Genomic DNA, 55953 nt, shown 5'->3' with positions numbered 1-55953 from the left:
ATTGATCCACAACGTGAAGTCGCAATAGCCAGCGTGTTGGTTGACGCAGCGATGCCGTTCAAGCCGAACCAGGGACTTCACAACCTGGATGCATTGTTGGGACATCCGGGCGAAACATTACCCTGGCTGGCGATTGCCGCCGCGACGCAGAACCTTCAACGCGGCACCGGGCCTCAGTTCATCTTCAACGGTGGCAGCTACGCCGAGGTGGGGCTTTGGAGCACGGTATTAACGCCAGTGCCAGCGCTTTCGAAGTAGGAATCTCGAATGCCATAGTCTGTTCCAGAGCAAGTGCCGCGACCTGACCGACGTCCGGTCCTACCTGCGCACCGAACTCAGTGCATCCCAGTTGCTCATGCCGTCCGGTCGAGGTACCTCCTTGGAGGAATAGGTTCACATTGTATTTCGGTTCAGGCTTGGGCCGATCTTCATCTACGGGAAGGCTGGCTATGGCCCATCTGACGCAACGCACTTTCGAACCGCTGAACATCGCCGTACTGACCATCAGCGACACGCGCACCGCGGATACCGACACCTCGGGGCAGACCCTCAGCGACTTGCTGCAAACCGCCGGGCATGTGCTGATCGACCGCGATCTGGTCAAGGACGATATCTATCAGATCCGCGCCAGACTCTCGCACTGGATCGCCGACCCCAAGGTCCAGGTGGTGCTGATGACCGGTGGCACCGGTTTCACCGCGCGTGACAACACACCACAAGCAGTGCTGCCGTTGCTGGACAAACAGGTGGACGGTTTCGGCGAGTTGTTCCGCCAGGTGTCGCTGGCGGAAATCGGCATGTCCAGCCTGCAGTCACGAGCCCTCGCCGGGATGAGCAATGGCGTGCTGGTCTGTTGTGTGCCGGGCTCGCCGGGGGCTTGCCGCACCGCCTGGAACAGTATCCTCCTCGAACAGTTGGACAGCCGCACCGGCCCGTGCAATTTCGCGCCACACCTCAAGCCACAGGCGCAGCGAGCGATCGAGGCCTGCGAGGTGCGCTCATGAACGGCCGGGTCTGCGACAGCGGCCACCTGACACCAGTGGACCAGGCCATCGAACATCTGCTCGACCAGGCGCCGCCGCCGCCGGAGATTCAGACAATCGCCCTGGATCAGGCCCTTGGTCGGGTGCTGGCGCGGGATCTGACGGCGCCGCTGAGCCTGCCCGGTTGGGACAACAGCGCCATGGACGGTTATGCCTGCTGTGCCGCCGACCTGCCGCCGGGAGGCGGTTGGTTGACCCTGGGCGGGCGGATTGCCGCCGGGCAAGCGGCGGCGGAGCCTTTGCTGCCCCGGCAGGCGGCGCGGATCTTTACCGGCGCGCCGTTGCCGCCGGGAGCCGACACCGTGGTACCACAAGAGCATTGTCGGGCCAACGAAGGGCTGGTCTGGTTACCGGCGGCGATTGCCGGCGAGCATGTACGCAAGGAGGGCGAGGAGGTCCGCCGCGGCCAGTTGCTGCTCGGCGCCGGCAAGCGCTTGCGCGCCCAGGAGTTGGGTTTGCTGGCGGCTGTCGGGATCGCCCGGGTTGAGGTCTATCGACCGTTGCGGGTGTGCCTGTTGAGCAGTGGCGACGAGTTGCGCGAGCCGGGCCAGCACCTGGCGCCGGGGCAGATCTACAACAGTAATCGCTATTGCCTGTCGGCGTTGCTGCGGGGCTGGGGGATGGAGGTGTATGACTACGGGGTCATGGCCGATGAGTTGGCCGCCAGTCGCGATGCCTTGAGCCTGGCCGCCTCGGAATGCGATCTGCTGCTGACCTCGGGCGGCGTCTCGGTGGGCGAGGAGGATCATCTCAAACAGGCCATCGAGGCGCTCGGCAGCCTGGATTTCTGGCGCCTGGCGATCCAGCCGGGCAAGCCGTTGGCCTTTGGCACAGTGGCCGGCAAGCCGTGGCTCGGCCTGCCGGGCAATCCCTCGGCGGCGCTGATCACCGCCCTGGTGGTGCTGCGCCCGTTCCTGCTCAGGGCCCAGGGCCTGAGCGACGTGCTGCCACGACCACTGGCCCTGCCGGCGGGTTTCGACTGGTTGCAGCGCAACAAGCGCCGGCAGTATCTGCGGGCCCGGCTGGTGCCCAGGGCTGACGGCCAGGCATGGGTGGAACTGCATCCGCAGCAAAGCTCGGCCATGTTGACGGCGGCTTGTTGGGCCGATGGTTTGGCGCTGGTCGAGTGCGAACAGCAGGTGCGCAAGCACGACCCGGTCAGCTTCCTGTCCTTCGCCGAGCTGATGCAGTAACGGCAATTGATTGCCGTCAAGGCCGTGGCTGCCGGTCTCGCTAGACTGGCAGCGCATTGTCGATCGCCCCGGGCCTGCTGGCTACACGCAGTGCACGGGGGGCGAGACAAGTTCTTTCATGAGGATTACCCATGCAACTGGTCTGCCCGGCAGGGAATCTGCCTGCGCTGAAAGCGGCTGTGCGCCAAGGCGCCGATGCCGTCTACGTCGGCTTTCGCGATGACACCAATGCCCGGCACTTCGCCGGCTTGAACATGGACGACAAGCAGTTCGACGCGGCGGTCGCGCATATTCGCCAGCACCAACGCAAACTCTATGTCGCAGTCAACACCTACCCGCAGCCCGCGGGTTGGGAGCGCTGGCAGCGGGCGGTGGATCGCGCCGCCGACTTGGGCGTCGACGCGCTGATCGCCGCTGATCCGGGGGTCTTGAGTTATGCCAGCCAGCGTCATCCGCAACTGCCCCTGCACTTGTCGGTGCAGGGCTCGGCGACCCATGCCGGCGCGCTGGCGTTCTACGCGCAGCGCTACGGCATCCGCCGCGCGGTGTTGCCCAGGGTGCTGTCGTTGGCCCAGGTGCGCCAGGTCGCGGCGAGCAGTTCGGTGCCCATCGAGGTCTTCGGTTTCGGCAGTTTGTGCATCATGGCCGAAGGGCGCTGCCACCTGTCTTCCTATATCACCGGCGAGTCGCCGAACCTGTGCGGCGTCTGTTCGCCGGCCAAGGCGGTGCGCTGGAGTGAAGACGCCGAGGGTTTGAGCGCACGCCTTAGCGAAGTCCTGATCGACCGCTATAGCGCCGATGAACCGGCCGGTTATCCGACCTTGTGCAAGGGCCGGTTCCTGGTCGAGGGCAAGCGCTTCCATGCCCTGGAGGAGCCCACCAGCCTCGACACCCTGGACCTGCTGCCGGAGCTTGCGGCGATCGGGGTAGCCGCGGTGAAGATCGAAGGTCGCCAACGCAGCCCGGCGTATGTCGAACAGGTCACCCGGGTCTGGCGCGCCGCGCTGGATGCCTATCGCGCCCAGCCCCACAGCTTTGCGGTCAAGGACCAGTGGCGCCAGGCGCTGGCCGGTTTGTCCGAAGGCAGCCAGACCACTCTGGGTGCTTATCATCGAGCCTGGCAATGAGGGACTGGAAATGAAGCTCAGCCTGGGACCCGTGCTGTTTTACTGGGACAAAACGCAATTGGGGCAGTTTTACTCCGAGATGTCGGCCTTGCCCCTGGATGTGATCTACCTGGGGGAAACCGTGTGTTCGAAACGCCGGGCCTTTTCCCTCGATCAATGGTTGGGCCTGGGACGCGAGTTGCAAAGCTGCTCCCAGGCGCAACTGGTGCTGTCGAGCCTGACCCTGATCGAGGCCGCGTCGGAACTCTCCAGCCTGCGGCGCCTGTGCGACAACGGCGAGTTGCTGGTGGAAGCCAACGATATGGGCGCGGTGCAGTTTCTCGCCGAACGCCAGCTGCCCTTCGTCGCTGGCCCGGCGCTGAACCTGTACAACGGGCATGCCCTTGGGCAGTTGCTCGATTGCGGGATGATCCGCTGGGTACCACCGGTGGAGTGTTCGGCGGCGCTGATCCGCGCGGTGCTCGACCAGGTGCGCGAACTGGGCCGGGCGCTGCCGGAAGTCGAAGTCTTTGCCTATGGGCATTTGCCCCTGGCCTATTCGGCGCGCTGTTTCACCGCCCGCGCGCAAAACCGACCCAAGGACGACTGCCAGTTCTGCTGCATCGAATACCCTGATGGCCTGGCGTTGAGCAGTCAGGAAGGCCAGCCGCTGTTCACCCTCAACGGCATTCAGACCATGTCGGCCGAGGTCACCAATCTATTGGCCGATTATGCCGGGCTGGTCGCCTGCGGTGCCGATCTGTTACGCCTGAGCCCTCGGGCGCAGGGCATGGCCGAGGTGATCGCGGCCTATCAGCGGGTCCGCCAGGGCGAGACGCCACCGTTGTTTGTGGACGGCTGCAACGGCTATTGGCATGGCCAGGCCGGGATGTTGCGTGTCGAGGAGGTGGGCCTGTGTTGAATCGGAAAAAGTGGCTGTTGCGCGGTGCCGACCGCTTGCTGCCGTTGGTCCGCCGGGTGCCGTTCGGGCTGCAACGGCTGGCCTTGCAGCAGGGGCTCAACCGCTGTTTCGCCGAGCCGTTGAGTGAGGGTCGGTTCGACCTGTTGCGCGGCCGCTGGTTGTGCCTGCGGGTGCCCGACCTGGGGCTGACCTGGTACCTGACCCGAGGCCGCGAGGGCTTGCAGATTGCCGCGCGGGCCCGGGCCGATGTGACTATCAGCGGCAACTGGCGGGAGTTCCTGCTCCTGGCCAGTCGCCAGGAAGATCCGGACACGCTGTTCTTTCGTCGGCGCCTGGTCATCGAGGGCGACACCGAGCTGGGCTTGACCCTGAAGAACCTGATCGACAGCCTCGACCCCGAGGTCCTGCCGGCCTGGCTATGGCGCAACCTGGAACGTGCCGGGAAGGGCCTGGCGGCGGGCTGAGGCAGGTTTGAAGTGGTGGCGGGGGGCTTAACTGAGCGGCAGTGGGGCTGGCTGCCGGTCATGCTCAAGCAGTTGCCCGATCTCGGCAAACAGCTCCTCGGCCTGTGCCGGGCTGCAATCTTCGCCGTAGCGTTTGCGCACGCCGTGCTGGCTGAGGATCAGGTGCATATCGGCTCGCAGGCCATGCTGTTGCAGACAGCTTTCGACGCATTGCAGCGGGCAGCCGTCCAGCGCCAGGATCCGTCGTCCCGAGCGGGCCTTGTTGACCAGCGCGGCGACATGCCCGCCGACTCCGACGATGCAGGACATTTGCGCGAGGCCCTCGCGATCCAGGCGCAGGGCCAGGGTGTTGGCCAGTTGGGCGACGTTGGAGCAGCCTGAACAGGAGTAAACCAGAGGCAAGGATGAAAGGGGCATGAACGTTCTCCGCTGATGGACCCCTCCAGTGTGCAAGGCTGCCAGCGCCGCGCCTTGATTGCGATCAAGTCCGCCCGCGCCGGGGCTTGCGGGGGCCATGCGCTTCAGCTGGCGCCGCGCAGATGCTCCATGGCCCACACCGCCGCTTCGACCCGCGAGCGCAGGCCGAGCTTGTGCAGCAGGTTCTTCACGTGAACCTTGACCGTGCCTTCGGTGATGCCCAGCTTGTGGCCGATGACCTTGTTGCTCAGGCCGCCGGCAATGGTCTTGAGCACCTGGCGTTCGCGCTCGGTCAGCTCGACTTCGACCTGGCGTGGTGGCGAGCGCAGCGCCTGGGCCATAACCCGGGTCAGGCCCGGGCTGATCACCAGGGTGCCGTTCAGGGCATCGCGGATGTACTGGATCAGCAACTCGGGCTCCATGTCCTTGAGCAGATAACCGTCGGCATCCAGGCGCAGCGCATCGCGAATATCGTCTTCGGCGTCGGACACGGTGAACAGCAGGACCTTGCCCCGATAGTTCATGGCGCGCAGGCAGCGCAGGGTCTCGATGCCGTTCATCCGCGGCATGTTGTTGTCGAGCAGCACCAGGTCGGGTTGCAGCGGCTCGATCAGTGCCAGGGCTTCTTCGCCGTGACTGGCTTCGCCGACGATCAGGAAATCCTCTTCCAGTTCGAGAATCTGGCGGATGCCATGACGCATCATCGGATGGTCGTCGACCAGCAGGATCCGGTATTGCGAGGACAGTTTCATGTGAGGCTACCTTCTGTTGGCTGTCCGAGAAACTCCGGTCGGAACTCCATCTGGACAAGCGTGCCCTGGGGCACCCGGGAAAATATCTGGAGCTGTCCATGCAGGCTGCGGGCACGTTCCTTCATGATGTTCAGACCGTGATGCTCGCGTTGGTCGACGCTGCCGCTGAAGCCACGGCCATCGTCCTCGATTGACAGGCGCACGGTTTCGCCGTCCTGGCGCAGTTGCAGCCAGGCGTTCTGCGCATGGGCGTGGCGCAGGCAGTTGGAAAGTGCCTCGCGGGTGATCTGCAGCATGTGGATCTGCTCGCTGGCGGACAGTTCGAAGGCCAGGCTGTCGACGTGCAGGTGAACCTGGAAATCGCCCCGGCTGGAGAACTCCTCGGCCGTGTCCTGGAGCTCCTGGACCAGCCCGGCGTCGTGAATCTGCAAACGAAAGGTGGTCAGCAGTTCGCGCAACTGACGGTAGGCATTGTTCAGGCCCTCGCGCAGTTCGGCGGTGACGCTTTCCAGGGTCGCCACCGGTTCGCCACGGCGCATCAGGGTCTGCATGCGGCTGACTTGCAGCTTCATGTAGGACAGGGCCTGGGCCAGGGAGTCATGCAGTTCGCGGGCGATGATGGTGCGCTCTTCGAGCAGCAGCAGGCGATGGTCCTGTTCCCGTTGGCGTTTGAGCGAGAGCGAGGTGCCGATCAGGTTGGCCAGGGCCTGGATCAGCTTGGTTTCCCAGGCTTGCGGCGCGTGTCCGTCGACGAAGTGCGCCTTGAGCTCGCCCAGTTCACTGCCCTGGTTGCTGATGCTGAAGCTTTGCGGGTTGCCCTGGTGATGCTTCTGGCAGGTGGCGCAGTGACCGCCGGCACACACATCCCGGCTGTTGGCGCCATGCAGGACGAGCAGTTGCTGGGCCGGAGCCTGCAACCGGCCTTGCAGGCACAGCGACAGGCTCAAGCCGGGCAGGCGCTGCTGGAAGCGGCGGATCAGTTCATCCAGCCCTTCGGCATTGGCCAGGCGCGTGGCCAGGCTGCGACTGCTCTGATAGAGCAGTTCCAGGGCGGCATTGGCCTGTTGCAGGTTCAGGGTCTTTTGCCGGACCTGAGTCTCCAGGGTGCGGTGGGACTGCTCGATGGTCTCGGCCATGGCGTTGAAACTGGTGGCCAACTCTCCCAGTTCGTCCTGGGATTGATGGTTGACCCGTACCTGGAAGTCGCCACGGCGAAAACGCTGGGTCGCCTCCACCAGTTCCTTGAGCGGGGTGATCACCCCGTACTGCAGTTCGTAGAGCCCCAGCAACAGGACGATCATGGTGGTGAACAGGGCCGCGCCCTGGATCACCTGTTGCCAGGCTTGCTTGTGCTCGCTTTGGCGCTGCAGCAGGCTGACGAACTGGTTCAACTGTTCAACGAAGGGCGGAGCCCCGGCTTGAAACGAGTCGATATCACCACGCTCCAGCGCCGGGCGCAGATTTTCCTTCCAGTTTTGCTGGATCAGTTGGTAGCTGGCTTGCAGGTCGAGACTCGCGCCATCTTCCAGCACCGCCTTGAGTGGCTGGCTGGTGAGGCGTTGTTGCAGGCTGTCGGTGATGCCGTTGATTTCCGCGCTGCCGGCCCCCGCAGCCAGCTTCCAGCACAGGTGATAGGTCTCCATGCGCACCGAGCCGGCGGTGTTGATGGCGGCCGCGTCGCCCTGGCTGAACCAGGCGATGAGTCCGGCGCTCAACGAGCTGGCCAGGGCCAGCACGGCGATCAGGATCACCGCGAGCCCGGCGCGGGCGGGCAGGGAGCTGCGCAACCAGCGAATCATGGCTGTCGCCCTGGGGCAACGACGGGAACATCGGGCATATCGAACTCCAGGGGATGGCTGGCAATGATGTTGCTGCCGGTCCCTGGCGCTCTACCTCTAAAGAGTTGTCGATCGTTCGCAGCCCCAAAATACTTCGCGTAACGAAGGCAAGAGGCTGATAAACAAAGGGTTCAGAGGTTTTTTCGTTCTACCTCTTTGGAGGTAGGTGTCGCCAGCATAGGCCTGGAACCCCTTGGACTTCGTTGATAAGGATCAAGTTTTTCCGGGGTATGCCTCTCTAGTCTGCGGCCATGGCTAACTGATCTGGAGAGCGACATGACCCAACCGCGTGTACGACAAGGCCTGGTGCTGGGCATGAGCACGCTGGCCTTCACCGTGTGTTTCATGGTCTGGATGATGTTTGCCGTGCTCGGCGTACCGATCAAGGAACTGCTCCAGCTCAATGAAACCCAGTTCGGCCTGCTGGTCGCCACCCCGGTCCTGACCGGCTCGCTGGCACGCTTGCCGCTGGGGCTGCTGACCGACCGCTTTGGCGGGCGCAGCGTATTTTTCCTGCTGATGCTGTCCTGCGTGTTGCCGTTGTACCTGATCACCTACGCCACGACCTATTGGCAGTTCCTGGTCCTCGGGCTGTTCGTCGGTCTGGCCGGTGGTTCGTTTTCCGTCGGTATCGCCTATGTGGCCAAGTGGTTCGACCAGGACAACCAGGGCTTCGCCATGGGCATCTTCGGCGCCGGCAATGCCGGCTCCGCGCTGACCAAGTTCATCGCCCCGGCGCTGATCGCCGCGGGCAGCTGGCACCTGGTGCCGAAGGTCTTCAGCGCGATCCTCTTTATCACCGCGCTGCTGTTCTGGTTTCTCAGTGCCGAGAACAAGGCGCACCGCAGTGCTTCGGGCACCCCGCTGCGCGAACAGCTTGCTTCACTGAAGGATCCGGCGGTATGGCGCTACTGCCAGTACTACTCGATCGTCTTCGGTGGGTATGTCGCGCTGGCCTTGTGGATGACCAAATACTACGTGCAGGAATACGGTTTCAGCCTGCAGAGCGCGGCGCTGCTGGCCGCCTGTTTTTCCCTGCCGGGCGGGGTGCTGCGCGCGGTCGGCGGCTGGCTGTCGGATCGCTGGGGCGCCCAGAGCGTGACCTGGTGGGTGCTTTGGGTCAGCTGGATCTGCCTGTTCCTGCTGTCCTATCCGCAGACCCAACTGCAAGTGCAAACCATCAATGGCCCGCTGGACCTGCACATCGGCCTGAGCCCGACGCTGTTCACCGGACTGCTGTTTGTCATGGGTATCGCCTTCGCCTTCGGCAAGGCCTCGGTTTTCAAGTACATCGCCAATGACTACCCGAAAAACATGGGCGCGGTGTCCGGCATTGTCGGCCTGGCCGGAGGCCTGGGCGGCTTCGTCCTGCCGATCCTGTTCGGTGCGCTGGTGGACCTGACCGGCGTGCGCTCCTCCTGCTTCATGTTGATGTACGGCGTGGTCTGGGTCTCCCTGACCTGGATGTACTTCAGCGAAGTTCGCCGGCGCCCGCTGTTGGGTCGACAGCCCGCGCTCGCCACTGCCCCGTTTACCAGCCTTGTCCAAGGAGACGAATATGTCCGTTCTACAAAAGCCTGACAGCGGCCCGGTCATTCATGACTGGCGCCCGGAGGACCCAGCGTTCTGGGGGGGCAGCGGCAAACAGACGGCGACGCGCAACCTGTGGATTTCCATTCCCGCGCTGCTGCTGGCTTTTGCCGTGTGGATGGTCTGGAGCACGGTGATCGTGCGCTTGAACGCCATCGGCTTCAGTTTTACCACCGATCAACTGTTCTGGCTGGCGGCATTACCGGGGTTGTCCGGGGCCACCTTGCGGGTCTTCTACTCCTTTATGGTGCCGATCTTCGGCGGCCGTCGTTGGACCGCCCTGAGCACCGCGTCGCTGCTGCTGCCCTCGATCTGGATGGGCTTCGCCGTGCAGGACCCGGGCACCTCCTACAATGTGTTCGTGTTGATTGCCTTGCTCTGCGGTTTTGGTGGCGGCAACTTCGCCTCGAGCATGTCCAACATCAGCTTCTTCTACCCCAAGTCGCAGCAGGGCACGGCCCTGGGGCTGAATGCCGGCCTGGGTAACCTGGGTGTCTCGGTGATGCAGTTCTGTGTGCCGCTGGTGATTACCTTCGGTGCCTTCGGCGTCATGGGCGGTTCGCCGCAAGCCCTGCCGGACGGTGGCCAGTTGTGGCTGCAGAACGCCGGGTTCATCTGGGTGCCGTTCATTCTCGCGGTAACGCTGGCGGCCTGGTTCGGCATGAACGACTTGTCCAGCGCCAAAGCTTCGTTCAGCGAGCAAGCGGTGATTTTCAAACGCAAGCACAACTGGCTGATGTGCTGGTTGTACCTGGCGACCTTTGGCTCGTTCATCGGTTTTTCCGCGGCGTTCCCGCTGCTGATCAAGACCTCCTTCCCGGATGTCATCGCCTTGAGATTCGCCTTCCTCGGCCCCTTGGTCGGTGCCCTGGTCCGGCCGTTGGGTGGCTGGCTGGCGGACAAGCTTGGCGGCGCGAAGGTGACCTTGTGGAACTTCGTGGCGATGATCGTGATGGTCTTCGGTGTGTTGCATTTCTTGCCCCACAACGGTGTGGGCGGCAACTTCTACGGTTTCCTCGGCCTGTTCATGCTGCTGTTCATCACCACCGGGATCGGCAACGGTTCGACCTTCCGGATGATCCCGGTGATCTTCCGCACCCTGCATGAAAAATTCTCCGCCGGGCAGGCGCCCGAGGTTCGCGAGCAGGCGCTGAAGAATGCCGGCAAGGAATCGGCCGCGGTGCTGGGCTTCAGTTCGGCGGTCGGCGCCTTCGGTGCGTTCTTCATTCCGAAATCCTTCGGCACTTCGATGGCCCAGACCGGCGGCCCGGAGATGGCCTTCTACATGTTCGTCGGCTTTTACCTGAGCTGCATCGTGGTGACCTGGTGGTGGTACGCGCGCAAAGGCGCCGCGACACCCTGCTGAGTCGAGCCGAATCCAACCATTGCGTGGGCGGGGCACAGAACCCCGCGAAGCCTGAGAGGTGTACACCGTGAGTCATTTACTGGATCAACTGCGGTTCTTCAACCGCAAGCAAAGCGAGTTTGCCGGCGGTCACGGGGAGACCCGCAAGGAGTCCCGTGACTGGGAGAATGTCTACCGTTCACGCTGGCAGTATGACAAGATCGTGCGCTCGACCCACGGGGTCAACTGCACCGGCTCGTGCTCGTGGAAGATCTACGTGAAGAACGGTCTGATTACCTGGGAAACCCAGCAGACCGACTACCCGCGCACCCGCAACGACCTGCCCAACCACGAGCCGCGCGGCTGCCCGCGGGGGGCCAGCTACAGCTGGTACATCTACAGCGCCAACCGCCTCAAGTACCCGAAGATCCGCAAGCCGCTGCTCAAACTCTGGCGCGATGCGCGCCAGACCCTGGAACCGGTCGAAGCCTGGGCCAGCATTGTCGAGGACAAGGTCAAGGCCGACTCCTATAAAAGCAAGCGCGGCATGGGCGGCTTCATTCGCTCCAACTGGGAAGAAGTCAACGAGATCATTGCCGCGGCCAACGTCTACACCATCAAGCAGTACGGTCCTGACCGGGTGGTGGGTTTCTCGCCGATTCCGGCCATGTCGATGGTCAGCTATGCCGCCGGGGCCCGCTACCTGTCGCTGATCGGCGGGGTTTGCCTGAGTTTCTATGACTGGTACTGCGACCTGCCACCGGCCTCGCCGATGGTCTGGGGCGAGCAGACCGACGTGCCGGAGTCGGCCGACTGGTACAACTCCAACTACATCATCGCCTGGGGTTCCAACGTCCCGCAGACCCGTACCCCCGACGCGCACTTCTTCACCGAGGTTCGCTACAAGGGCACCAAGACCGTGGCCATCACCCCCGACTATTCGGAAGTGGCCAAGCTCACCGATCTCTGGCTCAACCCCAAGCAGGGCACCGATGCGGCGCTGGCCCAGGCGTTCAACCATGTGATCTTCAAAGAATTCCACCTGGACAAGCCAAGCGCCTATTTCACCGAATACGCCAAGCGTTTCACCGACCTGCCGGTACTGGTGCTGCTCAAGCCGATGCTTGGGGTCGCTCCGGGTGCCGGGTATCAACCGGACCGCTTCCTGCGTGCCTCGGACCTGACCGACAACCTCGGCCAGGAGAACAACCCGGAATGGAAAACCATCGCGCTGGATGCCAGCGGCGAACTGGTTTCACCCCAGGGCTCCATCGGCTATCGCTGGGGCGAGAAGGGCAAGTGGAACATCCTTGCCCGTGAAGGCGGGGAAGGGCGCGAGATCGATCTGAAACTGAGCCTGATCGGCGATGGTGTTGCCGAAGTGGCGTTCCCGTATTTTGCCGGCGAGTCCCAGGAACACTTCCAGCATGTGGCCGGCGCGGCCGTGCAATATCGCCGCGTGCCGGTGCACAGCCTGACCCTGGCGGACGGCAGCCAGGTCAAGGTCGCCACGGTGTTCGACCTGTCGGCGGCCAACCTGGCGATTGACCGTGGCCTGGGCGGCGCCAACGTGGCCCGCGACTACGACGACGCCAGTGTCCCCGGGACCCCGGCCTGGCAGGAACAGATCACCGGCGTCAGCCGCGAGAAGGCGATCCAGATCGCCCGTGAGTTCGCCGACAACGCCGACAAGACCCGTGGCCGCTCGATGATCATCGTCGGCGCGGCGATGAACCACTGGTACCACATGGACATGAACTACCGCGGGCTGATCAATATGCTCATGCTCTGCGGTTGCGTCGGCCAGACCGGTGGCGGTTGGGCGCATTATGTCGGTCAGGAAAAGCTGCGCCCGCAATGTGGCTGGCTGCCCCTGGCCTTCGGCCTGGACTGGAGCCGTCCGCCACGGCAGATGAACGGCACCAGTTTCTTCTACGCCCACAGTTCGCAGTGGCGCCACGAGAAAATGAGCATGCACGACGTGCTCTCGCCGCTGGCCGACAAGAGCCAGTTCCCCGAGCATGCCCTGGACTACAACATCCGCGCCGAGCGCGCCGGCTGGTTGCCCAGTGCCCCGCAGTTGAACACCAATCCGTTGCATATCTGCCGCGATGCCGCGGCCGCCGGCCTGCCGCCCAAGGACTATGTGGTCAAGGCGCTGCAGGACGGTTCCCTGCGCTTTGCCTGCGAGCAGCCGGACAGCCCGGTGAACTTCCCGCGCAACATGTTCATCTGGCGTTCGAACCTGCTGGGCTCCTCGGGCAAGGGCCACGAGTACATGCTCAAGTACCTGCTCGGCACCAAGAACGGGGTGATGAACGAAGACATCGGCCAGGTCGGCGACTGCAAGCCGGAAGAGGCGGAATGGGTCGACGAAGGCGCCATCGGCAAGCTCGACCTGGTCACGACCCTGGACTTCCGCATGTCCTCGACCTGCGTCTACTCGGACATCGTGTTGCCGACCGCAACCTGGTACGAGAAGGACGACATGAACACCTCGGACATGCACCCGTTCATCCATCCGCTGTCGGCGGCCATCGATCCGGCCTGGGAATCGCGCTCGGACTGGGAGATCTACAAGGGCATTGCCAAGTCGTTCTCGGCCATGGCGGTCGGGCACCTGGGTGTCGAGCAGGATCTGGTCACCGTACCGCTGATGCATGACAGCGTCGGCGAACTGGCCCAGCCATTCGGCGGCACCGACTGGAAAACCGCCGGGGTGGCCCCGCAGCCGGGCAAGAACGCGCCGAACCTGCAAGTGGTCGAGCGTGACTACCCGAATATCTACAAGCAGTTCAGCTCCCTCGGGCCGCTGCTGGAGAAGCACGGCAACGGCGGCAAGGGCATCAACTGGAACACCGAGGAGGAAGTGAAATTCCTCGGCGAGCTGAACTACCGCGAAGGCGCGGCGGGCATCAGCCAGGGCCGGCCGAAGATCGACACGGCTATCGACGCCGCTGAAGTGATTCTCTCCCTGGCCCCGGAAACCAATGGCCATGTGGCGGTGAAGGCCTGGGCCGCGCTGTCCGAGTTCACCGGCATCGACCACAGTCACCTGGCCCTGTCCAAGGCCCACGAGGCGATTCGCTTCCGCGATATCCAGGCGCAGCCGCGCAAGATCATTTCCAGCCCGACCTGGTCCGGGCTCGAGGACGATCACGTCAGTTACAACGCCGGCTACACCAACGTTCATGAAGCGATTCCATGGCGCACCATCACCGGCCGCCAGCAGTTCTACCAGGATCACCCGTGGATGCAGGCCTTCGGCGAGCAACTGATGAGCTACCGGCCGCCGGTCAACACCCGGACTATCGAAGGGGTGAAAGGCAAGCGCGGCAACGGCGAAATCGAAATCGTCCTGAACTGGATCACCCCGCACCAGAAATGGGGCATCCACAGCACCTACAGCGACAACCTGTTGATGCTCACCCTCAGCCGTGGCGGGCCGATTGTCTGGCTTTCGGAAATCGACGCGAAACGCGCCGGCATCGAGGACAACGACTGGATCGAATGCTTCAACGTCAACGGTGCGCTGACCGCCCGGGCGGTGGTCAGTCAGCGGGTCAAGGAAGGCATGGTGATGATGTACCACGCCCAGGAGCGGATCGTGAACGTGCCAGGGTCGGAAACCACCAAGACCCGTGGCGGCCATCACAACTCGGTCACCCGGGTGGTGCTCAAGCCGACCCATATGATCGGCGGCTATGCCCAGCAGGCCTACGGTTTCAACTATTACGGCACGGTCGGTTGCAACCGCGACGAGTTCGTCGTGGTGCGCAAGATGGCCAAAGTCGACTGGCTCGACGGTTCGTCCGGCGATGACCTGCCGCGTCCCCTGCCGACCGAGCTGGATTGAGGAGAACTGAGATGAAGATTCGCTCACAAATCGGCATGGTCCTGAACCTGGACAAATGCATCGGTTGTCACACCTGCTCGATCACCTGCAAGAACGTCTGGACCAGCCGCGAAGGCATGGAGTACGCCTGGTTCAACAACGTCGAATCGAAACCCGGGATCGGCTACCCGAAGGAATGGGAAAACCAGGACAAGTGGAAGGGCGGCTGGATCCGCAATGCCGACGGCTCGATCAACCCACGGATCGGCGGCAAATTCCGTGTGTTGGCGAATATTTTCGCCAACCCGGACCTGCCCAGCCTCGATGACTACTACGAGCCCTTCGATTTCGATTACCAGCATCTGCACACCGCGCCGCTGGGCGAGCATCAGCCCACCGCGCGGCCACGTTCGATCGTCACCGGCAAGCGCATGGAGAAAATCGAATGGGGCCCGAACTGGGAGGAGATCCTCGGTACCGAGTTTGCCAAGCGGCGCAAGGACAAGAACTTCGACCAGATTCAGGCGGACATCTACGGCGAGTACGAAAACACCTTCATGATGTATTTGCCGCGCCTCTGCGAGCACTGCCTCAACCCGGCGTGCGCGGCGTCCTGCCCGAGCGGGGCGATCTACAAGCGCGAGGAAGACGGGATTGTCCTGATCGACCAGGAGAAATGTCGCGGCTGGCGCATGTGCATCAGCGGCTGCCCGTACAAGAAGATCTATTTCAACTGGAAAAGCGGCAAGTCCGAGAAGTGCATTTTCTGCTACCCGCGTATCGAGGCCGGGATGCCGACGGTCTGTGCCGAAACCTGCGTCGGGCGCATTCGCTACCTCGGGGTGCTGCTGTACGACGCCGACCGTATCGCCGAAGTGGCGAGCACCGCCAATGAGCAGGATCTGTACGAGAAACAACTGGAGATCTTCCTCGATCCGAACGACCCGGCGGTGATCCGCCAGGCCCTGGCCGATGGCGTGCCGCAGTCGGTGATCGATTCGGCGCAACGTTCGCCGGTCTACAAAATGGCCGTGGACTGGAAGCTCGCGCTGCCGCTGCACCCGGAATACCGCACCTTGCCGATGGTCTGGTACGTGCCGCCACTGTCGCCGATCCAGAATGCCGCGACCGCTGGCACCGTGGGCATGAACGGGGTGATCCCGGATGTCGACAGCCTGCGCATTCCGCTGCGCTACCTGGCCAACCTGCTGACGGCGGGCGATGAGAAACCGGTCAAGCGCGCCTTGAAACGCTTGCTGGCGATGCGCGCCTACAAACGTTCCGAGCAGGTCGACGGGGTCCAGGACCTGCAAGTGCTGGCGGATGTCGGCTTGAGCGTGGCCCAGGTCGAGGAAATGTATCGCTACCTGGCGATCGCCAACTACGAGGACCGCTTTGTCGTGCCCAGCGCGCACCGTGAAGACGCCATGAGCGACGCCTTTGCCGAACGCTCCGGTTGTGGCTTCAGTTTCGGCAGCGGCTGTAGCGGCAGTTCCGACACCAACATGTTCGGCGCGAAGAAGGCCAATCGCCGCGACATCCTGAAAACCGTGCAGTTGTGGGAGGAATGAGCATGCGCATTCTCAAAGTGATTTCGCTGCTGCTCGACTATCCCACCGAAACCCTGGTGAGTGGCCGTGACGAACTGGAACAGGCGATCATCCAGGCCCGGGAAATCAGCCCGACGCAGCGCGGTGCGTTGTTCGAATTGCTCGAACTGATCTGCGCCAACGACCTGATGGACGGACAGGAGCACTACGGTGCGCTGTTCGGTCGCGGACGCTCGCTGTCGCTGCTGCTGTTCGAACATGTGCACGGCGAGTCCCGTGACCGCGGCCAGGCGATGGTCGACATGATGGCGCAATACGAAGCCGCCGGCTTTGCCATCGGCGTCAAGGAGCTGCCCGACTATATCCCGTTGTACCTGGAGTTCCTCTCCACTCGCGAAGACCTCGAGGCCCGCGAGGGCCTTGCCGATGTCGCGCACCTGCTGGCCTTGCTCGCGGCTCGTCTGGATGAGCGTGAGAGCGCCTATGCCAGTTGCTTCCGGGCCTTGCTGCAGATTGCCGGCGCCGAACCCTTGCAGGCGGTGGCCGAGCTGCGCGCGCAAGTCGCCGCCGAGCCGCGGGACGACTCGTTGGAGGCGCTGGACAAGGTCTGGGAGGAGGAGGCGGTGGACTTCCTCCAGGCCGAGCAACAGGACCGTTGCGGTTCGCTGCCAAGTGCCCCGGGCAAGGCCCGGGAAGAAAGCGCGGTGCCGTTGCACTGGGTGGATTTTCAGCATGAAGGGCTGGCCGCCGCGCCGGCCGTGGAGGTCGGTAATGTCTAACTGGAACCTGTTGTTGTTCGGGGTCTATCCCTATGTGGCCGTGGCGATCTGCCTGATCGGTAGCTGGGCACGCTTCGACCTGTCGCAGTACACCTGGAAGGCCGGCTCCAGCCAGATGCTCAACCAGCGCGGGATGCGCGTGGCAAGCAACTTCTTCCATATCGGGGTGTTGTTCATTCTGGCCGGGCATTTCGTCGGGCTGCTGACGCCCTCGGCGGTCTATCACCATCTGATCAGCACCGAGAACAAGCAACTGCTGGCGATGGTCTCCGGCGGGTTGTTCGGCCTGTTGTGCCTGGTCGGCCTGCTGATGCTGGTCAATCGGCGGCTGAGCGACCCACGGGTTCGCGCCACCTCCAGCGCCTCGGACATCCTGGTACTGCTGGTGCTGCTGGTGCAACTGGTGCTCGGTCTGCTGACGATCGTCGCGTCCACCGAGCATATGGACGGTTCGGTGATGGTGCTGCTTGCCGATTGGGCGCAGAACACCGTGTTGTTGCGTCCGACGGAAGCGGCGGCGTCCATCGCCCCGGTCGGCCTGATCTACAAACTGCATGTGTTTCTCGGTTTGACCCTGTTCGTGCTGTTCCCCTTTACCCGGCTGGTGCACATCGTCAGTGCGCCGATCTGGTACCTGGGACGTCGTTATCAAATCGTTCGGCAGAAAATCTGAGGAGATAATCATGTCAGGTGGATGTGGATGTGGCGGTGGTAAAGGCGGCAGCGGTGGCTGCGGATCTTCAACCCAGGCCTCGGCGCCCGCGCCGGCCGACGTTGTCGCGCCCGGGGCGGTGCAGTTCGAAGCGCTTGCACCGGAACCGGCGGGGACCGATGAGGCCCCGGCGCAGTTGATCGCCAGTAGCGAGCAGGAGTGGCCGATCATCAGCGTCAACGCGGTATCGATCAGCCCGCAGGCGTTGGCCCAGGAGCTGCAATATCACCCGGCTGAAAGCCGTGAGGAGGCGCTGTACCAGGCCGCCCGGGCGCTGGTGATCCGCGAGTTGCTGCAACAGCGTATCGCCGAGCTGGGCCTGGCGCTGCAGGTCGGTGCCGGCGAGAACGAAGAGGAGGCCGCGACACGCTTGTTGCTCGAGCGCGAGGTGCAGGTTCCGCAGTGTGACGAAGCTACGTGCCTGCGTTACTACGACAACAACCGGGACCGCTTCCACAGCGCCCCGTTGCTGGCGGTGCGGCATATCCTGCTCGAGTGTGCCCCGGACGATGCCGAGGCCCGGGTGCTGGCCCGCGATCAAGCCGAAACCCTGCTGCAGCGCCTGGAGGATGTGCCCGGCAGTTTCGCCGAGCTGGCCGTGAGCTATTCGGCGTGTCCGTCGAAGGCCCAGGGCGGTTCCCTGGGGCAGATCAGCAAGGGTCAGACCGTGCCGGAGTTCGAGCGCCAGTTGTTCACCCTGGCCCCGGGACTGGCCGGCAAACCCCTGGAAAGCCGCTACGGCTGGCATGTGGTCAGTGTCGACCAGCGGATCGAAGGCCAGCCGTTGCCCTATGAAGCGGTGTCGACGGCGATTCGCACGCAATTGCAGCAGGGTGTCTGGCAAAAAGCCCTGGTGCAGTACCTGCAAACCCTGATCGGTGCGGCGGATATTCGCGGCATTCGCCTGCAGGGTGCCGACTCACCGCTGGTGCAGTGACGACTTGGCCAACCGGGAGAACGCGATGAGCACTGGGATGCAGGATGGATTCGGGCGCCAGATCGACTATCTGCGGATGTCGGTGACGGACCGTTGTGATTTTCGCTGTGTGTATTGCATGGCCAAGAACATGACCTTCCTGCCGCGTCAGCAGGTGCTGACCCTGGAGGAGTTGCAGCGCCTGGCGGCGCTGTTCGTCGGCCTCGGCGTGCGCAAGATCCGTCTGACCGGTGGCGAGCCGCTGATTCGCCCGGGTATTCTCGGCCTGTGCCGCACGATCGCCGCCTTGCCCGGCTTGCGCGAACTGGTGATGACCAGCAACGGCTCGCAACTGGGCCGGCTGGCGCGGCCGCTGGCGGAAGCCGGGGTCAAGCGGATGAACATCAGCCTTGATAGCCTGGACGGCGAGAAGTTTCGCTCGATCACCCGCAACGGCGATCTCGATCAGGTGCTGGATGGCATTGAAGCCGCGCGCGGCGCCGGGTTCGAGCGGATCAAGCTCAACTGTGTGGTGATGAAAGGGCGCAACTTCGATGAGATCCCGGCATTGGTGCAATACGCCATCGATCAGCGCATCGATATCAGTTTTATCGAGGAAATGCCCTTGGGTGATGTCGGTCGTTCCCGGGGCGAGTCGTTCTGCTCCAGCGACGAAGTGCGGGCGCTGATCGCCAGTCGGCATCGCTTGCTCGACAGCACCGAAAACAGCGGTGGTCCGGCACGCTATGTGCGCCTGGAGCGCCATCCCGAGACCCGTATCGGCTTCATTTCACCCAACAGCCACAACTTCTGCGGCAGTTGCAACCGGGTGCGAATGACCGTTGAAGGGCGCTTGCTGCTCTGTCTGGGCCAGGACGACGCGCTGGATCTGCGCGGTTTGCTGCGGCGTTATCCGCTGGACGACCAACCGCTGATCAAGGCGGTGCAACAGGCGCTGCGGCGCAAGCCACTGCGTCACGATTTCAGCCCCGAAGGGGAGGTGCAGATCGTCCGGTTCATGAATATGAGTGGTGGTTGAAGCGTAGTTTTTTTGGCCGCCGGGGGGCGGCCTTTTTTTGCCCGCGATTCTTGATGTCGATCAATTGCAGCGCTGCGCTTCGTCCGTAGTATCTACTGCATATTGTGTTTTTTGTATTTTAAATATCTATATGTAGTGTCTGGAGGCCGAATGCAGAGCACGCTGATCTCAGTGGGATGTAACCGCTTGCACAAACGCGACGGCACGCGGGTTGCCTTCGATGCCGACAAGATCCGTCAGGCGTTGATCGCCGCCGGCAAGGCCAGCGGGGAGTACGGCGCGGTTGAAGTCGAAGGCTTGCTGCAAACCGTACTGGCCCACTTGGAAGGGCTGCCGAGGCTGCATGTCGAGCAGATCCAGGATCGGGTCGAGCGGGTGTTGATGGACGCCGGTTTTTTCCTCGCCATGCGTGCCTATATCGTCTACCGCGAACAGCACGGGCGCTTGCGCCGTGACCGCCGGACCCTGGTCGAAGTGGCGACCTCGATGAACGAATACCTGGACCGGGAAGACTGGCGAGTGCAAGCCAACGCCAACCAGGGCTACTCGCTCGGCGGCCTGGTACTCAACGTGTCGGGCAAGGTCACCGCCAATTATTGGCTGGACGAGGTCTACAGCGAAGCCATCGGCCAGGCGCACCGCGAGGCCGACCTGCACATACATGACCTCGACATGCTGGCTGGCTATTGTGCCGGCTGGTCGCTGCGCACGCTGTTGCATGAGGGCCTCAATGGCGTGCCCGGGCGCGTTGAGGCCGGGCCGCCGAAACACCTGAGCAGCGCCCTGGGACAGATGGTGAATTTCCTCGGCACCCTGCAGAACGAATGGGCCGGTGCCCAGGCGTTCAGCTCGTTCGACACCTACCTGGCACCCTATGTGCGCAAGGATTGCCTGAGCTACTCGCAGGTACGACAGGCGCTTCAGGAGTTTATCTACAACCTCAATGTGCCGTCGCGCTGGGGGACCCAGACGCCCTTTACCAACCTGACCTTCGACTGGGTCTGCCCGGAAGACCTGCGCGAGCAGATCCCGATAATAGGTGGCGAGGAAATGCCCTTTGCCTATGGCGACCTGCAAGTCGAAATGGACCTGCTCAACCGTGCCTATATCGAAGTGATGCAGGCCGGCGACGCCAAGGGCCGGGTGTTCACCTTTCCCATCCCGACCTACAACATCACCCATGATTTTCCCTGGGACAGCGAGAACGCCGAGCGCCTGTTCGAAATGACCGCCCGCTACGGGCTGCCGTATTTCCAGAACTTCCTCAACTCGGACATGCAGCCCAACCAGGTGCGCTCGATGTGTTGTCGATTGCAGCTGGATGTCCGCGAGTTGCTCAAACGTGGCGGTGGCCTGTTCGGCTCGGCGGAACAGACCGGTTCGTTGGGCGTGGTGACCCTCAACTGCGCGCGCCTGGGTTATCTGTTCGAGGGTGATACCAGCGGCCTGTTGCAGCGCCTGGACAGCCTGATGGAACTGGCGATGGAGAGCCTGGAGGTCAAGCGCAAGGTGATCCAGCACCATATGGACGCCGGTTTGTACCCCTATACCAAGCGTTACCTGGGGACCTTGCGCAATCACTTTTCCACCATCGGCCTCAACGGCCTGCATGAAATGCTGCGCAACTTCAGTGGCGACCAGGACGGCATGCACACCGCCCAAGGCCGTGCGTTCGCCCTGATGCTGCTGGACCATGTCCGCGCGACCCTGGTGCGCTTCCAGGAGCAGACCGGCCACCTCTACAACCTCGAGGCGACGCCGGCGGAAGGCACCACCTACCGTTTCGCCAAGGAAGATCTCAAGCGCTACCCGGACATTCTCCAGGCCGGCACGCGCCAGGCGCCGTATTACACCAACTCCTCGCAACTGCCGGTGGGCTATACCGACGATCCCTTCGAGGCCCTGGAGTTGCAGGACGAGCTGCAATGCAAATACACCGGCGGCACGGTGTTGCACCTTTACATGGCCGAGCGGATTTCCTCGACCGAGGCCTGCAAGCAGCTGGTGCGCCGGGCGCTCGGGCGCTTTCGCCTGCCGTACCTGACGGTGACCCCGACGTTCTCCATCTGCCCGGTGCATGGCTACCTCGATGGCGAACATGAGTTTTGTCCCAAGTGCGACGAGGTCCTGCTGCATGAGCAGCAACTCGTCGGCATCCATTGATCACGCTTTATTCAACCGCAAGGAGCTGCATCATGACCGCATTGCAAACACTGCCTTTGGCGCAACGTCAACGCTGCGAAGTCTGGACCCGGGTGATGGGGTATCACCGCCCGGTCTCGGCGTTCAATCCGGGCAAACAGTCCGAGCACCATGAACGTGTGCATTTCACCGAGCGCGCGGCCGCGGCCGGGCGTCAATGAGTCGAACACTGCGGGTCGGGGGCATGGTGCCCCTGACCACACTCGACTATCCGGGAAAGCTGGCGTGCGTGCTGTTTTGCCAGGGCTGCGCCTGGCGCTGTCGTTACTGCCATAACCCGCAGTTGATTGCTCCGCGCGGCAGTGAGGAAGTGGACTGGCGCCAGGTGCGGGCCTTTCTGCAGCGCCGCCAGGGCCTGCTCGATGCAGTGGTCTTCAGCGGCGGCGAGCCGACCTTGCAGGACGCGTTGCCCCAGGCGATGGAGGAGGTGCGGGCGCTGGGGTTCCAGATCGGCCTGCACAGCGCCGGGATCAAGCCGGCGGCCTTTGCCAAGGTGCTGGCCGGCGCCGATTGGGTCGGTTTCGATGTCAAGGCGTTGGCCGAGGACTGCCAGGCGATCACCCGGGTGGCCGGCAGTGGCGTGGCCAACTGGCGCAGCCTGGAGCATCTGCTGGCCAGTGGCGTCGACTATGAATGTCGCACCACCGTGCATTGGCATCTGTTCGAACCGAAGCGTCTGCTGATCCTGGCGCAGCGCCTGCATGCGCTTGGCGTCAAGCGTTTCGCCGTGCAATTGGTGCGCACCGCGCGCATGCTTGATCCGCAGTTGCCGGGCATCTCGGTGCAAGCTTCGCTGCCCGAACTGTGGCGGGCCCTGGGCGAGCTGTTTCCCGAATTCGTATTGCGCGACTAGGCTTGGTGCCATTCAGTTAAGGACATTTAAAACCGAGTATGGTCTTGTGGCGAGCGGGCTTGCCCGCGCTGGGGCAGCTCGTGCGTCTGGGCGAATAATCGAATGTCGGCCGACCTCCTCAAACCCAGCCCCAGAATTGCAACCACCAGCCATACCCCACCAACCCGTTGGCCAGTAACAGGCACGCGCCGGCGCCGCCACGGCGAACCGGGGCCAGGCCCTGGCGTCCCAGCAGTTTCCAACCCAGCAGCAGGCTCCAGCCGATGGCTGCGAGCAACAGCCCGGCCCGCGCCGACTGCACCCAGCCCAGCACCAGGCCTTCATAGCGCAGCAGTTTGACGGTGGTGGCCGACAGCCCGAGAAACAATCCCGCGCCACCCAGCGGCGTGAGGCTCAGGCTCAGCGCCCGATAGAGCTCCGGGGCCCGCGCGATCCGCGCCGCCAGCCGTACCAGGAGCAGCAGGGCGCCGCCAAGCAACAGGGCGCTCGCACCCAGGTACAGGATGATGCTGAAACCATCGAGCCAACTGAAGCTGTCGTTGAGCTGCGGGTAGTGGGTCAGCAACCACCAGGGGGCGTTGTCCTGCAATGGCCAGAGCAGGTCGCGCCCGACCAGCCAGCTGGCGAGCTGCTGCTTGAGGCTGACGAACCACGGGCTGACGGTCCACTGGAAGGCGCCCATGGCCAGGCCGATGACGCCGAACAGCAGCAGGCGGCTATCCCAGGGCGACAGCGGCTGTGTCGTGGCCTGTAGAATCTCCTGGTTGCTGGAGCGGGCGATCAGCCGTACTGCGTCTCGCTGTCCGCTGCAGCGACCGCAGGCATGGCAGTCACTGGCGCCGCGCATACGGCGGATATCCAGCAGGGGCGCGCAGTTGGGCGGCGGCAGGCGCGGCCCGGCATTCGCCTTCCAGCGCTGTTCATCTACCTGGAAGTGTACCGGGGCGAGGCGGGCGAGCAGGGCAAAGACGCCGCTGACCGGGCACAGGTAACGGCACCAGACGCGCTTGCCCCTGGCGAACAGCAGGCCGACGCCGACCGCCGCGAGCGTCGAGCCGCCGAGGATCAGCAGGGCGGCCTGGGCGTAGTCATAGACGCTGATCAACTGGCCATAGAGGGTGGTCAGGCAGAACGCCAGGGTCGGCCAGCCGCCCCAGCGCAACCAGCGCGGCACGCCCAGGCCTTTGCCATACTGACTGGCCCATTCGCTCAGCGCGCCTTCCGGGCACAGCACGCCGCACCAGAACCTGCCGAACAGCACCATCGACAGCAGCACGAACGGCCACCAGATGCCCCAGAACAGAAACTGTGCGAGCAGGGTCAGGTTATCCAGCAGTCGCGCCTGGCTGCCCGGTAGCGGCAAGATCGCCGGCAGTATCAGCAGCACCGCGTAGAACGCCACGACGACCCACTGCGCGGCACGAATGACCGCCGCATGCCGGCGCATTGCGTCACCCAGGCGCTGCAGCCATCGATTGCAGCGGCTCAGGTCGGACATGGGCGGCTTTCCACAGTCCGTTGCCGTAGCCAGCCGGCGACGATCAGCCAGTAACCGATCCAGACCAGCAAGGTCATGGCACTGGGGCTGGCCCGATAACCGGCAAAGCCGGCCAGAAAACTACCCAGGCCGTGGCTGTCGCTCAACAGCGTGCTGCTGTCCCAGAGGGCCTCGCCGACGCTGCTGTAGACCATCGCCGGTAGATCCAGGGCGAGCAGCTGGCCGCCGATACGCTCGCTGGCACTGACCAGCAACGCTGAGCCGAGCAGCAGCAGGATGACTTCGCTGACGCTGAAGAAACGCCGCCAGGAAATGAATCGGCGACTGCCGTTGAGCAGCACCAGGGTCAAGCCCGAGAGTGCCAGCCCGGCAATCCCGCCGAGGGCGAACAGACCGAGCTGCGGACCTTGCAGGCGGACTCCGGCGCCATACAGGAAGACCACGGTTTCGCTGCCTTCGCGGCTGACCGCGAGCATCGCCAGCAGCAACAGCCCGACGCCACCTTGGCGAGCCAGGTGGCTGTCGGCGTGGCGGCGCAAGTCATCCTTGAGCGTGCGTCCGTGGCGGTGCATCCAGCCGACCATCTGCACCATCAGCAGGCTGGCCACCAGCGCCAGCGTGGCCTGGAACCACTCGTTGGCGGCACCGCTCATGGCCTCCCCGGCAAACAGGATCAGCAGCGCCAGCAGGCCCGAGAGCAGCACCCCGAGGCCCACGCCGGCCCACAGGTAGCGGCCCAGGCGCCGGCCTTGCGCCTGCTGGCTGGCCCAGGCCTGGAGAATACCGATCACCAGCAACGCCTCGACGCTTTCGCGCCAGACGATGAACATTGATTGATTCATGCAAGCTCCGTGGATCGCCGGGTTATTTGGCGAGGATGCTGCCCGCGGGCAGTTGCGGATTGAACTCGTCGAAGAACGGGTATTGACCGGGTCTCAACGGTGCGATCACGACGAAGGTGGTGACCCCGGGCGAGAGGACCTTTTCCACCCGCAACGGCGTGCTCTCGAACTCCGCCGGTCCCTCGCCGGTGTTTTTCAGGATGATCTTGAACCGCTGTCCGGCCGCAACCTCCAGCACGGCGGGGCTGAAGTGGCCGTCGTGCAGGCTCATTTCGTAGCTGGGCAACTCGGCCCGGGCGATCAACGGTGTGGCCGCCAAGGCCAGGATCAACCCACCCAGGTACTGATGTGTCCGGGCGCGGCGCCTTGGCAGCATTGGCCCGGCTGTGGTGGGCCGCATTCAGTAGCCGCCTTTCTTGCCGATGCCGGCGTAGACGAAGTCGTAGTGCACTTCGCAGCGCTCGAACCAGGGTTCGACCCCGGTTTCCTTGTCGGTATGGCGGCCCAGCGAGGCATGGCCGGAAGGTGGCAGCAGGGTCAGGGTCAACTGGTATTTGCCGGGGCCCTGCAGCTTCACGTTGTCGCCATAGTGCGGCCCGTCGTTGGCGACCATGGCGTGGAAATCACCGCTGAGCGGCGGCTGGCCGTCTTGTTTCTGCAGGCTGAAGGCCACGTTCAGGTAGGGCACGAAACTGCCCTCCTGAAAGCCCTGGCGATTGTTCGCGGTGGCGCGGATATCGGCTTCCAGATGGATATCGGAATCGGCGGTGGCGCGCATCATGCCGGCGGGCGCCATCTCGATTGGTTGCAGATACACCGCGCCGACTTCCAGCCCCGGGCAGTGCTGCGGTGCGCCGATCGGATACTCCTTGGCCTGGGCCAGCGGGGCGAGCAGGAGCAGGGCGAGAGAGAGCGAGAAGGTGTGACGCATGATGTCTCCTGGGTACGGGCAATTAGGGGACCGAGTCTAGGATGACTTGCTGCGAATAATAATGATTATGGTCAAGTTTTAGCGTGATCTTCAGGTGTTCTGCGCTTCTTGATCAGGATCAAGAGTTTTTTCGCCCTGGCGTTGTAGGTTGAAAGCCACTCCCACCTGCCATTCAGGGGACGATATGGCCAAGCCCTTTCCCATCAGCCCCAAACATCCCGAACGTATTTGCTGGGGCTGTGACCGGTATTGTCCGGCGAACGCCCTGGCCTGCGGCAACGGTTCTGATCGGACCATGCATCCGGCCGAGATGATCGGTGACGATTGGTACCTGCATGGCGACTGGGGCATCGTACCGTTGATCGCTTCGGACAAAGCTGCGGATGATGACGTTACCGAGTGAGTTCTAATGCTCGTCGACGTTGTCGATGTGCTTGAAACGCTCGATCAGAAAGTCGATCAGGCTGCGCACCCTCGCGGACAAATGCAATTGTTGCGGGTACACGGCATAGACGTCGGCGCGGGTTGGCGTCTGGTCTTCCAGCACCAGGCGCAGCCGCCCACTGCGCACATAGCGGGCGATGTCCCATTCGGCCCGCAACAAGATCCCATAGCCTTCCAGCGCCCAGTTCAGGGCCACCTCGCCATCGTTGCAAGCCAAGGCCCCGTGCACCTTGATGTTCTCTGTGCGCCCGCCGTTGTCGAAACTCCAGACGCCATAGGGTGCTTCGTTCTGACGGATGAAGATGCAATTGTGCTGTTGCAGTTCGGCCAGCGTCCGAGGGGTGCCATATTTGTCCAGGTAGAGCGGCGAGGCACAGAGCAAACGACGATTGGAGGCGATCTTGCGGGCGTGGAAGGCGGCGTCCGGCAAGCTGCCGAAGCGAATACCCAGGTCGAAGCCGTGGGTGGTCAGATCCAGTGGGTGGTCGCTGATTTCCAGTTGAATCTCGACCTCGGGGTATTGGGCAAAAAATGCGGCGAGGGCCGGGCCGATATGCCGGCGGCCAAAACCCAGCGAAGCATTGACGCGAATCAGGCCCTTGGGCGTGGCGCGGCTGCTGCTGAGCAACTGCTCAAGCTCATTGATCTGCGTGAGGATGCGGGCGGCATGGGAGAAGTACAGCTCGCCTTCAGAGGTCAGGCTCATCGAGCGCGTGGTTCGGTTGACCAGGCGTATGCCCAGCCGGGCTTCCAGCGCTGTCAGGCGTTTGCTCACCGCAGGCGGGGTGACACCCAGTTCCCGAGCGGTCGCCGCCAGGCTGCCTTTGTTGGCCAGCAGGTAGAAAAAAGACAAATCCAGTGTCTGGCTCATTCGTAACTCAAAGTTATTTATGTAGTGATTTGGAGTCACTCACGCCTCCAGATTCACTACATATACTCCGTTCACCCCCTGCTTGGACAGCCCAGGCCAACGGGAACAACAAGAACGTGACGAGAGTGGAGTTGACGATGAACGCATACAGAATTGCCGCGGTGCCTGGTGATGGGATTGGTGTCGAGGTCATCGCCGCAGGCGTCGAGGTGCTGCAAGTCCTGTCGAAAAAGTGCGGTTTCGCGCTGGATTTCAAACACTTTGACTGGAACTCGGATAACTACCTGAAAAACGGCTACTACATTCCCGAGGGTGGCCTGGAGCAACTGAAAACCTTCGACGCCATTTTCTTTGGGGCCGTCGGCGCGCTCAACGTACCGGACCACATTTCCCTCTGGGGGCTGCGCCTGCCGATCTGCCAAGGCTTCGACCAGTACGCCAATGTGCGTCCGGCTCGCGTTCTGCCCGGGGTGAAAAGCCCGCTGCTCAATGGTGAGCAGATCGACTGGGTGGTGGTGCGGGAAAATTCCGAAGGTGAGTACTCCGGCAACGGCGGTCGCGTTCACCGAGGCCTGCCTGAAGAAGTCGCCACCGAAGTGTCGGTGTTCACCCGGGCCGGGGTCGAGCGCATTCATCGCTTCGCCTTTGAACTGGCGCGCAGCCGTCCGCGCAAGCACCTGACCATGGTCACCAAGTCCAACGCCCAGCGGCATGGCATGGTGTTGTGGGACGAGATCTTCTACGAAGTTGCCAAGGACTTCCCGGATGTCAGGGTCGACAAGGAGCTGGTCGACGCCGTGACCACACGCATGGTGCTCAAGCCGGCGACGCTGGACGTTATCGTCGCCACCAACCTGCACGCCGATATCCTCTCTGACCTGGCCGCCGCCCTGTCCGGCAGCCTGGGCATCGCGCCGACGGCCAACCTCAACCCTTCGCGCCGATTCCCCTCGATGTTTGAACCGATCCACGGCTCGGCCTTTGACATTACCGGCAAAGGCGTTGCCAATCCCATCGCGACGTTCTGGACAGCCGCCATGATGCTTGAACATCTCGGCGAGCCGGCCGCGGCGAAACAGCTGATGTCGGCCATCGAGGCGGTGACGCAAAGCGGCCTGCATACGCCTGACCTTGGCGGGAAAGCCACCACCCGCCAGGTCACCGATGCGCTGCTCGAACTGATCAGGCGCTGATATTTTCCATCGATTCACAGGCGTACTGCGGCGCAACGCCAAGGGGCGGATCAGCGATCCGAGCTCTTGGCATTTCCTGACAACAATAAAAAATCAGGGCCCTGTCATGAAAAGAATATTTGGCAAACTCTACGTACAAGTCCTTATCGCGGTCCTCCTCGGCGCCCTCGTCGGGGTACTCGTTCCCGAAACCGCCGCCGCGCTCAAACCCCTGGGTGACGCGTTCATCAAACTGATCAAGATGCTGCTCGCACCGGTGATCTTCCTGACCGTGGTCACCGGGATCGCCCGCATGGAAAGCATGAAGGAGCTGGGCCGGGTTGGCTTTCGGGCGTTGCTCTACTTTGAAGTGGTGTCCACGCTGGCATTGCTCATCGGCCTGGTGGTGGTCGATCTGTTCAAGCCCGGCGCCGGCATGAACATCAACGTCGCCAGCCTGGACACCTCCAGCCTGGCCACCTACACCTCCGCGGTGAAACACGACTCGTTCATGGACTTCGTCATGAACATCATCCCCGACACCATCGTCGATGCGTTCGCCAAGGGCAACGTCCTGCAGATCCTGCTGTTTTCCATATTGCTCGGTATTGCCCTGGCCAATGTGGGGCCGCGGGCAAAGGTCTTCGTCGATACGTTGGAGAGCCTGATGCAGGGCATGTTCCGAATCGTCAACATGGTCATGCGCCTGGCTCCCATCGGTGCCTTCGGCGCCATTGCCTTCACCATTGGTAAATACGGATTTGGCTCGCTGTTCTCACTTGGCAAGCTGATGGCCTGTGTCTACCTTACCTGTGTGGTGTTCGTGATCTTCGTCCTGGGCCCGATCTGCCGCTACAGCGGTTTCAGCCTGTGGAAATTTCTGAAGTTCATCAAGGAAGAACTGTTCACTGTGCTTGGCACCAGTTCGTCGGAGTCGGTGCTGCCGCAGATGATCGCCAAGATGGAAAAGGCCGGTGTCTCCAAACCGGTTGCCGGGATGATCATTCCCTCAGGCTTGACCTTCAACCCGGATGGCCAGGCGATCTACTACAGCATTGCCGCCATCTTCATCGCCCAGGCGACGAATACCCCGCTGACCCTGGCCGATCAATTGATCGTGCTGGCGGTGCTGATGTTCACTTCCAAGGGCTCCGCGGGGGTAACCGGTTCTGGATTCATCATCCTGGCGGCGACCCTGTCTTCCCTGGGGACCATTCCGGTCGCGGGAATGATGCTGTTGCTGGGTGTCGACCGCTTCATGTCGGAAGCACGAGCGATCACCAACACCATAGGCAACGGCGTTGGCACCCTGGCTATCGCCAAATGGGTCGGGGCGCTGGACACGGTGAAGATGCACAAGGCACTGAATGGCGAGGTCGTGGAGAAGACGTCCGAGACGGCTTTGTCGGAGATCAGCCCGGCTTATGTACCGCCGGGAGCAGAGGGCGTGTTGCCAGGCCTGAAGAACGCCTCTCAGGCATAAAAGATGGAGCGTTGAACGGGAGCTGGCCAGGGGGCGTGTCATCAACGCATCGAACACTACGACGATTGCCGCTGCCGACTTGTTTGCCGTCAAACAGGGCAAGGAAACGCTCTGTGCTATCGCACTGGTGACGATGCGCAATATCCCCCTCAAGGCCTGAAGCGTCAGGGGGGATATTCGGGCTGATAAAGCCGTCCAGGCTTGAAAGTCGGATGTTGACAATGGCCCAACGGATTTTGTCGGCATCAAAGCACGGCGAGCCGAGCGCCGAGGGTGTCAAGAAAGATTCTGGTTTTACTCGGCGTAAAGCGTCTGGAGGGCAGTAGGGCGTAGATCGGCGCGTCGGCACTGCGCCACTCACGCAGGATATGAACCAGGCGGCCGGCGGCGAGGTCGCCGGCCACGTCGATTCTGGATTTGAGCATGATCCCATGACCGCCAAGTGCCCAATCGCGCACGGCATCGCCACTGTTGGCCTGGAGCCGCGAGCGCGGTTGGAAATCGAATACTTCGTTTCGTGGGCCTTCCAGGTGCCATGGCTGCGAGAGATTGTTGAAGCGCAGACACCAGTGATGCTCCAGATCCCGTGCACACCCGGGCTCTCCATGACGCTCGAGATACGCGGGTGCGGCTACCAGAATCCGGTAATTGTCAGCCAGCTTATGCATGATCGCGCTGCTATCCCGAGGTTGGCCGATACGCACCGCGACATCGATCCGTTCATGCGTCAGATCGACAATTCGGTCATCAAGCCTGAGTTCGATATCCAGCTTCGGATGGCGTTCGACCAGTTCAGCCACCAACGACACCAGGTGAATGCGTCCGAAAGAAATGGGCGAACTGACTCGGAGCATGCCGAACGGCTCTTCACCGCCCCGGGTCATGCGCGACTCCGCCGCCTCAAGCTCCTCGAGGATCCGATCGACATGGGCAATCAGGGCCAGCCCCTCATTGGTCGGGGACAATGTTCGTGTGGTCCGGTTGATCAACCGCTGTCCCGCGCGGCGCTCCAGTGCCATGAGTCGTTTGCTGACCACCGCCAGCCCTACGCCCAGGTCACGCGCCGCCGCTGACAGGCTGCCGCAGACCAGGATCCGCTGGAAGGTACGAAGCTCGTTGAGGTCGTCCAACATACTGTCAACCCTTGTTCAATAATCTATCTACCGGTAGCCATATTCTAATCCACGGGGCAAGAGGCAACACTCTCCGTAGTTGAGCGAAAAACCTCTACATCAACCGATCTCGTCGGTTTGCCGTCCCATCAAGGAATCCTGACCATGCAACAACATTCCAACCTGTCCCGTTCCCGCATCGCGGCCCTGTTCTTCGCCCTGACACTTTCAGGCGTTGTATCTGCCGCGCCCGCTGAGCTGGTAAAACCCGGCGTACTGGTGATCGACAAGAGCCTGGCGCCCGCGCAGCGGGAGATCATGGAAAGCATCGCCCGACGTTACGACACGTTCTGGAACACGGGCGAAGAAAGCTTCGCCCGTGAGGCGCTGGCGGACAACTTCATCGACAAGACCCCGCCCGCAGGCCGCAAGCAGGGGCCGGAAGGACCGCTGCTGGCGTCCCGGGCGTTTCGTGGCGCGGTGCCGGACTTGCGATGCGAGATCGAGCAAATGATCATCGCCGGCGACCGGGTAGTGACGCACCTGCATTTTCGCGGGCACTTCACCGGCACCTTTGGCGAGACCAAAGGCAGTGGGCAAGCCGTGGATTTCATCGCTACCGATATCTACCAGATTGAAAATGGCAAGATCGCCGCGAACTGGCATATCGAAGACAACCTGGTGCTGATGAAGCAGTTGGGTGTGTTATGAGTCACAGGGTCTGATATTCACGACGGGTGTCATCAATACCTACGGCTTGCGCTCAGCCAGCTCCTCCAGCAGATCGGCGGAGGGCACGAAGAACAGCCGTTGGTGAACGCCGGGTCTTCATCCCCGACCATGGTGAAATCGACCGCCTCGTGACCCACCGGGTTTTCCGTGCCATCGACAAAACCGACCATGCTGCGCATGTCGAAATAACGGAAGCCCTGGACTTCATCGACGACCGTGACCGCATCGCCAAGACGGGTGAGCAATTGCGTGGCCAATTCGAAACACAGGTCCATCTGGTCTGCCCGGATATGCAGCAGGATATCGCCGGCTGTCGTCACCGCTCGCCGACCCTCCACACCTATTTCCCGGAAGGCGTGCAGCGAGGCCGGGCGCGGGCCGCTGAACAGGCGATCCCAGGCACTGGAGCGCTTGCGGAGCAGGCTTGCGCTCGGTCGAGGGTGAAAGGGTTGTCGTTGCAGACTCCACACGCGACGGGACAGGTTTGAAAGACTGGAAAATAGCAGATTGCGGTTCTGAGGCTACAATCGAGTGAAGAGCGCGCAAACGCAGTGGAGAAAACCCAGGCGCAGCCGATACACTGCTGTCCTGATTTCCCCGAGTGTGTTTGCGATGACCCTCACCGACGCTGTCCTCATCCTCCTGCTGGCGGCCCGCATCCATGGCACGGATGACGCTGTGCGGGCATCGGCGAAAAGCTGCGTGAAGAAATTGCCCCGTGGCAAGCGCGAGCTGATCTACAACGTGATCAACAGCCACAGTCCGATGGACATGGTGGCGTTGATGGCCGAGAACCTGCAGTTGGACGACTAGGCATTCGGGGCGCCGCCGGGCTAATCCTCGAAGCTGACCTGCTCGTGGATCCCGTCCACCTTCAATTCCAGTCGATAGGCCACGGCGATAAACAGCGCCTGGCACAGGCACAGGCTTGCACTCAACGAACGAAAGGCGAACGAGCTGCCCTCATTGACCAGCAACGCCGTGCTGGCGCGCTTGACCAGCGGCGACAGGTTGCTGTCGGTAATGGTCAGGGTTTTCGCCTGGTGCAATTGCGCGATCCGCAGGCACTGCTGGGTTTCCTTGGCGTACGGCGAGAAGCTGATGGCAATCACCAGATCGTTGGCGCGCACGCTGCGCATCTGTTCGCGGTAACTGCCGCCCAGGCCCGAAACCAGGTGAATGCGCTTGTGGGTGTGCTGCAGGTTGTAGACCAGGTAATCGGCCACCGCGAATGAACGGCGCACCCCTACCACATAAATATTATCGGCATTCACCACCAGATCCACGGCGGCGTCGAACGCCTGGTCGTCCAGTTCCAGGCCCAGGCGTTCAATACCCGAGAGGGTGGCATTGATGCATTCGCGCGCCAGGTCGGCGGCGCTGGCTTTCTGCGACTTGTTGTCGATCAGGCTGCGGATCCGCTGTTGGTAATTCTGCGCCGGCGTGGTCTTGTGGGTATACGCCTGGCGAAACAACGCCTGCATTTCACTGAAACCGCTGAAACCGAAACGCTGGGAAAAGCGCACGATGGCCGAGGGATGCACTTCGCATTCCTGGGCGATATCGCTGATGCGGTCGACCATGATCCGGTCGCTCTGCTGGCTCATATAGGTGGCGATGCGCTTGAGCTGGCGCGGCAGGCTTTCGTATTCCTCGGTGATCAGCTGCAGCAGACGCTCGGCATTGATCGGAGGGCTGGCGATATCGCCCTCGGGTGCACTGTCGGTCATGGCCGGCTGATCGGTGCGGGACATAGGAAATCCTTCTGGTGTGTGCTTGTGGCTGGGTAGCTGCGCCTAGTCTACAGGGGCAACGCCAATAAAATCTTGAGTACGGAGTCAGGTAGGGCGATGCTGAATCGATCCACCTCGAGGCTTCCGTCACACTGAAGTGTAATGGAAAATATATTCCATATAAAAAATAATAGAAAATATATTGAATGTCGCCAACGGACGTTCTAGTCTGGCCTCACACCAAAAGTGTTCGCGCCTCCAGCGCAGCGAACGCAGGCTGATAAAAATAACAGGAGCCAGCATGGGCCAGACTCGTTTTGCCAGTGGGCGTCAATTGGATCTGATCTGCCTCGGGCGCCTTGGCGTCGATCTCTATGCGCAGCAAGTCGGGGCGCGGCTGGAGGATGTCTCGAGCTTTGCCAAATACCTCGGCGGATCCTCCGCCAACATTGCCTTCGGCGCCGCGCGGCTGGGGGTGAAGTCGGCGATGTTGAGTCGGGTAGGGGACGACCATATGGGGCGCTTCCTGGTCGAATCCTTGGCCCGCGAAGGCTGCGATACCCGCGGTATCAAGGTCGATCCGCAACGTCTGACCGCCATGGTGCTGCTCGGTCTCAAGGACCGCGAAACCTTCCCCCTGGTGTTCTACCGCGAGAACTGCGCCGACATGGCCCTGCGCGCCGAAGATATCCGCGAGGACTTTGTCGCCTCGAGCAAGGCCTTGCTGATTACCGGTACTCACTTCTCCACCGCCGGGGTCTACAAGGCCAGTATCCAGGCCCTGGACTACGCCGAAAAACACAACGTCCAGCGCGTGCTCGATATCGATTACCGCCCGGTGCTCTGGGGCCTGACCGGCAAGGCTGACGGCGAGACCCGTTTTGTCGCCGACCAGCAGGTCAGCCAGCATGTGCAAGCCATCCTGCCGCGCTTCGACCTGATCGTCGGCACTGAAGAAGAGTACTTGATCGCCGGTGGCAGCCAGGATCTGCTCACGGCGCTGCGCACCGTGCGCGGGCTGACCGCGGCGACCCTGGTGGTCAAGCTCGGTGCGCAAGGTTGCACGGTGATTCATGGGCCGATTCCGGCGCGTCTCGAAGACGGCGCCATTTACCCGGGCGTGCGGGTCGAAGTGCTCAATGTGCTGGGTGCCGGCGATGCCTTTATGTCGGGCTTCCTCTGCGGGTGGCTGGAGGAGGCCAGCGATGAGCGCTGCTGCCAACTGGCCAATGCCTGTGGCGGCCTGGTGGTGTCGCGGCATGCCTGCGCCCCGGCGATGCCGACCCGCGCCGAACTCGATTATCTGTTCAACAGCCCGCTGCCGATTACCCGGCCCGACCAGGACTTGACGCTGCAACGCCTGCATCAGGTCAGCGTGCCGCGCAAAGCCTGGCGGCAATTGTTCATCTTCGCCTTCGACCATCGTGGGCAACTGGTGGAACTGGCCCATAAGGGCGGTCGCGATCTCAACAGCATCGGTGAACTCAAGCTGCTCTTCATCAAGGCCGTCGAGCGGGTCGAGGCCGATCTGCGTCAGCAGGGTATCGAGGCGGATGTCGGCCTGCTGGCCGACCAGCGCTTTGGCCAGGATGCCTTGAATGCCGCGACCGGTCGCGGCTGGTGGGTCGCGCGGCCGGTGGAAGTCCAGGGCTCACGGCCGTTGGCCTTCGAGCAGGGTCGCTCCATCGGCAGCAACCTGATTGCCTGGCCCCAGGAGCAGATCATCAAATGCCTGGTGCAATTCCACCCGGATGACGAGCCTATGCTGCGTCTGGAGCAGGAGGCGCAGATCAAGGCCCTGTACCAGGCTTCGCAGGTCAGCGGCCATGAATTGCTGCTGGAAATCATCCCGCCCAAGGATCACCCCTCGACCTATCCCGATGTGCTCTATCGTGCCCTCAAGCGCCTGTACAACCTGGATATCTACCCGGCCTGGTGGAAGATCGAAGCGCAAAGCGCCGCCGAATGGGAACAACTCGACGCGCTGATTCAAGAGCGTGACCCTTATTGCCGGGGCGTGGTGCTGCTGGGCCTGAACGCGCCGGCCGCAACCCTGGCGCAGGGCTTCCAGCAGGCCAGCCAGAGCCGGACCTGTCGCGGCTTTGCCGTCGGCCGGACGATTTTCCAGGAGCCGAGCCGGGCCTGGATGGCCGGTGAAATTGATGATGAAGCATTGATCCGGCAGGTGCAGGCGACATTTGTCGGCCTGATCGATGCCTGGCGTGCGGCGCGCGGCTGAGCAAAGTATCTGATTGATGCACTTAAGCCTGGACACCCACCTTGTGGGAGCCGGATTTATCCGCGAAGAGGCCCCTGAGGTCGCCAAAAGCTTCGCGGGCAAGCAGCGCTCCCACAGGTGATCAGTTGAATATTTTAGAGAAAACAATAATAGGTGCAGCCATGCCCGCTATCCGAATTGGCATCAACCCGATCTCCTGGAGTAACGACGACCTGCCTTCCCTGGGCGGCGAGACACCGCTGAGTACCGCCTTGAGCGAAGGCAAGACCATCGGCTACGAAGGGTTCGAGCTCAACGGCAAATTTCCCAAGGACGCCAAGGGCGTCGGCGATGTGCTGCGGCCTTACGACCTGGCCCTGGTTTCCGGTTGGTATTCCAGCCGCCTGGCCCGGCGCTCGGCGGCCGAGGAAATCGACGCCATTGCCAGTCATGTCGAATTGCTCGCGCAGAACGGCGCCAAGGTGTTGGTCTACGGCGAAGTCGCCGACTCCATTCAAGGCCAGCGCATTGCGCTGGTGGAGCGCCCGCGGTTTCACAGCGAGCAGGCCTGGCGGGAATACGCCGACAAACTCACCGAGCTGGCGCGCTTCACCTGGTCCCGCGGTGTGCGCCTGGCCTATCACCACCATATGGGCGCCTATGTCGAATCGCCGGCCGACATCGATAAATTGATGGCGCTGACCGGCAACGAAGTCGGCCTGCTGTTCGATTCGGGCCATTGCTACATGGGTGGCGGCGAGCCGCTCGAGGTGCTGCGCAAACATATCGGGCGGATCTGCCATGTGCACTTCAAGGACGTGCGCAAGCCGGTGGTGCAACTGGCACGCAACAACCTCTGGAGCTTCCCGGACTGCATCGTCAACGGCACCTTCACCGTGCCCGGCGACGGCGATATCGACTTTGCCGCGCTGCTGGATGTGCTGCTGGCCGCCGATTATCACGGCTGGCTGGTGGTCGAGGCCGAACAGGACCCGGCCGTCGCACCTAGCTATATCTACGCCAAGAAGGGCTTCGACACCTTGCGTGGCTTGCTCGACCGGAGGACCGGACAATGAGCCTGCTGATCAAGAGTCACGCCAAGGGCCGGACCCTGGTCGAGTTGCCGGCCGGCACCCTGCAGTATGTCGGCTTCGCCGCCTATCGCCTGAGTCTGGGCGAAAACCTGCCGGTCAGCGCCGGTGACCAGGAGCTGTGCCTGGTGCTGCTCGGCGGTCGGGTCAGCATCAAGGGCGAGGCACCGGGGCAGGGCGCCTTCGACTGGGACAATATCGGCGATCGCCAGTCGGTGTTCGAAGATAAATCGCCCTATGCCGTCTACCTGCCGCCCGGCAGCCAGGCCCAGGTGGTGGCGTTGAGCGATGTGCAGATTGCCGTGTGTGCCGCGCCCGGCTCGCCGACGGCGGGCCATGGCCCACGGCTGATCACTCCGCAAGGCATGAAGCGCAGCGTGCGCGGCAAAGGCGCCAATACGCGCTATGTCTGCGACATCCTGCCGGACACCGAACCTGCGCACTCGCTGCTGGTGGTGGAAGTACGCACGCCGTCCGGGCATTCGTCGAGCTATCCGCCGCACAAGCACGACACCGATGACTTGCCGCACCAGAGCTTTCTCGAAGAGACCTACTACCACCAGGTCAACCCGCCCCAGGGCTTTGTCTTTCAGCGCGTGTACACCGATGACCGTTCCATCGACCAGGCCATGGCCGTGGAAAACAGCGACCTGGTGGTGGTGCCCAAGGGCTATCACCCGGTCAGCGTACCCTACGGCTACGAGTCGTATTACCTGAACGTGATGGCCGGGCCCAAGCGTGTCTGGCAGTTCCATAACGACCCACGGCACAGCTGGCTGTTGGATCTGTAGTTCCTGCGCGATTTCAACTTTCGGATGGAGAACAAGAATAATGACCCAGCCCCTGCGTTTCGCCCTGAACCGTATGGTTGCTCCACGTTTGTCACTGCCGCAGTTCATTGAACTGGCGGTGGCCCTGAAAGCCGATGCCATCGAGATCCGCAACGATCTCATGGGCGTCGAGATCGAAGACGGTACACCGGCCGTGCGGGTCCGTGAGCTGTGCGCGGCCCGCGGCATCAAGGTGCTGTCGATCAACGCCCTGTACCCCTTTGATGTCTGGAATGCCGAGCGCCGTTCGCAAACCCTGGCTCTGGCGGCCTACGCCCGCGATTGCGGAGCGCAGGGGCTGGTGATGTGCCCATTCAACGACCGCGACGACCCGCGCTCGGAAGCGCAGCGCAACGCCGGCTTGCGCACGGCCCTGAGCGAGCTGGCGCCGATTCTGCGCGAGTACGGGATTCTCGGTTTTATCGAACCGCTGGGTTTCGCGGAGTGCGCACTGCGGCGCAAGCGCACGGCAGTGGAGGCGATCAGGGCGATCGGCGGGCTGGATGTGTTCCGCCTGGTGCATGACACTTTTCATCATCACCTGGCCGGCGAGCAGGAGTTCTTCCCCGAACTGACCGGCCTGGTGCACATCTCCGGGGTCGAAGACGCGCAAGCACCGCTGTCGACTATCCGCGACGGCCATCGGGTGCTGGTGGGCGAGGCCGATATCCTCGGCAATGCGGCGCAGATCGAGGCCTTGCGCACCAGCGGCTACAGCGGCTATCTGTCATTCGAGCCCTTTGCCGAAAGCATCCATGGGCGGGTGGATATCCAGCAGGCACTGGGCGCGAGCATGGCCCATCTGCAACAGGCATTGGCGGTGCAAGCATGAGCACGGTACGACTGACCATGGCCCAGGCGCTGGTGAAGTTTCTCGACAACCAGTATGTCGAGGTCGATGGGGTGCAAAGCAAGTTCGTCGCCGGGGTTTTCACCATCTTCGGCCACGGCAATGTGCTCGGCCTCGGCCAGGCGCTGGAACAGGACAGCGGCGACCTGGTGGTCCACCAGGGCCGTAACGAGCAAGGCATGGCCCACGCCGCCATCGGCTTTGCCAAGCAGCACCTGCGGCGGAAAATCTACGCCTGCACCTCATCGGTCGGCCCCGGTGCGGCGAATATGCTCACCGCCGCCGCGACGGCGACCGCCAACCGTATTCCCTTGCTGCTGCTGCCCGGCGATGTCTACGCCAGCCGCCAGCCGGACCCGGTGCTGCAACAGATCGAGCAGTTCCATGACCTGAGCATCAGCACCAACGATGCCTTCAAGGCGGTCAGTAAGTACTGGGACCGCATCAACCGTCCGGAACAGTTGATGAGCGCGGCGATCCACGCCATGCGGGTGCTCACCGATCCGGCGGAAACCGGCGCGGTGACCCTGGCGCTGCCGCAGGATGTCCAGGCCGAAGCCTATGACTATCCCGATTACTTCCTGCAAAAGCGCGTACACCGCATCGACCGCCGTCCGGCCACCGAGGCCATGCTCGACGACGCCGTGGCGCTGCTCAAGGGCAAGCGCAAACCTTTGATCATCTGTGGCGGCGGGGTCCGTTACTCCGGGGCTAATGCAGCGTTGCAGGCGTTTGCCGAACGTTTCGACATCCCCTTCGCCGAGACCCAGGCCGGCAAGAGCGCGGTGGTCTCCAGCCATCCGCTGAACGTCGGCGGCATTGGTGAAACCGGCTGCCTGGCGGCCAACCTGCTGGCCAAGGAAGCCGACCTGATCATCGGCATCGGTACCCGCTACTCGGACTTCACCACCGCGTCGAAATGGCTGTTCCAGCATCCCGAGGTGCAGTTTCTCAATCTTAATATCAGCCCCTGCGATGCCCTGAAGCTCGATGGCGTGCAGGTGCTGGCCGATGCCCGTTGCGCTTTGCAGGCGTTGTCCACGGCGCTGGGCGAGTACCGCGCCGGTTGGGGCGAGCAAACACGCCAGGCCAAGGCCCGGCTGGACGAGGAGGTCGACCGGGTGTACCGGGTCGAGTACCAGGACCAGGATTTCGTCCCGGAAATCAACGACCACATGGACCCGGCGGTGCTGCGCGAATTTATCGAGCTGACCGGTTCCTGCCTGACCCAGAGCCGGGTGCTCGGCGTGTTGAACGAAACCCTGGCCGATGATGCGGTGATCGTCGCGGCGGCCGGCAGCCTGCCCGGCGACCTGCAACGCAGCTGGCGCAGCAAGGGCGTGAACACCTACCACGTCGAGTACGGCTATTCCTGCATGGGCTACGAGGTCAATGCCGCCCTCGGGGTGAAGCTCGCCGAGCCTGCGCGCGAGGTCTATGCGCTGGTCGGCGACGGCTCCTACATGATGCTGCACTCGGAGCTGGTCACCTCGATCCAGGAGCGGCGCAAGATCAATGTGATCCTGCTCGACAACATGACCTTCGGCTGCATCAACAACCTGCAGATGGAACACGGCATGGACAGCTTCGGCACCGAGTTCCGTTTCCGCGATCCGGCCACCGGCAAGCTCGACGGCGATTTTGTCCCGGTGGACTTCGCCATGAGCGCGGCGGCCTACGGCTGCAAGACCTACAAGGTCAACACCCTCGAGCAGTTGCAGGCGGCCCTGGCCGATGCACGGTTGCAGACGGTGTCGACGCTGATCGATATCAAGGTCCTGCCCAAGACCATGATTCACAAATACCTGTCCTGGTGGCGGGTCGGCGTGGCGCAAGTCTCCACCAGCGCGCGCACCGATGCCGTGGCCAAGACCCTCAATGAACGACTGGCCAAGGCGCGTCAGTACTGAGCCCTTGCAACGAACAACATGCACGTCAACAGGAGTTTTCCCATGTCTTTAAAGCTGGGTGTCATCGGCACCGGTGCCATCGGTCAGGATCACATTCGTCGTTGCAGCAAGACCCTGCTCAACAGCCAGGTGGTGGCGGTGACCGACATCAACCTGCAACAGGCGGCCAAGGTGGTCGCCGACCTGCAACTGACCGCCGAGGTTTACCTGGACGGTCATACGCTGATCAATGCGCCGGAAGTCGAGGCGATCCTGGTCACCTCCTGGGGGCCGAGCCACGAGGAGTTCGTGCTGGCGGCGATTGCGGCCGGCAAGCCGGTGTTCTGCGAGAAGCCGCTGGCGGTCACCGCCGAAGGCTGCCGTAAAATCGTCGCCGCCGAAGTGGCCCACGGCAAGCGCCTGGTGCAGGTCGGTTTCATGCGTCCCTACGATGAAGGTTACCGGGCCCTCAAGGCGGTGATCGACAGCGGCCAGATCGGCGAACCGTTGATGCTGCATTGCGCCCATCGCAACCCGAGCGTGGGCGAGAATTACAAGACCGACATGGCCATCACCGACACCCTGATCCATGAACTGGACGTGTTGCGCTGGCTGCTGGCCGACGACTACGTGTCGGTGCAGGTGGTGTTCCCGCGCAAGACCAGCAAGGCCCTTGCCCACCTGAAGGACCCGCAGATCGTCCTGCTGGAAACCGCCCGGGGCACGCGGATCGACGTCGAGGTCTTCGTCAACTGCCAGTACGGTTATGACATCCAGTGCGAAGTGGTCGGCGAAACCGGGATTGCCAGGTTGCCGGAGCCCTCGCAAGTGCAACTGCGCAGCGGCGCCAAGCTGTCCAATGCAATCCTGATGGATTGGAAGGACCGCTTTATTGCCGCCTATGACGTCGAGTTGCAGGCGTTTATCGATGGTGTGCGTGCCGGCCAGGTCGGCGGTCCGTCGGCCTGGGATGGCCTGGCGGCGGCGGTAGCGGCGGATGCCTGCATCGAAGCCCAGGGCAGTGGGGCGATTGTCCGGATCGGGCTGCCCGAGCGCCCGCACTTCTACGGCTAAGGCAACGAATCGAACCGGATGATGCTTGAGCGCGTCACCCGCGAGCTTTGCCAGTAAGGCCCAAAGATTAAAAAAGAAAATAAATTTCTAAAACAGATTGATATGGAAATTATTTTCTAATAAAGTCAATTTCAGGTTGTCGACGGCTGACGATCGTTCGCTTGCCGGTCACTGAAAGAGTCACGCTTGATCCATAAAACCAACAAGAATGTGGAGAAAGACTTTTCATGAAAACCAAGATCCGCTTCACCTCCCTTGCCCTGTCCCTGATGCTCGCCAGCGGTGCCGCCTTCGCCGATATGAAGATTGGTGTGAGCATGTCGCAGTTCGATGACACCTGGCTGACCTACCTGCGTGAATCCATGGACCAGAAAGCCAAGTCCATGCCCGACGGTGTGAAACTGCAGTTCGAAGACGCCCGCGGCGACGTGGTCAAGCAACTGAGCCAGGTGGAAAGCTTCGTCAGCCAGAAAGTCGACGCGATCATCGTCAACCCGGTGGACACCGCCGCGACCCGGAAAATCACCGATGCGGCGGTCAAGGCGGGGATTCCCCTGGTCTACGTCAACCGCCGGCCGGATGACCTGAACCTGCCCAAGGGCGTGACCACCGTCGCCTCCAACGACCTTGAAGCGGGGCAGATGCAGATGCAGTACCTCGCCGAGAAAATGAACGGCAAGGGCGACATCGTGATCCTCCTCGGTGACCTCGCCAACAACTCCACCACCAACCGCACCAAGGGCGTCAAGGAAGTCCTGGCCAAGTACCCGAACATCAAGATCGAGCAGGAGCAGACCGGTACCTGGTCGCGGGACAAGGGCATGACCCTGGTCAACGACTGGCTGACCCAGGGCCGCAAATTCGATGCCGTGGTCGCCAACAACGACGAGATGGCCATCGGCGCGTCCATGGCGCTGGAGCAGGCCGGGGTGAAAAAGGGTAGTGTGCTGATTGCCGGTGTCGACGGTACCCCCGATGGTCTGCGTGCGGTGACAAAAGGCGATATGACGGTCTCGGTGTTCCAGGATGCCAAGGGCCAGGCGGTCGGTTCTCTCGACGCCGCGGTGAGGATGGCCAAGCATGAGCCGGTCGAACAGGCGGTGTGGGTGCCGTATCGCCTGATCACTCCGCAAAACGTTGCTCAGTTCAAATAGTCAGTCCGTTCAATAACAACAATAAACAAGCAAGGTCGCACTGCCCGCCTTGCTGATGGAGTACCTGATCATGTTCGCTTCAGCGACTGCTTCGAGCAACCCGCTGGTGGGTATCCAGCCAATCGCCCTACCTGTCGATGAGCCGTACCTGCTGGAGATTGTCAACGTCAGCAAGGGTTTTCCCGGGGTAGTGGCGCTGTCCAACGTACAACTGCGGGTCCGCCCGGGGTCGGTGCTGGCCCTGATGGGCGAGAACGGTGCCGGCAAATCCACCCTGATGAAAATCATCGCCGGCATCTACCAGCCGGACGCCGGTGAGCTGCGCCTGCGCGGCAAGCCGGTAGTCTTCGACACGCCGCTGGCGGCCTTGCAGTCCGGGATCGCGATGATCCACCAGGAACTCAACCTGATGCCGCACATGAGCGTCGCCGAGAACATCTGGATCGGCCGCGAGCAGCTCAACGGCTTCCACATGATCGACCACCGGGAAATGCACCGCTGCACGGCAAAACTGCTGGAACGGCTGCGCATCGACCTCGACCCGGAGGAGCACGTCGGCAACCTGAGCATCGCCGAACGGCAGATGGTCGAGATCGCCAAGGCGGTGTCCTACGACTCCGACATCCTGATCATGGATGAACCGACCTCGGCCATCACCGACAAGGAAGTCGCCCACCTGTTCTCGATCATTGCCGACCTCAAGTCCCAGGGTAAGGGCATCATCTACATCACCCACAAAATGAACGAAGTGTTCGCCATCGCCGATGAAGTGGCGGTGTTCCGCGACGGTGCCTATATCGGCCTGCAACGGGCCGACAGCATGGATGGCGACAGCCTGATCTCGATGATGGTCGGGCGCGAGCTGAGTCAGTTGTTCCCGGTGCGTGAAAAGCCGATCGGCGATCTGCTGCTGTCGGTACGCGACTTGCGCCTGGATGGCATCTTCAAAGGGGTTTCATTCGACCTGCATGCCGGCGAGATCCTCGGTATCGCCGGGTTGATGGGCTCGGGCAGGACCAATGTCGCCGAGGCGCTGTTCGGCATCACCCCGAGCGATGGCGGTGAAATCCGTCTCGACGGCCAGCCGGTGCGGATCAGCGACCCGCACCTGGCGATCGGGAAGGGCTTTGCCCTGCTCACCGAGGACCGCAAGCTCAGTGGCCTGTTCCCGTGTCTTTCGGTCATGGAGAACATGGAAATGGCCGTGCTGCCGCATTACGTCGGCGGCAACGGTTTTATCCAGCAGAAAGCCTTACGCGCCCTGTGCGAGGACATGTGCAAGAAGCTGCGGGTGAAAACCCCGTCGCTGGAGCAGTGCATCGACACCTTGTCCGGGGGCAACCAGCAAAAAGCCTTGCTCGCCCGTTGGCTGATGACCAACCCGCGGATCCTGATTCTCGACGAGCCGACCCGTGGCATCGATGTCGGCGCCAAGGCCGAGATCTACCGGCTGATCGCCTACCTCGCCAGCGAAGGCATGGCGGTGATCATGATTTCCTCGGAGCTGCCGGAAGTGCTCGGCATGAGCGACCGGGTGATGGTCATGCACGAGGGCGACCTGATGGGTACCCTCGACCGTGGCGAGGCGACCCAGGAGCGGGTCATGCAACTGGCCTCCGGAATGACCGCGGTTCACTAGTTGTTCAATGAACAGAGGCCGACGGCGGTGCTCCGCCGCGGTAACGCGATAGAAGGGTGAGTGGTTATGAACGTGATACTGGAAAACAAGCCTGCAACGGTGCCGGTCAAGAGTCGCCGGCGCCTGCCCACCGAACTGAGCATCTTCCTGGTGCTGATCGGCATTGGCCTGGTCTTCGAGCTGTTCGGCTGGATCGTGCGCGACCAGAGTTTCCTGATGAACTCCCAGCGGCTGGTGCTGATGATCCTGCAGGTCTCGATCATCGGCCTGCTGGCGATCGGCGTCACCCAGGTCATTATCACCACTGGCATCGACCTGTCGTCGGGCTCGGTGCTGGCGCTCTCGGCGATGATCGCCGCGAGCCTGGCGCAGACCTCGGACTTCGCCCGGGCGGTGTTTCCGTCGCTGACCGACCTGCCGGTGTGGATCCCGGTGGTTGTCGGGCTCGGGGTCGGACTGCTGGCGGGAGCGATCAATGGCAGCATCATCGCTCTGACCGGGATTCCACCCTTCATTGCCACCCTGGGCATGATGGTTTCGGCCCGCGGCCTGGCGCGTTACTACACCGAAGGCCAGCCGGTGAGCATGCTCTCGGATTCCTATACGGCCATCGGTCATGGTGCGATGCCGGTGATCATCTTCCTGGTGGTGGCGTTGATCTTCCACATTGCCCTGCGTTACACCAAGTACGGCAAGTACACCTACGCCATCGGCGGCAACATGCAGGCGGCGCGCACCTCCGGGATCAACGTCAAGCGTCACCTGGTGATTGTCTATAGCATCGCCGGGCTCCTGTCGGGACTGGCCGGGGTGGTCGCTTCGGCGCGTGCCGCCACCGGGCAGGCGGGCATGGGCATGTCCTACGAGCTGGATGCGATTGCCGCCGCGGTGATCGGCGGGACCAGCCTGGCCGGTGGGGTGGGGCGCATTACCGGCACGGTGATCGGCGCGCTGATCCTCGGGGTCATGGCCAGCGGCTTCACCTTTGTCGGGGTCGATGCCTATATCCAGGACATCATCAAGGGCTTGATCATCGTAGTCGCGGTGGTCATCGACCAGTACCGCAACAAGCGCAAGCTCAAGCGCTGAGCGAACCACCAACCAAAAGGGCCTTTTCAGGCCCTTTTTGCGTACGGGTGTTTCTCGTTCGCAAGGGTCAGGCCATGCTTGACTGAATGGCAGCTGAAACCCGTTTTTTCGATATGTCAGGCAGATAGCTCACAACAGCCTGATAAACCTCGTCCACCGAAATATTTTCCATCCCGTCTTTGCGAATGATGGTGTGATGGCTGTGCACGGGATAGGGGCCCGTCTGCGCCGGGTCGGTTTTTCCGCAGAGCAGGACCATCGGTCGCTCTACCGCACAGGCGACGTGCATCGGGCCGGTATCGCCGGTCAGCAGTAACTGGCAGCGCTGGAGTACCGCCGCGAGTTGGCCGACATTGGTCTTGCCGATGAGATTCAGGATATGTGGGTGAGCGGTCAGCGCATCGGCCGCAAAGGCTTCGCTGGATGAGCCCGTGAGCACCACATGAATCGCCGGGTGTTGCGACACCAGGCGCTGTACCAGTTGATCGAAGCGCTTGAAAGACCAGCTCCGGGTGTCTTTGGTCATCAGGAAAGGAAACAGCTTGTACAAGAAGCGCTGACCCTTTTTCGAAATCTGATGACAGCCCATGTGCAAGGCAATCACAAAAGGTTCAGGGGACGCGGGGATACTCTTGAGTAACCGATCGGCGTCCGCCTTGTCCTGTGCATTGACATTGAGCTCATAGGGGCCCGCTGGAAACTCGGCCGCCGACGGCAGTTGCCGAAGCACAAAGCGATAAAAGTTTTCCGAGTAATGAAAGGCGCCGTCATAACGAGGCAGCATCAATACCCCGGGGACATCTTTCAGATACTCGTTGACCTTGTTGATGTTCTGTAGTGGCAATACAGCGTCGTACTCGGCGGCCAGTTCGGCAATGGGGCGTTCCTTGGCGGAGTACAGCGTGTTGATGCAACTGTTATGGGCGAGCAGTTCATGGGACAGCCCCGACAGCGCCACGGCATCGATTTGAGCATGCGGTTTTGCCAGGCGCAGGGCACGGATGCCGGGCGTTGCAAACAGGGTATCGCCCAGGCGATGTGGAGCAACCAGCAGAATTTTTTCTGCTGTCTGTAGCGGGCTACTTGTCATGCGCGATGGATCCGATTTGAGGTCGACGGCGATTTTTCGCGAAGGCGACAGACTATCGTAAAAGTGGGGGAACTTTCCAATCGGCGGGTCTTTCCAGTGATTTTCCAGGCTTCAGACGCTCCTTCGTCACGCGGTGCTGAAGAAAACCGCGGCCAGGCCGATAGCCTTGTGGCCGGGATCGCCTGCTATCCTGCCGTGGCCTGTTGCCTTCCGTCCCCGTTAAATGCGAGATCCCGCCATGTTGTTGAGAAATATACGGATTGCACCCCGAGCGTTCATCGGTTTTGCCGCCATTGCCTTGCTCAGCGTGTTCCTGGGCGTATTCGCGTTGAAGCAGATTCGCGACGTCCAGGCCCAGGCCGCCGATATCCAGAACAACTGGTTGCAGCGGGTGCGGGTGCTGGCGTCGGCGAATGCTTCGCTGGACCGTTACCGTCTGGGTTCCATGGCCCATATCCTGTCCTCCAGCGCCGCGGACATGAAAGTCTACGAGGACAAATCGGCCGGGCGCTTGCAAAGCGTGCATGAGCAAATGTCGATTTACGCCGGCTTGCTCACCAACGGCGACGACAAAGGGCGTTTGGAAGCCTTCAACCGCAGCCTGGAAGCCTACGCCAAGAATCACCTCGAGTTGCTCAGGTTGTCGCGGCAAGGTGATAAGGCCGGCGCCAACAGCTACCTCTCGACCATCCGCGAATCCTATGAGCAGATGACCAAGAACCTCGATGACCTGATCGAACATGCCAACCAGGGCGCGGAGCTGGCCGGCAAACAGTCGGCCAGCACCTATGACAACGCGGTGGCGGGCATCGGCCTGGTGATTCTGCTGGTGGGTGTCGGCACCGTGCTGGTGGCGTGGCTGCTCACCCGCAGTATTACGGTGCCGATCATCGAGGCGGTCCAGGTCGCGGAAACCATCGCCAAGGGCGACCTGACACAGCCGATCAACCCGGCCGGCAGCGACGAAGCCAGTCGCTTGCTCGCGGCCCTGGCGGTGATGCAGGGCAGCTTGCTCACCACCCTCAAGCAGATCACCCATTCCTCGACCCAACTGGCCTCGGCGGCCGAAGAGTTGAACGCGGTGACGGCCGAGGGCAGTCGTGACCTGCAACAGCAGCATGGTGAAATCGAACAGGCCGCTACCGCCGTGACCGAGATGACCAGCGCCATTGAAGAGGTGGCCAGGAATGCCTCGTCCACCTCGAACCTGTCCCAGGACTCGCGAGCCATTGCGCTGAAGGGCCAGCAGCGCATGGTTGAGGCGGTGACGGCGATTGTCGCGCTGACCCGCGGCGTCGAGGTCAGTTCCGAGCAGATCGGCGGCCTGGCGGAGCAGGCGCAGGGCATCGGCAAGGTGCTCGATGTGATTCGCACCATCGCCGAGCAGACCAACCTGCTGGCGCTCAATGCCGCCATTGAAGCGGCGCGCGCCGGTGAGGCCGGTCGTGGCTTTGCGGTGGTGGCGGATGAAGTGCGGGCCCTGGCCCATCGGACCGCGCAGTCGACCCGGGAAATCGAAGAGATGATCGGCAGCATCCAGACCGGCACCGCCAGCGCTGTGAGCGGCATGCACAACAGCAGCAACATGACCCGCCAGACCCTGGAGCTCGCTGAAGCGGCCAAGACCGCGTTGGCGGAAATCGTCGAGGCGAATGACGAAATCAATAATCGCAACCTGGTCATCACCACGGCGGCCGACGAGCAAGCCCATGTGGCCCGCTCGGTGGATCGCAATCTGCTGAATATCCGCGAGTTGTCGATCCAGTCTTCCGAAGGCTCGCACCAGACCACGGTGGCCTCGCAGTCCCTGGCCCACCTGGCCACCGAGCTCAACACCCTGGTCAAGCACTTCCAGGTCTAGACGCCTTGAGGGCTGTCAGCCGGGACGTTGCCGCTGACAGGCTTCAGATCGCCCGGAGGACCACGATGCCCGGGGTTTTCCTGACGTAATCCAGGAACGGTGAATCCACCACCTTGTGGTTGGCTTCGCGGGCGGAGGCGTTGCGCAGCACCGGGCCCTTGTCGGTCATGATGAAGATACCGGTGTGGGTGACATCCAGCCCTTCGGCCGGGGTGTAGATGCCGATGTAGTCACCGGTTTTCAGGCGGCTGACCACGGCATCGTCGATCCACTCGCTGGGAATGTAGGTGATGGCGCGTTCGACCGTGCCCACCGACGGGATCAGCGTGCCGCCGGAGCCGTCCCCTTGTGCGTTCAGGACCTTGGTGACCGTGGTCGCCCGGGGGCTGGCCTGCGTCGTCACGTCCCGGGCGTTGAGGGGCTGGGTGTGCGCCCAGTCGGTGAAGAAGTGCTTGCGTTCGGCGTAACTGACCTTGCCCTCGGCGTAGCGTGTGCGCACCAGGTTCTCGACGAAGCGCGGCAGGCTGTCGGATTTGCGCAGGGCCTCGACATAATCCAGGTAGGTAAAGCAATCCAGGCCACGGAAGTCGATCACCAACTGTTCCGGCGCGGTTGCGGAACCGACCAGCATATGCGCGACATAAGGCGTGCCGAGGAAGTTGGCGGAGATATTCTTGATCCGTTCGCCTTGCTCGTGACCGGCGTGCTTGAGGACCCGGGTTTCGATGAACTCGATCTTGTGACGTGTGTAGTCGTCCAGCGTAACCTGGTCACCTGGGTGCTGCCGGGTGGTGAAACCACTCAGCGCCAGCATCAGGGGCAAGCCCGATACCAACGCGATAACCTTGTTCATGCGCTCTCCGCAGGGGCACAGAGGCCTTTATCGGCCACCGCGCTGGGACATTGATTTTACATCACTGGGGTGACGACTCAATGAAACCTGGCGGTTTTGCCTTTGTTATATCTTAATCGAATAAAATGATGATTATTAATTCCTTTTATAAGTTTCAGGGCTGGCGCATTTTAGCCTCCAGCATCTGATGCTCAGGTGCAGCTCCCACCACGAAAAGGAACCAACCCCATGACGATCAAAGCGATCAACGTTCGTAACCAGTTCCGCGGCGTCATCAAGGAAATCCTCATTGGTGAGGTGTTGTCCGAGATCGACGTGCAAACCGCGTCGGGAATTGTCACCTCGGTGATTACCACGCGTTCGGTGCGCGACCTCGAACTGGCGGTAGGCAGTGAAGTGATCGCCTTCGTCAAATCCACCGAAGTCTCGATCGCCAAGCTCTGACGGAGCGATAATTTCAGGCGCTGACGATCAACTCGATCCGGCAACCCGGCTGGGCGTCCTGCACCTCAAGGCGCATGTCATGCAGCCGCGCCACCGCCGCCACCATGCTCAACCCCAGCCCGTTGCCCGGCGTGTGCCGACTGGATTCGGAACGGTACAGCCGTCGGAACACCGCTTCGCACTCGGCTTCGGGAATCCCCGGACCATTATCCACCACGCACAGTCCGCGTCTGTCCGGGGTATCCAGCACCGCCACCCGGACCCGGCTGTGGTCGGGCGAAAACTTGATGGCGTTGTCCAGCAGGTTGCAGGTTGCATCGAACAGCAGCTGCGCATCGCCGAAGATCAGACAGGGCTCGGGCGTGCCGCTCAAGGTCAGCTCGATGCCACGCTCTTCGGCCAGCGGCTCGAAGAACTCGGCGGCATCGGCGGCGATCCGGTTCAGATCGATCTCGGCAAAGCTGCTGCGCCGGGCACTGGCTTCTATCTCGGAAATCCGCAGCAGGGCGCGGAAGGTCGACAGCAAGCCCTGGGCGTCCTCGATGGCGTTGTCGATGGCCGCCTGGTATTCCTCTTCCCGCAGGTGCCGGCGCTGGGCCCGCTCCAGGCCCGCGAGCAGGCGGGTGAGGGGGGTGCGCAAATCATGGGCGATATCGTCGCAGACGCCCTTGACCTCATTCATCAGGCGCTCCAACTCGTCGAGCATCTGGTTGACCACCGTGGCGATGCGGTCGATATCGTCGCGGTTGCCGCGGGTCGGCAGGCGTTCGTTGAGGTCGCCCTTGACGATGCGCTCGATGGAGCGGGTCAGCACGTCCAGCCGGCGGCGCGCCGAGTAGCCCAGCCCGACCGCCCCGAGCAAGCCCACCAGCAGCAACAGCGAGCCGCCGGAGACCATCGCATTGACCAGCAACTCGTCGAACTCGCGAATGTCATGGATATCCTGGCCCACCATCAGGGTCTGGCCATTGTCCAGGCGATGCATCATGAAACGGATCGGCCGGTCCTTTCTCCGGGTTTTCTCCCAGTAGAATTCGTTGGGTTTGTCATAGCCCTTGAAGGCCGGCATTTGACTGACCGCCCCGGCAATCAGCTGGCCCTGGGCATCGTAGAGGCCGTGGGGCAGGCGACCGTCGATGTCCTGTTCGGAGTGTTTGCGGATTTCCGCCAGGCGCAGGTCGTCGGGCTGCGCGCTGCGGTTGTCGATCTGCCGATACAGGGCCGTATCGACCTCGGCCATCAGGTAGCCGGCAGTCTGCCAATAGAGGTAACCGAACAGCGCGAGGAACGAACAACTGAACAGCGCCAGGGACATCAGCGCCGTGCGGAAACTGATGGTGCGGGGGATTTCACGCAGGTGAACGGAGAACATAGCCGGCCCCGCGAATGGTATGGATCATCGGTTCTTCGCCTTCGCCATCGACCTTGCGGCGCAAACGGCCCATATGCACTTCGATGACATTGGTGCGTTCGTCGTAGGCGTAGTTCCACACCGCCTCGAACAGCATGGTCCGCGTCACCACCTGCTCGGCGTGCTGCACCAGGTATTCGAGCAGGGCGTATTCCCGGGGCAACAGCTCCACCGTCCGCTCACCGCGCTTGACGATGCGTTTGAGCAGGTCCAGCTCCAGGTTGCCGACCCGCAGGCGGTTGACCCGCTCCTCGCTGGGGGCGACCCGACGGCGGCTCAAGGCATCGAGGCGGGCGGTCAGTTCGATGAATTCGAAGGGCTTGGTCAGGTAGTCGTCGCCGCCGGCGCGCAGGCCGCGTACCCGTTCGTCCAGCGCACTGAGGGCGCTGAGGATCAGCACCGGCGTGGCGATGCCCGAGGCACGCAGGGCGGTGAGCATGCCCAGGCCATCGAGGGCGCCGGGGAGCATGCGGTCAAGGACGATGACGTCGAAGCTGTCGCTGATGGCGCGCACCAGGCCGTCGCGACCGTTATCGACATGGGTGACGTCGAAGCCGTGGTCTTGCAGCGCGGCTTCGATCTCCCGGGCGGTGGCGGGGTCGTCCTCGACGACCAGAACATGGGTCATGGGCACTTCGCAGAATGAGAGAGGGTGGTAGTCTTGCACAGACCCCGGAGAGTCTGGCGGGCCAGTGAATCGTGATTGGCTGGTCGACCGGCATAGTGTGCCAAACCGGGTTTATCTGAAAGGTCGCGTCAATATGAAAAAAAGTTTAGCTGAGTCGCCGCGGAGCCGGTCTTGAGAATCCTGGTCATCGAGGATGACGCCCGGGCGGCCAGTTACCTGGTGCGCGGGCTCAATGAAAGCGGGCATGTCGCCGATACCGTCGACGATGGCCGCAGTGGCCTGGACATGGCTCTGGAAGGGATCTATGACGCCTTGATCGTCGACCGCAAGCTGCCGGGGATGGACGGTATCGCGCTGGTCCAGGCACTGCGGCGCCAGGGCCTGCGCACCCCGGTGCTGATGCTCAGTGCGCTGGATTCCACCGCCCAGCGGGTCGAAGGCTTGCGCGCCGGGTGTGACGATTACCTGGCCAAGCCCTATGCCTTTGTCGAGGTGCTCGCCCGGCTCGAAGCCTTGCAGCGTGGCCGCGACCCGGTGGTGGGGCTGTCGCGCACCTTGCGAGTCGGTAGCCTGCAACTGGACTGCGCCGCGCGCACCGCTACCCGCGAAGGGCAGGTCATCACCCTGCAGCAGCGCGAGTCGCTGATCCTGGAAAAGCTCATGCGGCACAGCGATGAGGTGGTCACCCGCAGCATGTTGCTGGAGAGTGCCTGGGACTATGACTTCGACCCCATCGACAATGTGATCGATAAACACATCTATCGGTTGCGCCGCAAGCTCGATGCCGGGTTCAGCCATTCGCTGATCCAGACCGTGCCGGGGGTGGGCTACCGTTTGCTACAGGACGGCGAAGAACCCCTGTAGGGGCCTGGCTTGCCAGCGAAGAGGGCCTCAAGATCGCTAAAAGCTTCGCGGGCAAGCTCCGCTCCCACAAGTGACCGCGGTCACATGATATTTACCTAAACTAAAATTTAGCTTTGGAGGAGCGGGACGCGGGCCTGCGCCTGATAGCTTCGGAATCTGATCAATGGCTCTGCCACACAGGTTCTGGAGATATCCCGTAGATGTTGCTCACGCCGAAGTTCGAGGCTTTTCATCCACCCCATGCCCCAAGCCGGCTGTTTCGCGCCCTGGCCCTGGTCGGCCTGACGCTGCTGGGCGGTTGCTCGCTGGTGCCGGGCTACCAGCCGCCAGCCTTGCCCCTGGCCCCGCAGTGGGCGGCCAAGGACCCGTCCGCGGCCTCGGCCGACGCCATGGGCGGGCCCTGGTGGCGTGAGTTCCACAGTAGCGAACTCGATGGCCTGATTGCCCGTGGCCTGAACGACAACTACAGCCTCAAGGCCGCCGTGAGCCGGGTCGAGCAGGCCCGGGCCATCGCCCAGGCGGCCGGCGCCGGGCAATACCCCAACCTGTCCCTGGGCGGCAACTACCAGCGCCAGAACAACTACGGCAGCACGAAAAAATCCAGCGTCTTCGCCCAAGCCACCTATGAAGTGGACTTCTGGGGCAAGCAACGCGCCACCGCCGATTCCTCCCAGGCCCTGGCCAACGCCAGCCAGTTCGATGCCCAGACCTTGCGCATGACCCTCGGCGCGAGCATCGCCGACAGCTATTTCCAGGTCCTCTCGCTGCAAGACCGCGTACGCCTGGCCCAGTCCATCGCCGCCGATGCCAGCCAGGTCCTCGACCTGGTCCAGGTGCAGGCCAGCCAGGGCTCGGTGTCGAGCCTGGAAGTCGAACAGCAGCGCAATGCCCAGCAAACCTTCCAGGCCGCCGTACCGCTGTTGCAACAGCAGCTCGACGCGGCCAAGTATCAACTGGCAACGTTGGTGGGTGTGCCGCCTGAAGGCTTCGAGGTCCAGCAAACCGGGCTCGACGCCCTCCAGGTGCCACAACCCAAGGTCGGCCTGCCCGTCGGCCTGGTGCGCCAGCGTCCGGATATCCAGGCCGCCGAAGCCCGCCTGGTGTCGGCCAACTACGATGTCGGCGTGGCCCGGGCGGCATTTCTGCCCAACCTTTCCCTGGACCTGCTCGGCGGTATCGACACCCTGGCCGGCGGGCATATCTGGAGCATTGTCGGCAACCTGGCCCAGCCGGTGTTCAGCGGCGGCCAACTGAGCGGGCAACTGCATGCCGACCAGGCCCATGTGCAGGAACTGACCGCCAGCTATCGCGCCTCGATCATCGAAGCCTTGCGCGACGTGGAAACCCAGCTCAGCGCCGCGCGGCAACTGGACCAGGCCTATGCCCTGAACCAGGCCGCCGTCGGCTCGGCCCGTGAGGCCGCGCGCCTGGCCCAGGTCCGCTACCGGCTCGGCTCCACCGATTTCCAGACGCTGCTGGTGGTCGAGCGCACCCAGTACCAGGCCGAAGACGGTCTGTTGCAGGTGCGCCTCCAGCATTTGCAGGCCGCTGTCGGTCTGTTCCGCGCCATCGGCGGCGATTTCAGCGCGCCGACCCTGGCCGTCGCAACTCCTTCTTCTCCCTCTCAGGTCGTTCAGCCATGAAGCATTCACCCCAGGCGCCATCCCAACCTCGTCGTCTGCGCCTCGGCCTGCTGGTCGTGGCCATGCTCGGCGCTGCGCTGCTGATCAAGACCCAATGGATCGACCGCGCCCAGGCGGCACCGGCAGCCCCCGTCGACAGCGCCATCCCGGTGGTGATGCAGGCGGCGGGGCAGAAGGACCTGCCGATCTGGATCGATGCCATCGGCAATGTCCAGCCCCTCAACACCGTCAATGTGCGGGTGCGGGTCGACGGCGAGCTGCAGAAAGTCCTGTTCACCGAAGGGCAGATGGTCAACGCCGGCAGCCAGTTGGCGCAGATCGACCCGCGGGTCTACCAGGCCCAGGTGGCCCAGGCCCAGGCCATGGTCAGCAAGGACCAGGCGCAGCTTGCCAACTTGCGGGTCAATCTCGACCGGGCCAGCAAGCTGGCGGCGGCCAAGGCCGGGCCGACCCAGGACGTCGATACCTATCGGGCCCAATTGGCGGCCCAGCAGGCCACGGTCCAGGCCGACCAGGCGGCGCTGGACAACGCCCGCCTGCAACTGGCGTTTACCCGGATCGACGCGCCGTTCACCGGACGCACCGGGCAACGCCTGCTGGACGTCGGTTCGATTGTCCACGGCAGCGATGCCACCGGCCTGGTGACCCTGACGCAGATGGACCCGATCTCGGTGGCCTTCGCGGTGTCCCAGGACGACCTGGCGCGGATCCTCAAGGAAAACGCCGTGGCGCCCTTGCAGGTGTTCGCCATGAGCCGCGACGGCCATCAGCAGTTGGCTACCGGCTACCTGAGTTTTATCGACAGCCAGGTGATCGCCGCCAGCGGGCAGATCCAGCTCAAGGCGCAATTCCACAACGCCGGCCAGCAACTCTGGCCCGGCCAACTGGTGGGCGCGCGCCTGCTGGTGAGCACCCAGAAGGCCGCCACTGTGGTGCCGGCCAACGCCGTGCAGCAAGGGCAGAAGGGCGACTTCGTCTACGTGGTCAATACCGACCAGCGGGTCGAGCCGCGGCAGGTCACGGCGGCGACGGTGGTCGACGGCCAGCAGTGGATCAAGGACGGCCTGGCGCCGGGTGAAGTGGTGGTGGTCCAGGGCCAGTCGCGGATCGCTCCCGGGCTCAAGGTCAAGCCGGTCAGCCTGGACTCGGTCCCGGCGACACCTGAACTGGCGTCGGCCAGCAGCAGCGCAGGCCAGCCATGAACCTGCTTGCCGGTCTGATCCAGCGCCGCACCGGCCTGTGCCTGCTGGCCCTGGGGGTGATGCTGCTGGGCACCTTTGCCTATTTCCAACTGCCGGTGGCGCCGTTGCCGACGGTGGACTTTCCCACCATCCAGGTCACCGCCAAGCTCTCCGGGGCCAGCGCCGAAACCATGGCGACCTCGGTGGCGACGCCGCTGGAACGGGCGTTCGCGGCGGTACCGCAGGTCACCTCGATGACCTCTTCGAGTTCCTCGGGCAAGACCCAGATCGTCCTGCAGTTCGACCTGTCGCGCAATATCGACGGCGCGGCCCAGGACGTGCAGACAGCGATCAACACCGCCAGTGCGACGTTGCCGAAAACCATGACCAGCACGCCGACCTTCAACAAGGTCAATCCGGCGGAGTTCACCGTGCTGTCCCTGGCCCTGACCTCGCCGACGCGAACCTTGCCGGAGCTGGACCGCTACGCCGACAACTACCTGGCCCAGCGTCTGTCGCAGATGCCCGGCGTCGGCCTGGTGGATTTCCATGGCGAGCAGAAGCCGGCGGTGCGCATCCAGATCGACCCGGATGCTCTGGCGGCCCGTGGCCTGACCCTGGAAGAAGTGCGCAACATTGTCGGCCTCAGTACCCTCGACCAACCCAAGGGCAACCTCAACGGCCAATACCGTTCGGTGACCCTCGATGCCACCGACCAACTGCTCGACCCCAAGGGGTATCGCGAGCAGGTGGTGGCCTACAAGGCCGGG

At 62.7% G+C, this 55953-nt stretch carries 50 protein-coding genes and 3 pseudogenes (1 of these 53 cut by a window edge); 38 read left to right on the top strand and 15 right to left on the bottom strand.

Annotated features, from left to right (window positions below; all coding sequences use genetic code 11):
* From M5B99_RS15420 to ubiT, 6 genes and pseudogenes are all read left to right on the top strand, one after another.
* Positions 1–258: pseudogene (locus tag M5B99_RS15420) on the top strand (hypothetical protein); the annotation flags it as partial.
* Between the two features lie 191 nt (positions 259–449).
* The gene (moaB, locus tag M5B99_RS15415; RefSeq protein WP_248804859.1) at positions 450–1004 is read left to right on the top strand and encodes a molybdenum cofactor biosynthesis protein B; all 555 of its coding nucleotides are present in this window, start codon (positions 450–452) and stop codon (positions 1002–1004) included.
* Positions 1001–2236, top strand: a complete 1236-nt coding sequence (glp, locus tag M5B99_RS15410) for a gephyrin-like molybdotransferase Glp (RefSeq protein ID WP_248804858.1) — start codon at positions 1001–1003, stop codon at positions 2234–2236. Before moaB ends, glp begins: the two co-directional genes overlap by 4 nt.
* Before the next feature lie 131 nt (positions 2237–2367).
* Positions 2368–3363 (top strand): ubiquinone anaerobic biosynthesis protein UbiU, encoded by a 996-nt coding sequence (gene ubiU, locus M5B99_RS15405; protein WP_248804857.1) that lies wholly within the window; start codon positions 2368–2370, stop codon positions 3361–3363.
* A gap of 10 nt (positions 3364–3373) precedes the next feature.
* The gene (locus M5B99_RS15400) at positions 3374–4264 is read left to right on the top strand and encodes a U32 family peptidase (protein ID WP_248804856.1); all 891 of its coding nucleotides are present in this window, start codon (positions 3374–3376) and stop codon (positions 4262–4264) included.
* Positions 4258–4728 (top strand): ubiquinone anaerobic biosynthesis accessory factor UbiT, encoded by a 471-nt coding sequence (ubiT, locus tag M5B99_RS15395; RefSeq protein ID WP_191486970.1) that lies wholly within the window; start codon positions 4258–4260, stop codon positions 4726–4728. Before M5B99_RS15400 ends, ubiT begins: the two co-directional genes overlap by 7 nt.
* Positions 4729–4755: 27 nt before the next feature.
* On the opposite strand, the gene M5B99_RS15390 is transcribed toward ubiT, so the two are convergent.
* The 3 genes from M5B99_RS15390 to M5B99_RS15380 form a co-directional block, all read right to left on the bottom strand.
* A complete protein-coding gene (locus M5B99_RS15390; RefSeq protein ID WP_248804855.1) occupies positions 4756–5145 on the bottom strand; it encodes a putative zinc-binding protein in 390 nt (129 codons plus the stop codon).
* Positions 5146–5249: 104 nt separating this feature from the next.
* Positions 5250–5897 (bottom strand): two-component system response regulator NarL, encoded by a 648-nt coding sequence (gene narL, locus M5B99_RS15385; RefSeq protein ID WP_248804854.1) that lies wholly within the window; start codon positions 5895–5897, stop codon positions 5250–5252.
* Positions 5894–7696 carry a HAMP domain-containing protein gene (locus tag M5B99_RS15380; RefSeq protein ID WP_248804853.1) on the bottom strand — a complete coding sequence of 601 codons (1803 nt, stop codon included), beginning with the start codon at positions 7694–7696 and terminating at the stop codon, positions 5894–5896. The genes narL and M5B99_RS15380 overlap by 4 nt, the downstream gene beginning before the upstream one ends.
* A 315-nt stretch (positions 7697–8011) precedes the next feature.
* On the opposite strand from M5B99_RS15380, the gene M5B99_RS15375 reads away from it, so the two are divergent.
* From M5B99_RS15375 to M5B99_RS15330, 11 genes are all read left to right on the top strand, one after another.
* Complete coding sequence (locus tag M5B99_RS15375) at positions 8012–9316, top strand: MFS transporter (protein WP_248804852.1); 1305 nt, start codon at positions 8012–8014, stop codon at positions 9314–9316.
* Complete coding sequence (locus M5B99_RS15370) at positions 9294–10691, top strand: NarK family nitrate/nitrite MFS transporter (protein WP_248804851.1); 1398 nt, start codon at positions 9294–9296, stop codon at positions 10689–10691. The genes M5B99_RS15375 and M5B99_RS15370 overlap by 23 nt, the downstream gene beginning before the upstream one ends.
* A gap of 67 nt (positions 10692–10758) precedes the next feature.
* Entirely contained in the window at positions 10759–14526 is a 3768-nt protein-coding gene (locus M5B99_RS15365) for a nitrate reductase subunit alpha (RefSeq protein ID WP_248804850.1), read from the top strand.
* An 11-nt stretch (positions 14527–14537) separates the two neighbouring features.
* On the top strand, positions 14538–16076 hold the full coding sequence (gene narH / locus M5B99_RS15360; protein WP_248804849.1) for a nitrate reductase subunit beta: 1539 nt from the start codon (positions 14538–14540) through the stop codon (positions 16074–16076).
* A gap of 2 nt (positions 16077–16078) precedes the next feature.
* A complete protein-coding gene (gene narJ, locus M5B99_RS15355; RefSeq protein WP_248804848.1) occupies positions 16079–16834 on the top strand; it encodes a nitrate reductase molybdenum cofactor assembly chaperone in 756 nt (251 codons plus the stop codon).
* A complete protein-coding gene (gene narI / locus M5B99_RS15350; RefSeq protein ID WP_248804847.1) occupies positions 16827–17507 on the top strand; it encodes a respiratory nitrate reductase subunit gamma in 681 nt (226 codons plus the stop codon). The genes narJ and narI overlap by 8 nt, the downstream gene beginning before the upstream one ends.
* 10 nt (positions 17508–17517) lie before the next feature.
* Positions 17518–18483, top strand: coding sequence for a peptidylprolyl isomerase (locus M5B99_RS15345; RefSeq protein ID WP_248804846.1), 966 nt, complete (start codon positions 17518–17520; stop codon positions 18481–18483).
* Between the two features lie 25 nt (positions 18484–18508).
* A complete protein-coding gene (gene moaA / locus M5B99_RS15340; RefSeq protein ID WP_248804845.1) occupies positions 18509–19501 on the top strand; it encodes a GTP 3',8-cyclase MoaA in 993 nt (330 codons plus the stop codon).
* 150 nt (positions 19502–19651) lie between these two features.
* Entirely contained in the window at positions 19652–21664 is a 2013-nt protein-coding gene (locus M5B99_RS15335) for a ribonucleoside triphosphate reductase (protein ID WP_263860531.1), read from the top strand.
* Positions 21665–21696: 32 nt separating this feature from the next.
* Complete coding sequence (gene nrdD, locus M5B99_RS29970) at positions 21697–21864, top strand: anaerobic ribonucleoside-triphosphate reductase (protein ID WP_263860530.1); 168 nt, start codon at positions 21697–21699, stop codon at positions 21862–21864.
* Entirely contained in the window at positions 21861–22556 is a 696-nt protein-coding gene (locus M5B99_RS15330; RefSeq protein WP_248804844.1) for an anaerobic ribonucleoside-triphosphate reductase activating protein, read from the top strand. Before nrdD ends, M5B99_RS15330 begins: the two co-directional genes overlap by 4 nt.
* Before the next feature lie 118 nt (positions 22557–22674).
* Here the strand turns inward: M5B99_RS15330 and M5B99_RS15325 are convergent, their stop codons facing one another.
* Genes M5B99_RS15325 through M5B99_RS15310 form a run of 4 tightly spaced genes read right to left on the bottom strand, consistent with a single transcriptional unit; the run spans position 22675 to position 25827 of the window.
* A complete protein-coding gene (locus tag M5B99_RS15325) occupies positions 22675–24054 on the bottom strand; it encodes a 4Fe-4S binding protein (protein ID WP_248804843.1) in 1380 nt (459 codons plus the stop codon).
* Positions 24042–24896: an FTR1 family iron permease gene (locus M5B99_RS15320; RefSeq protein WP_248804842.1), complete on the bottom strand. Its 855-nt coding sequence runs from the start codon at positions 24894–24896 to the stop codon at positions 24042–24044. Before M5B99_RS15320 ends, M5B99_RS15325 begins: the two co-directional genes overlap by 13 nt.
* A 22-nt stretch (positions 24897–24918) precedes the next feature.
* Positions 24919–25272, bottom strand: a complete 354-nt coding sequence (locus tag M5B99_RS15315; RefSeq protein ID WP_248804860.1) for a cupredoxin domain-containing protein — start codon at positions 25270–25272, stop codon at positions 24919–24921.
* Positions 25273–25296: 24 nt separating this feature from the next.
* Complete coding sequence (locus tag M5B99_RS15310; protein WP_248804841.1) at positions 25297–25827, bottom strand: iron transporter; 531 nt, start codon at positions 25825–25827, stop codon at positions 25297–25299.
* A gap of 184 nt (positions 25828–26011) precedes the next feature.
* Here M5B99_RS15310 and M5B99_RS15305 point away from each other — a divergent pair, with 184 nt between their 5' ends.
* Positions 26012–26230: a DUF3079 domain-containing protein gene (locus M5B99_RS15305; protein ID WP_248804840.1), complete on the top strand. Its 219-nt coding sequence runs from the start codon at positions 26012–26014 to the stop codon at positions 26228–26230.
* 3 nt (positions 26231–26233) lie between these two features.
* On the opposite strand, the gene M5B99_RS15300 is transcribed toward M5B99_RS15305, so the two are convergent.
* Positions 26234–27142, bottom strand: a complete 909-nt coding sequence (locus M5B99_RS15300) for a LysR family transcriptional regulator (RefSeq protein ID WP_248804839.1) — start codon at positions 27140–27142, stop codon at positions 26234–26236.
* 137 nt (positions 27143–27279) lie between these two features.
* On the opposite strand from M5B99_RS15300, the gene M5B99_RS15295 reads away from it, so the two are divergent.
* Together M5B99_RS15295 and M5B99_RS15290 are read left to right on the top strand one after the other, a co-directional pair.
* Positions 27280–28335, top strand: coding sequence for a tartrate dehydrogenase (locus M5B99_RS15295; RefSeq protein WP_248804838.1), 1056 nt, complete (start codon positions 27280–27282; stop codon positions 28333–28335).
* A 106-nt stretch (positions 28336–28441) separates the two neighbouring features.
* On the top strand, positions 28442–29797 hold the full coding sequence (locus M5B99_RS15290) for a dicarboxylate/amino acid:cation symporter (RefSeq protein WP_248804837.1): 1356 nt from the start codon (positions 28442–28444) through the stop codon (positions 29795–29797).
* A 245-nt stretch (positions 29798–30042) separates the two neighbouring features.
* On the opposite strand, the gene M5B99_RS15285 is transcribed toward M5B99_RS15290, so the two are convergent.
* The gene (locus M5B99_RS15285; RefSeq protein WP_248804836.1) at positions 30043–30930 is read right to left on the bottom strand and encodes a LysR family transcriptional regulator; all 888 of its coding nucleotides are present in this window, start codon (positions 30928–30930) and stop codon (positions 30043–30045) included.
* Positions 30931–31074: 144 nt separating this feature from the next.
* Between M5B99_RS15285 and M5B99_RS15280 the strand changes: the two genes are divergently transcribed.
* Positions 31075–31620, top strand: coding sequence for an ester cyclase (locus tag M5B99_RS15280; RefSeq protein ID WP_248804835.1), 546 nt, complete (start codon positions 31075–31077; stop codon positions 31618–31620).
* A gap of 95 nt (positions 31621–31715) precedes the next feature.
* On the opposite strand, the pseudogene M5B99_RS15275 reads toward M5B99_RS15280, so the two are convergent.
* Positions 31716–32048: pseudogene (locus M5B99_RS15275) on the bottom strand (Dyp-type peroxidase); the annotation flags it as partial.
* 205 nt (positions 32049–32253) lie between these two features.
* On the opposite strand from M5B99_RS15275, the gene M5B99_RS15270 reads away from it, so the two are divergent.
* The gene (locus M5B99_RS15270) at positions 32254–32454 is read left to right on the top strand and encodes a hypothetical protein (protein ID WP_248804834.1); all 201 of its coding nucleotides are present in this window, start codon (positions 32254–32256) and stop codon (positions 32452–32454) included.
* 20 nt (positions 32455–32474) lie between these two features.
* Here the strand turns inward: M5B99_RS15270 and M5B99_RS15265 are convergent, their stop codons facing one another.
* Positions 32475–33395: a MurR/RpiR family transcriptional regulator gene (locus M5B99_RS15265; protein WP_248804833.1), complete on the bottom strand. Its 921-nt coding sequence runs from the start codon at positions 33393–33395 to the stop codon at positions 32475–32477.
* Between the two features lie 280 nt (positions 33396–33675).
* Between M5B99_RS15265 and M5B99_RS15260 the strand changes: the two genes are divergently transcribed.
* The 9 genes from M5B99_RS15260 to M5B99_RS15220 all read left to right on the top strand — a co-directional run bounded on the left by M5B99_RS15260 (position 33676) and on the right by M5B99_RS15220 (position 45208).
* Positions 33676–35613 carry a bifunctional 5-dehydro-2-deoxygluconokinase/5-dehydro-2-deoxyphosphogluconate aldolase gene (locus M5B99_RS15260; RefSeq protein ID WP_248804832.1) on the top strand — a complete coding sequence of 646 codons (1938 nt, stop codon included), beginning with the start codon at positions 33676–33678 and terminating at the stop codon, positions 35611–35613.
* Positions 35614–35774: 161 nt separating this feature from the next.
* Positions 35775–36668, top strand: a complete 894-nt coding sequence (gene iolE, locus M5B99_RS15255; RefSeq protein WP_248804831.1) for a myo-inosose-2 dehydratase — start codon at positions 35775–35777, stop codon at positions 36666–36668.
* Positions 36665–37474, top strand: a complete 810-nt coding sequence (iolB, locus tag M5B99_RS15250) for a 5-deoxy-glucuronate isomerase (protein WP_248804830.1) — start codon at positions 36665–36667, stop codon at positions 37472–37474. Before iolE ends, iolB begins: the two co-directional genes overlap by 4 nt.
* Before the next feature lie 40 nt (positions 37475–37514).
* Positions 37515–38345, top strand: a complete 831-nt coding sequence (locus tag M5B99_RS15245) for a TIM barrel protein (protein WP_248804829.1) — start codon at positions 37515–37517, stop codon at positions 38343–38345.
* Entirely contained in the window at positions 38342–40273 is a 1932-nt protein-coding gene (gene iolD / locus M5B99_RS15240; protein ID WP_248804828.1) for a 3D-(3,5/4)-trihydroxycyclohexane-1,2-dione acylhydrolase (decyclizing), read from the top strand. Before M5B99_RS15245 ends, iolD begins: the two co-directional genes overlap by 4 nt.
* Positions 40274–40315: 42 nt before the next feature.
* Positions 40316–41326 (top strand): Gfo/Idh/MocA family oxidoreductase, encoded by a 1011-nt coding sequence (locus tag M5B99_RS15235; protein ID WP_248804827.1) that lies wholly within the window; start codon positions 40316–40318, stop codon positions 41324–41326.
* Positions 41327–41553: 227 nt separating this feature from the next.
* Positions 41554–42480: a sugar ABC transporter substrate-binding protein gene (locus M5B99_RS15230; RefSeq protein ID WP_248804826.1), complete on the top strand. Its 927-nt coding sequence runs from the start codon at positions 41554–41556 to the stop codon at positions 42478–42480.
* 70 nt (positions 42481–42550) lie between these two features.
* The gene (locus tag M5B99_RS15225) at positions 42551–44119 is read left to right on the top strand and encodes a sugar ABC transporter ATP-binding protein (protein WP_248804825.1); all 1569 of its coding nucleotides are present in this window, start codon (positions 42551–42553) and stop codon (positions 44117–44119) included.
* 66 nt (positions 44120–44185) lie between these two features.
* Positions 44186–45208 carry an ABC transporter permease gene (locus tag M5B99_RS15220; RefSeq protein ID WP_248804824.1) on the top strand — a complete coding sequence of 341 codons (1023 nt, stop codon included), beginning with the start codon at positions 44186–44188 and terminating at the stop codon, positions 45206–45208.
* Between the two features lie 67 nt (positions 45209–45275).
* Here M5B99_RS15220 and M5B99_RS15215 read toward each other — a convergent pair whose 3' ends face one another.
* Positions 45276–46298: a glycosyltransferase family 9 protein gene (locus M5B99_RS15215; protein WP_248804823.1), complete on the bottom strand. Its 1023-nt coding sequence runs from the start codon at positions 46296–46298 to the stop codon at positions 45276–45278.
* Between the two features lie 223 nt (positions 46299–46521).
* Here M5B99_RS15215 and M5B99_RS30270 point away from each other — a divergent pair.
* Positions 46522–47076 (top strand): annotated as a pseudogene (locus tag M5B99_RS30270) (MCP four helix bundle domain-containing protein); the annotation flags it as partial.
* A 21-nt stretch (positions 47077–47097) separates the two neighbouring features.
* Entirely contained in the window at positions 47098–48159 is a 1062-nt protein-coding gene (locus tag M5B99_RS15210; RefSeq protein WP_412548738.1) for a methyl-accepting chemotaxis protein, read from the top strand.
* 43 nt (positions 48160–48202) lie between these two features.
* Here M5B99_RS15210 and M5B99_RS15205 read toward each other — a convergent pair whose 3' ends face one another.
* Positions 48203–49012, bottom strand: coding sequence for a DUF1460 domain-containing protein (locus M5B99_RS15205; protein ID WP_248804821.1), 810 nt, complete (start codon positions 49010–49012; stop codon positions 48203–48205).
* Between the two features lie 228 nt (positions 49013–49240).
* On the opposite strand from M5B99_RS15205, the gene M5B99_RS15200 reads away from it, so the two are divergent.
* On the top strand, positions 49241–49456 hold the full coding sequence (locus M5B99_RS15200) for a TOBE domain-containing protein (RefSeq protein WP_100941607.1): 216 nt from the start codon (positions 49241–49243) through the stop codon (positions 49454–49456).
* Between the two features lie 13 nt (positions 49457–49469).
* Here M5B99_RS15200 and M5B99_RS15195 read toward each other — a convergent pair whose 3' ends face one another.
* Together M5B99_RS15195 and M5B99_RS15190 are read right to left on the bottom strand one after the other, a co-directional pair.
* Positions 49470–50828, bottom strand: a complete 1359-nt coding sequence (locus M5B99_RS15195) for a sensor histidine kinase (protein ID WP_248804820.1) — start codon at positions 50826–50828, stop codon at positions 49470–49472.
* Positions 50806–51495: a response regulator transcription factor gene (locus M5B99_RS15190; RefSeq protein ID WP_248804819.1), complete on the bottom strand. Its 690-nt coding sequence runs from the start codon at positions 51493–51495 to the stop codon at positions 50806–50808. Before M5B99_RS15190 ends, M5B99_RS15195 begins: the two co-directional genes overlap by 23 nt.
* Before the next feature lie 171 nt (positions 51496–51666).
* Between M5B99_RS15190 and M5B99_RS15185 the strand changes: the two genes are divergently transcribed.
* The 4 genes from M5B99_RS15185 to M5B99_RS15170 form a co-directional block, all read left to right on the top strand.
* Complete coding sequence (locus tag M5B99_RS15185; protein WP_248804818.1) at positions 51667–52359, top strand: response regulator transcription factor; 693 nt, start codon at positions 51667–51669, stop codon at positions 52357–52359.
* Positions 52360–52559: 200 nt separating this feature from the next.
* Positions 52560–54002 (top strand): efflux transporter outer membrane subunit, encoded by a 1443-nt coding sequence (locus M5B99_RS15180; protein ID WP_248804817.1) that lies wholly within the window; start codon positions 52560–52562, stop codon positions 54000–54002.
* Positions 53999–55204, top strand: coding sequence for an efflux RND transporter periplasmic adaptor subunit (locus tag M5B99_RS15175; protein ID WP_248804816.1), 1206 nt, complete (start codon positions 53999–54001; stop codon positions 55202–55204). Before M5B99_RS15180 ends, M5B99_RS15175 begins: the two co-directional genes overlap by 4 nt.
* Positions 55201–55953, top strand: the 5' end (the start) of a protein-coding gene (locus M5B99_RS15170; protein ID WP_248804815.1) for an efflux RND transporter permease subunit. 2367 nt of this gene lie beyond the right edge of the window; 753 of the gene's 3120 nt are visible here — the first part of the coding sequence; the start codon lies at positions 55201–55203; its stop codon lies off the right edge, out of view. Before M5B99_RS15175 ends, M5B99_RS15170 begins: the two co-directional genes overlap by 4 nt.

Source organism: Pseudomonas sp. MWU13-2100, from assembly GCF_023242365.1.
Lineage (GTDB): Bacteria > Pseudomonadota > Gammaproteobacteria > Pseudomonadales > Pseudomonadaceae > Aquipseudomonas.
This window is presented reverse-complemented; position numbering and strand designations above follow the sequence as displayed.

Excerpts from the sequence above, each read along its gene's own strand:
- moaB (WP_248804859.1), top strand. The coding sequence starts at position 450 with ATGGCCCATCTGACGCAACGCACTTTCGAACCGCTGAACATCGCCGTA.
- glp (WP_248804858.1), top strand. The coding sequence starts at position 1,001 with ATGAACGGCCGGGTCTGCGACAGCGGCCACCTGACACCAGTGGACCAG.
- ubiU (WP_248804857.1), top strand. The coding sequence starts at position 2,368 with ATGCAACTGGTCTGCCCGGCAGGGAATCTGCCTGCGCTGAAAGCGGCT.
- M5B99_RS15400 (WP_248804856.1), top strand. The coding sequence starts at position 3,374 with ATGAAGCTCAGCCTGGGACCCGTGCTGTTTTACTGGGACAAAACGCAA.
- M5B99_RS15390 (WP_248804855.1), bottom strand. The coding sequence starts at position 5,145 with ATGCCCCTTTCATCCTTGCCTCTGGTTTACTCCTGTTCAGGCTGCTCC.
- narL (WP_248804854.1), bottom strand. The coding sequence starts at position 5,897 with ATGAAACTGTCCTCGCAATACCGGATCCTGCTGGTCGACGACCATCCG.
- M5B99_RS15380 (WP_248804853.1), bottom strand. The coding sequence starts at position 7,696 with ATGATTCGCTGGTTGCGCAGCTCCCTGCCCGCCCGCGCCGGGCTCGCG.
- M5B99_RS15375 (WP_248804852.1), top strand. The coding sequence starts at position 8,012 with ATGACCCAACCGCGTGTACGACAAGGCCTGGTGCTGGGCATGAGCACG.
- M5B99_RS15370 (WP_248804851.1), top strand. The coding sequence starts at position 9,294 with ATGTCCGTTCTACAAAAGCCTGACAGCGGCCCGGTCATTCATGACTGG.
- narH (WP_248804849.1), top strand. The coding sequence starts at position 14,538 with ATGAAGATTCGCTCACAAATCGGCATGGTCCTGAACCTGGACAAATGC.
- narJ (WP_248804848.1), top strand. The coding sequence starts at position 16,079 with ATGCGCATTCTCAAAGTGATTTCGCTGCTGCTCGACTATCCCACCGAA.
- narI (WP_248804847.1), top strand. The coding sequence starts at position 16,827 with ATGTCTAACTGGAACCTGTTGTTGTTCGGGGTCTATCCCTATGTGGCC.
- M5B99_RS15345 (WP_248804846.1), top strand. The coding sequence starts at position 17,518 with ATGTCAGGTGGATGTGGATGTGGCGGTGGTAAAGGCGGCAGCGGTGGC.
- moaA (WP_248804845.1), top strand. The coding sequence starts at position 18,509 with ATGAGCACTGGGATGCAGGATGGATTCGGGCGCCAGATCGACTATCTG.
- M5B99_RS15335 (WP_263860531.1), top strand. The coding sequence starts at position 19,652 with ATGCAGAGCACGCTGATCTCAGTGGGATGTAACCGCTTGCACAAACGC.
- nrdD (WP_263860530.1), top strand. The coding sequence starts at position 21,697 with ATGACCGCATTGCAAACACTGCCTTTGGCGCAACGTCAACGCTGCGAA.
- M5B99_RS15330 (WP_248804844.1), top strand. The coding sequence starts at position 21,861 with ATGAGTCGAACACTGCGGGTCGGGGGCATGGTGCCCCTGACCACACTC.
- M5B99_RS15325 (WP_248804843.1), bottom strand. The coding sequence starts at position 24,054 with ATGTCCGACCTGAGCCGCTGCAATCGATGGCTGCAGCGCCTGGGTGAC.
- M5B99_RS15320 (WP_248804842.1), bottom strand. The coding sequence starts at position 24,896 with ATGAATCAATCAATGTTCATCGTCTGGCGCGAAAGCGTCGAGGCGTTG.
- M5B99_RS15315 (WP_248804860.1), bottom strand. The coding sequence starts at position 25,272 with ATGCTGCCAAGGCGCCGCGCCCGGACACATCAGTACCTGGGTGGGTTG.
- M5B99_RS15310 (WP_248804841.1), bottom strand. The coding sequence starts at position 25,827 with ATGCGTCACACCTTCTCGCTCTCTCTCGCCCTGCTCCTGCTCGCCCCG.
- M5B99_RS15305 (WP_248804840.1), top strand. The coding sequence starts at position 26,012 with ATGGCCAAGCCCTTTCCCATCAGCCCCAAACATCCCGAACGTATTTGC.
- M5B99_RS15300 (WP_248804839.1), bottom strand. The coding sequence starts at position 27,142 with ATGAGCCAGACACTGGATTTGTCTTTTTTCTACCTGCTGGCCAACAAA.
- M5B99_RS15295 (WP_248804838.1), top strand. The coding sequence starts at position 27,280 with ATGAACGCATACAGAATTGCCGCGGTGCCTGGTGATGGGATTGGTGTC.
- M5B99_RS15290 (WP_248804837.1), top strand. The coding sequence starts at position 28,442 with ATGAAAAGAATATTTGGCAAACTCTACGTACAAGTCCTTATCGCGGTC.
- M5B99_RS15285 (WP_248804836.1), bottom strand. The coding sequence starts at position 30,930 with ATGTTGGACGACCTCAACGAGCTTCGTACCTTCCAGCGGATCCTGGTC.
- M5B99_RS15280 (WP_248804835.1), top strand. The coding sequence starts at position 31,075 with ATGCAACAACATTCCAACCTGTCCCGTTCCCGCATCGCGGCCCTGTTC.
- M5B99_RS15270 (WP_248804834.1), top strand. The coding sequence starts at position 32,254 with ATGACCCTCACCGACGCTGTCCTCATCCTCCTGCTGGCGGCCCGCATC.
- M5B99_RS15265 (WP_248804833.1), bottom strand. The coding sequence starts at position 33,395 with ATGTCCCGCACCGATCAGCCGGCCATGACCGACAGTGCACCCGAGGGC.
- M5B99_RS15260 (WP_248804832.1), top strand. The coding sequence starts at position 33,676 with ATGGGCCAGACTCGTTTTGCCAGTGGGCGTCAATTGGATCTGATCTGC.
- iolE (WP_248804831.1), top strand. The coding sequence starts at position 35,775 with ATGCCCGCTATCCGAATTGGCATCAACCCGATCTCCTGGAGTAACGAC.
- iolB (WP_248804830.1), top strand. The coding sequence starts at position 36,665 with ATGAGCCTGCTGATCAAGAGTCACGCCAAGGGCCGGACCCTGGTCGAG.
- M5B99_RS15245 (WP_248804829.1), top strand. The coding sequence starts at position 37,515 with ATGACCCAGCCCCTGCGTTTCGCCCTGAACCGTATGGTTGCTCCACGT.
- iolD (WP_248804828.1), top strand. The coding sequence starts at position 38,342 with ATGAGCACGGTACGACTGACCATGGCCCAGGCGCTGGTGAAGTTTCTC.
- M5B99_RS15235 (WP_248804827.1), top strand. The coding sequence starts at position 40,316 with ATGTCTTTAAAGCTGGGTGTCATCGGCACCGGTGCCATCGGTCAGGAT.
- M5B99_RS15230 (WP_248804826.1), top strand. The coding sequence starts at position 41,554 with ATGAAAACCAAGATCCGCTTCACCTCCCTTGCCCTGTCCCTGATGCTC.
- M5B99_RS15225 (WP_248804825.1), top strand. The coding sequence starts at position 42,551 with ATGTTCGCTTCAGCGACTGCTTCGAGCAACCCGCTGGTGGGTATCCAG.
- M5B99_RS15220 (WP_248804824.1), top strand. The coding sequence starts at position 44,186 with ATGAACGTGATACTGGAAAACAAGCCTGCAACGGTGCCGGTCAAGAGT.
- M5B99_RS15215 (WP_248804823.1), bottom strand. The coding sequence starts at position 46,298 with ATGACAAGTAGCCCGCTACAGACAGCAGAAAAAATTCTGCTGGTTGCT.
- M5B99_RS15205 (WP_248804821.1), bottom strand. The coding sequence starts at position 49,012 with ATGAACAAGGTTATCGCGTTGGTATCGGGCTTGCCCCTGATGCTGGCG.
- M5B99_RS15200 (WP_100941607.1), top strand. The coding sequence starts at position 49,241 with ATGACGATCAAAGCGATCAACGTTCGTAACCAGTTCCGCGGCGTCATC.
- M5B99_RS15195 (WP_248804820.1), bottom strand. The coding sequence starts at position 50,828 with ATGTTCTCCGTTCACCTGCGTGAAATCCCCCGCACCATCAGTTTCCGC.
- M5B99_RS15190 (WP_248804819.1), bottom strand. The coding sequence starts at position 51,495 with ATGACCCATGTTCTGGTCGTCGAGGACGACCCCGCCACCGCCCGGGAG.
- M5B99_RS15180 (WP_248804817.1), top strand. The coding sequence starts at position 52,560 with ATGTTGCTCACGCCGAAGTTCGAGGCTTTTCATCCACCCCATGCCCCA.
- M5B99_RS15175 (WP_248804816.1), top strand. The coding sequence starts at position 53,999 with ATGAAGCATTCACCCCAGGCGCCATCCCAACCTCGTCGTCTGCGCCTC.